This window comes from Agrobacterium pusense (assembly GCF_013285525.1).
Classification (GTDB): domain Bacteria; phylum Pseudomonadota; class Alphaproteobacteria; order Rhizobiales; family Rhizobiaceae; genus Agrobacterium; species Agrobacterium pusense.
In genome coordinates, this window is record NZ_CP053856.1 from 2,172,501 (window position 1) to 2,230,171 (window position 57,671).

Consider the following 57,671-nt stretch of genomic DNA (forward strand, 5'->3'; position numbering starts at 1 on the left):
TGCCCGAACCGGTGATCACACCCACCAGCAAAGCCTTTGATGGCGGCCATGATGAACCTTTGACGCCTTCGGAGATCGTAGAGAAGAAACTCCTGACGCAGGAGCAATGGAACGTGCTTTCCCATTATGCGCTGGCACTGTTCAAGCGCGGGCAGGAGATTGCCGCCAGACAGGGCCTCATTCTCGTTGACACGAAATACGAATTCGGAACGGATGAAAACGGGACGATCATTCTGGCCGACGAGATACACACACCGGACAGCAGCCGCTACTGGATGGCTGACAGCTATGAGGAAAGCTTTCGAAACGGCACAAGGCCGGCAAGCTTCGACAAGGACTTTGTCAGAGCCTGGGTTGCCGAACGCTGCGACCCCTATAAGGACGACGTACCAGAAATTCCGCAGGACCTCGTCTTGCAAACCTCGAAAGTCTATATTGATGCTTACGAACGCATCACCGGACAGAGCTTCGTTCCCGACGATAGCGGCGAGACGCCGCTTGCAAGAGTACGCCGGAATCTGGAGCGGTTCTTCCCCGGAGTCTGACTGTGAACAAAATGATCGAACAGGCGAGAAAGGCCGACAGGAAGGGTGACCGTCCTGTCAGACGCCGGCCCCGCCGTTCCGCCGAGGAAACCCGGCGGGACATTCTCGCCAAGGCGGAAGAGCTTTTCCGGGAGCGCGGTTTCAATGCCGTTGCGATTGCCGATATCGCCGCGGCGCTCGGCATGTCTCCCGCCAATGTCTTCAAGAACTTCAGCTCGAAGAACGCGCTTGTCGACGCCCTTGGCTTCGAACAGATCGGCGCTTTCGAACGCCAGATCTGTCCGCTCGACAAAAGCCATGCGCCGCTTTCCAGATTGCGTCATCTGGCGCGCAACCTGATGGAGCAACACCATCAGGATCTCAATAAGAACCCCTATGTCTTCGAAATGATCCTGATGACCGCCAAGCAGGACATGAAGTGCGGAGACTATTACAAGTCTGTCATCGTGAAGCTGCTCGGCGAGATCATTCAGGATGGGATCGAAGCCGGAATCTATACCGCCACGGATGTTTCTCCTCTGGCGGAAACCGTGCTCCATGCGCTGACCAGCGTCATTCATCCCGTCCTTATTGCGCGGGAAGATATCGGCAATTTGGCAACACGTTGCGATCAACTCGTCGATTTAGTCGATGCGGGATTGCGCAATCCGCTTGCTAAGTGACGATTCCCAATTTACGTCACCTTCTCGCAGTTGCTTGCGAAGCGCAAAAGCCTGCGCTTCTATGCGCATGCGGTCCGGATAGAATACGCGAATCGGGTCCCTTCCAAGGCCTTCGCCTGTCGTATCTGTCTCCGGACGCGCATCCGCCGAGCGACATTGCGCTTATAGTTGAATGCGATCGATACGCAGGGAAGAACAATGAGCCGACGTATTTTACCCCTACTTGCTTCTCTGTGTGTGACCGCGATTCTGGCGGGCTGCAGCGATGGCGGCGAAAGCAGCCAGAACGCCGCCCAGGGCGCAGCGCGTCCGCCGTCTCCGGTCAGCGTCATTTTGATGAAGACCAGCGAATATCCGTTGACCACTGTTCTGCCCGGCCGCGCCAGCGCGTTCCAGACGGCTGAAATCCGGCCGCGGGTCACCGGCATCATCCGTGAAATTCCCTTCAAGGAAGGCAGCGAGGTGAAGCAGGGCGACGTTCTCTACCAGATCGAAGACAATACCTATCTGGCGGAAGTGGCGCAGGCCAAGGCAAACGTGGCGAAGGCGGAAGCGAGTGTCCCGAGCGCGGAGGCCAACCTTGCCCGGTACGAACGGCTGGTTAACAGCGGTGCCACCCAGATCGAATATGAAAACGCCAAGGTGACGCTGCTGCAGGCGCAGGCCGATGTGGCCCAGACCAAGGCGGCGCTGGAAACGGCGGAGATCAATCTCGATCTCACGAAGGTCCGTGCACCCTTCGACGGCATTACCAGCGCAACGGCCTTCAGCATCGGCAACGTGGTGACCGCGAACCAGACGACCGCTTTGACGACGCTTCGTCGCATCGATCCGATTTACATCGACCTGATGGAATCCAGCACCAATCTCCTGCGTCTGAAAAAGGCGATATCGTCCGGTCAGCTTGGTGGCGACACGAAAGAGACCGGCATTCATCTTACACTGGAAGATGGCACCGAATATAAGCATGACGGCAAGATCGACATGTCTGACATGGCGGTGAGCGAAACGACAGGCACCTTCTCCATCCGCGCCCTCTTCGATAATCCGGACGATCTCCTGCTTCCCGGCACCTATGTTCGCGCCACGCTGACCATCGGCAAGGAAAAGGGCTTCCGTATCCCGCAGCGCGCGGCGAGCCGAAACGCCAATGGCGAGCTGACGGCAAAATTCGTGACAGCGGAAAACAAGGTGGAAACCCGCACCTTCCCTTCCAGCCAGCAGTCGGGCAACGCCTGGCTGGTGACGGAAAACGTCAAGGATGGCGACAAGCTCATCGTCGACGGCTTCCAGTGGATCGCGGACGGCGCAACCGTGGCGCCGGTGGAAGTGACCATTGACGATCGGGGTATCGTCGTTGTGCCGCAGCAGGCTCAGCCTGCCGCCGCGCCTTCGAAATAAGCATGAGCGCGAGACCTCCGGTCGAAGCTCGTAAAAGGTAAGGCAAGGACTGCCATGGCCCATTTCTTCATCAGGCGCCCTGTTTTTGCATGGGTTATCGCCATCGTCATCATGCTGGGCGGCGCCCTTGCGATCTGGACTCTCTCCATTTCGCAATATCCCGACATTGCACCGACAACGGTCCGCGTCAGCGCGACCTACAATGGCGCCAGCGCCGAGACCGTGGAAAAATCGGTGACAACCATCATCGAGGACGGCATGACCGGCCTCGATGACCTCACCTATATGACCTCGTCGTCCTCGACCGGCAGTTCCGAAGTGACGCTGACATTCGGTAACAGCATCCTGCCTGACATCGCGCAGGTTCAGGTGCAGAACAAGCTGCAGCTTGTCCAGTCGCAATTGCCCGATACCGTGCAGCAGCGGGGTATCCAGGTCAGCCGCTCGACATCGAGCATTCTGATGGTTGGTGCACTGATCTCCACCGACGGCAAGCGCAATTCGGCCGATCTCGGCGACGTCTTCTCCTCGCGTGTCGAAGACCAGATCAAGCGCCTGGAAGGCGTGGGCAGCATCAATGTCTTCGGCTCCGAATATGCGATGCGTATCTGGCTGGATCCCTTCAAGCTCAACAAATACCAGCTGACCACCGCAGACGTCACCGGCGCCATCGAAAGCCAGAACACCCAGGTTTCGGTCGGTTCGCTCGGTGCCGTTCCCGCCGTCAAGGGTCAGCAGCTCAACGTGACGGTGACGGCGCAGAGCCAGCTCACCACTGTCGCCGACTTCGAATCGGTCATCCTGAAAGTCGAAAAGGATGGCGCAACCGTCCGCCTGAGCGATGTTGCCCGTATTGAAATCGGCCAGGAAACCTATGGCGGCGATTCCCGCTCCAATGGCCGCCCTTCGGCCGGTTTCGCCGTCAACCTTGCCACGGGGGCCAACGCGCTCGACACGGCGGCGCGTGTAAAAGCTGCCCTGACCAACGTCGAAGGTTCGCTGCCTGAAGGCGTCGCGATCGAATATCCCTATGACACGACGCCGTTCGTGAAACTGTCGATCGAAAAGGTGGTGCATACGCTGATCGAGGCGATCATCCTCGTCTTCGTCGTGCTTCTGGTGTTCCTGCAGAACCTCAGAGCCACCTTTATTCCGATGATCGCCGTGCCGGTCGTGCTTCTCGGCACCTTCGGCGTTCTCGCGCTCACCGGGTATTCCATCAATACGCTCACCATGTTCGCCATGGTTCTGGCCATCGGTCTGCTCGTTGACGACGCCATCGTCGTTGTCGAAAACGTCGAACGAATCATGTCGGAGGAGGGTTTGTCGCCGGTCGAGGCCACCGAGAAGTCGATGGGTGAGATCACCGGAGCCATCATCGGTATCGCGCTTGTGCTCACCGCCGTGTTCATTCCGATGGCCTTCTTCGGCGGATCGACGGGCATCATCTACCGCCAGTTCTCGATCACCATCGTTTCGGCCATGCTGCTTTCGGCCGTAGTCGCCATCGTGCTGACGCCGGCGCTCTGCGCCACCATGCTGAAGCCGATCGACCATCACAAGAAGCAGCGCGGGCCGGGCGCGTGGTTCAACCGCGGCTTCGGCAAGACGACGGACGGCTACGTGTCCTCCATCGGTTATCTGCTGAAGCGGCCCCTGCGCGTCATGATCATCTTCGCAATCGTCATCGGCGGCTGCGTCTGGTTCTTCAGCAAGCTCCCCAGCTCGTTCCTGCCGCAGGAAGACCAGGGCGTGCTCCTGACCATCATCCAGACGCCGACCGGTTCGAATATCGAGCGAACCAATGAGGTGGTGAAGCAGGTTGAAAACTACTTCCGCGAAAAGGAAGCCGCCAATGTCGAATCGGTTTTCGGCGTTCTCGGCTTCAGCTTCAGTGGTTCGGGCCAGAACAACGCCATCGTCTTCACCAAACTCAAGGATTTCGCCGAGCGAACGGCTCCCGACCAGCACGCGGGTGCCATCGTCCAGCGCGCCATGGGCACCTTCTTCGGTTTCCGCGATGCCCAGGTCTTCCCGCTTCTGCCGCCGGCCATTCAGGGCATGGGTACATCGAGCGGCTTCTCGATGTATCTCGTGGATAGCGGCCGCAACGGCACCGACGCCCTGACCGCTTCGTCCAAGGAATTGATTGCGCTTGCCACCGGCAATCCGAAGATCAGCTCGCTTCGAAGCGACAGCCAGGACAACGAAACCCAGATGAAGATCATCCTCGATCAGGAGAAGATGGGGGCAATGGGTGTCGATCTTTCCTCTGTCAATCTGATGCTGTCGACGATCTTCGCCGGCCGTGACGTCAATGACTTCACCCTCAACGGTGAACTCAAGCCCGTCTATGTCCAGGGCGACGCGCCGTACCGCATGCAGCCGGACGATCTCAAGTTCTGGTATGCCCGCAACACCAGCGGCGAGATGGTGCCATTCTCCTCCTTCAGCGAGGTGAAATGGATCAACGCTCCTCCGTCTCTGGCGCGCTTTAACGGCACGGGCGCCATCTCGCTCGAAGGCACTGCCGGCGCCGGCGTAGCCTCCGGTGATGCCATGGACGAGATGGAACGGCTGACCGCGAGCCTGCCGGGCGGTTACACGGTCGCGTGGCAGGGCATCTCCTATCAGGAACGCCTTTCCGGCTCACAGGCACCGATGCTCTATGCGCTCTCGGTGCTGATCGTGTTCCTTTGCCTTGCCGCCCTTTATGAAAGCTGGTCCATCCCCTTCTCGGTCATCATGGCCGTGCCGGTGGGTGTCCTCGGCGCCTTGGCCGCGGCGCATTTCTTCGGCCAGTCGAACGACGTCTACTTCAAGGTGGGCCTGCTGACGACCATCGGCCTCGCGGCAAAGAATGCGATCCTGATCGTCGAATTCGCCAAGGAGAGACAGGAGCACGGGCTGAGTCTCATGGAAGCGACACTGGAGGCCGCGAAGCTGCGCCTGCGGCCGATCATCATGACATCGCTGGCCTTCATCCTCGGTGTTGTGCCCCTCGCAATCGCAACCGGTGCGGGTTCAGCCGCCCAAAATGCAATCGGGATTGGAGTGTTGGGTGGTATGCTTTCTGCAACACTGCTCGGAATTTTCTTCGTTCCGTCCTTTTTCGTCATCATTCGTCGCCTTTCAAGGCGTTAACAAAACAAAAATGGGCTGTGCCAACCGTTAATACGCTGCTAGAAATGTTGCCGATTTGGCAATTGCACGTTTCTACGGCAGATCGACCGCGCAGCCCATTTTTCACCAAGCCGCGCTCGGTAAGCCAACCAGAGAATTGGGAAAATTATATGCTGTCTATTCGCGCTACTCTTCCCCTGACAATGCTGCTGCTCTCAGGCTGCGTTGTCGGACCCGACCACAAGACACCGGAAATCCAATTGCCGGGAAAGTTTGCGGAAGCCGGAAAAACCAGTAACGGCGACATCAGCTCCGTTGCGTGGTGGACAGCCTTCAATGACAGCCGCCTGAACGGTTACGTTGCTACCGGCCTGAAGCAGAACCTGACGGTGATGCAGGCCATAGAGCGTATCAACCAGGCTGAAGCCAACGTGATTTCAGCCGGCGCAGGCGGCCTGCCCAGCCTGACCGCCAATGGCAGCCACACGACCAGCGAAACGAAGGGCAGCTACCGCGACGTTCCTGTCACCAACGTCTCTTCCGGCAGCCTCAGCGTTTCCTGGCTGCTCGATCTCTTCGGCCGCTACCGTCGCGCCACGGAAAGCGCCAATGCATCGCTCGATGCGGCTTATTCAAGCGTCGACGTTCAGCGCCTGACGCTGATTTCCTCGGTTGCCTCGGCTTACATCGACGTACGCTATTATCAGGAGCGTCTGGCGATCGCCCGCCATAACCTGGCTTCCCGCCGTGAAACACTGGATCTGACCAAGCTTCAGCTTGAAGCCGGTGCGGCTTCGCGACTCGACGTTGTCCAGTCCGAAGGTCTGGTCAACTCCACCCTGTCCGACATACCGGGCCTCGAAACCAACTTCCGCAAGGCGGCGCACCGCATCGCCACGCTGCTCGGCCTGCCAGCTTCGTCGCTGATCGCCGAGTTGCAGAAGGGCGCGCGTCAGCCCGTGGCCCGCAGTGTGCCACGCACCGGCATTCCGGCAGATCTCATTCGCAATCGTCCGGATATCCGCGTCGCCGAGCGTGAACTTGCGGCAGCAGTGGCAAAGATCGGCGTTGCCGAATCGCAGCTTTATCCGAGCATTGAACTCGGCGGCGCCATCACCCCGAGCTACAACTTTGTCAGCGGCGGCAACAGAGGTACGGCAAACAGCTGGTCCTTCGGCCCGAGCCTTGTTCTTCCGATCCTCGATGGCGGCAGCATTCGCGCCAATATCGACCTCGCCAACTCGCAGGCGCGCGAAGAATATCTCGCATGGAAGCAGACGGTCCTCAACGCCGTCGAAGAGGTTGAAAACGCCCTTGCCGCAGTCAATCGCGACCAGCGCACCGCCGACGCATTGCGCAAGACGGTCGCTTCCTACCAGGAAGCGTTGCAGCTCTCGACCGCCAGCTACCGCGACGGTGCCTCTTCGCTGCTCGACGTTCTCGATGCGCAGCGTCAGGTTTCCGCCGCACAGGCAAGCCTTGCCACGGCGATCCAGCAGACCGCGCAGGACTACGTGTCGCTGAACGTGGCGCTGGGCGGCGGTTATGCCTTTGGCCAGGCGACCGCGCCGAAGAAGCCGGCAGGCCCGACCGTTACGGCGGCCAAGGGCATGTAATCAACAGCCCGAAAAGACAAAAAAGCCCGCGTCTCGACGCGGGCTTTTTGTTATTCGCGGCATGGAATAGAAAAAGCACCGGAAACCGGTGCTTTTTTGTCTACTCGATCACCAGGATCAGTTCTTGGCGCGCTCGACGTAGGAATTGTCTTCCGTCGCGATGACCACGCGAATGCCGGCATCGATATGCGGCGGCACCATGGTGCGGATCCCGTTGGAAAGAATGGCGGGCTTGTAAGAAGAAGACGCCGTCTGGCCTTTTACGACCGGCTCGGTTTCCGTGATCTCAAGCGTGACGTGGCGCGGCAGTTCGACAGCCAGCGGATTGCCTTCGTGGATGGAAAGAACGCAGGTCATACCTTCCTGAAGATAGGCCTTCTGGTCACCCATCGTCTCCGCGTCCACCACGACTTGATCGTAATTCTCAGGGTTCATGAAGTGGAAGCCTTCGCCATCTTCATAGAGAAACTGGAAGTTCAGGTCTTCAACAAAAGCACGCTCGACCTGCTCGGTGGTGCGCCAGCGCTCGGACACCTTCACGCCATCGACGATGCGGCGCATGTCCACCTGCGTGACCGGCGTGCCCTTGCCGGGATGAAAGTTCTGCGCGGTGAGAACGACGTAAAGCTTGCCGTCCACGTCGAGAACATTGCCCTTGCGGACGGATGAGGCGATAACCTTGACCATATGACTTCCTTGTAACTCGATGAAATGCGTCGTAAAGGACTGCGCGGCAGCACCAGCCCCGGCAGACGTTTTGTCTTTTTTCTGGGGCGCAACTACCTTAAATCCGCACGGATTGCCAGCCTTCTACAGCAATTCGCGGAAGAGTACCTAGCGGTTTTCGCCCCGGAACCGCTTTAAATAACGCAACCAGGTGTTTTGCAGCCTGTTTATCCGCAATCCGGGGCGGGGCAGAAGACGGAAACGAAGAACGATGCGCGCAAGCAACGAAACAATGTCGCCATGGTGGACGCCCGACGTCCATGCCGACCGTCGCGCCTTCCTGCTTGGCCGCAACGCCGTCCAGTCGGCCTTTCGCGGCTATTTCGCCCGCGCCGATTTTCTGGAGGTCGATACCGCCACCCTGCAGATCTCGCCAGGCAACGAGGCACATCTCCACGCATTTGCCACTGAAGGCGTGACGCCGGGCGGCGACGCCGTGCCGCTTTATCTTCACACGTCTCCGGAATTCGCCTGCAAGAAGCTGCTTGCCGCGGGTGAGAAACGCATCTCCTGTTTCGCCCATGTCTACAGGAACCGGGAGCGGGGCCCGCTGCACCACCCCGAATTCACCATGCTGGAATGGTATCGCGCAGGCGAAACCTATGAGAGCCTGATGAAGGACAGCGCCAGTCTTCTCGCTCTCGCGGCCGAAACCACGGGTACGAAACATTTTTCCTATCGCGGGCGCAGCGTTGATCCCTTTCTCGAGCCCGAACGCCTGAGTGTCGCTGAGGCCTTCGAACGCTATGCCGGAATCGACCTTCTGGCCACAATCAGCGGAGACGGCGAGACCGACAGCCGGCACCTTGCCGCAAGCCTCGCCAGTGCCGGCATCCGGGTGGCCGAGGATGATACCTGGGCGGATATGTTCAGCCGTGTCATCGTCGAACGGGTCGAGCCGGAACTTGGCTTCGGACGCGCAACAATTCTCGATGAATATCCGGCAAGCGAAGCAGCCCTCGCCCGCAGATCCCCGAGGGATGCGCGCGTGGCGGAACGTTTCGAGCTTTATGCCTGCGGCGTGGAACTTGCCAATGCCTTCGGTGAATTGACCGACGCTGCCGAGCAGAGGCGGCGTTTTGAAACGGAGATGGCGGAAAAGCAGCGTGTCTATGGCGAGACTTATCCGCTGGACGAGGATTTTCTGGCTGCGCTCGCCATCATGCCGCCGGCAAGCGGCATAGCTCTGGGTTTCGACCGGCTGGTGATGCTGGCCACAGGCGCACCCCGCATCGATCTCGTCATGTGGGCCCCGGTTGTGGAATACGGACGATGACAGGCTCTGAGACCATCAAGACACCGGAGGCACTGCTGGAAGCAGGGCTGATCGAAGCCGGCGCACTCGACAGCCTGCGGCCGGTCACGCAGCGTTACGCACTGGCTATCACGCCAGCGGTTGCCGAACTGATCGACCTCGGCGATCCGAACGATCCCATCGCCCGGCAGTTCGTGCCGGATGCGGCCGAGCTTCTCCATCTTGCCGAAGAGCGAGAGGATCCGATAGGCGATGACGCCCATAGCCCCGTGCATGGCATCGTTCACCGTTATCCGGACCGGGTTCTTTTAAAGGCGGTGCATATATGCCCCGTTTATTGCCGTTTCTGTTTTCGCCGTGAAATGGTCGGGCCGCAGGGTAATGGCATGATGAGCCCGCAGCAGCTGGACGCCGCATTCGACTATATAAAGGCGAACCCGGCGATCTGGGAGGTCATCCTCACCGGCGGCGATCCACTGGTGCTCTCCCCGCGGCGACTTTTCGATCTGATGCAACGACTGAAAGACATATCGCATGTGAAGATCGTCCGCTTCCACACCCGCGTGCCCGTAGTCGATCCCGATCGCATCGATGAAGCGATGATCGACGCGCTGAAATCCAGCGGCAAGACGACTTATGTTGCCCTGCATGCGAATCACGCGCGGGAACTCGGCGACGCCTCAAGACTAGCCTCGGCACGCCTCATTGATGCGGGGATCGCCATGGTCAGCCAGACCGTGCTTTTAAAAGGTGTCAACGACGATCCCGCGATTCTTGCCGAACTGATGCGGGCATTCGTCGAGATCCGCATCAAGCCCTATTATCTTCACCACCCCGATCTGGCGCCCGGCACCAGCCACTTCCGCCTGTCGATAGAAGAAGGGCAGCGAATCGTGTCTGCCTTGCGCGGACGCATCTCCGGTCTCTGCCAGCCGACCTATGTTCTCGACATACCCGGCGGCCACGGCAAGGCGCCCATTGGCGGAAATGCGGCCGAAAAGACCCGGGACGGCCGTTTTTCAATATCTGACTTCAACGGAAACGATCATATTTATCCGCCGCAGCCCTCCGGACACGATTAAAAAAAAGCTAAAAAAGCCCGTTACGCCGGGCCTTTTGACGCCGGCCCCGAGCGGAAACAAAAATTTCACAATTCCGCCCCTCTCCTGTCATCATAAAGAAAAATATTCTACCTATAACAATCAGCATTGATTTTAGTGCTGGTCTGGATTATCAGTGTGGAACTGGAGAACGAGTCTCCTGATTCCGGATCAACACCAATACAGGGAGTGTGTCATGTCAAAATACAATCGCATCAACGCAATCCTTGGTCTTGAATCCTGGAATGCTGGATTTAAATCCACGTGTTCCCGCTGCTGTCGAATGTGACTTAACAGTCTCAATTTCCTGAAAATCAGTTCGACAACATGCTGTGAGAAGTAGCCACAGCGGGAGTTTATCTATGCAGAAGCAAGTTATTGAATTCGCCGGCGAGCCCGTCGGCATCGTCATCCCGGACAACGACCGGCTGAAGTTTATTGCGGTGAAGTTCCACGTTCACGATCTGGACGAGCAGAAGTTCGACAGTGCGGACGATGTGCGGATCGCGATTCGCGACCTCGTGCGTAATCGGAACCTGGCCGCGGTAGCCTGATGCGCGAAAGCCATCGCCAGCTTACAAAACCGTCAAAACGAAAGCGCGCCCCATATCGGACCCGACATTGTGGGCCGGCGGCGCGCTTTTCCTTTGGCTGACAGTCCTGCCTGCAAGACACGCCTTCCACTTTAATAGGTCTGCCTATGCAGGTTTTTGCGAACTTCGCAAACGCGCCTAAGCCCCCACATTTCCTTGTTCCGACAAGGCGCTGAGCTGACAGGCTCCCGGGACGGGCAGAATGAGAGGCCGTCGCAGACTCTCAAGTTTGATGTCAGAAGGCCGTAAAGGTTAGCGTTGTCAGCGAACGAACGATGCCCGGAATATTGACGATGTTCTGATTGATGAATTTGCCGATATCCTCTTCCGGCGGAAGATAGATTTTCAGCAGAAGATCATATTCACCGCTGGTGGAATAAAGTTCGGAAACCAGTTCGGTTTTATAGATGGCGTCGGCGACATCATAGGTCTTGCCGGGCTCGCATTGAAGCTGAACAAAAATGGGCTTCACGGACATCTCCCGTATTGAAACTTTCAAGGCACGGCTCTGGCGCCACGCATCACTATTGGCTGAGCCGCATCGTTCTTGCAAGACCGCGCAAGGGTTTAAGCGGAAAACTCCCCGGCCTCGACGCCGGTTCCAGCTCCTGCCTCGGAAACGATCCAGCGCCGAAAGCTTTCAAGCGGTGCGTAACCGGCGCGATCCGGCATGCAGGCGAGATAATACGCCTCCTCGCTTTCCGCCTCGCCGGCAACGGCCGCGACAAGTCGGCCGCTTCGCAACTCCTCTTCGATCATGAAAGCAGGAATGAGCGACACACCGAGACCGGCGCTCGCCGCTTCGGCGATGGTGGTGAACTGATCGAAAAGCATGCCGTGTACATTGTCGAATACCACGCCGTGACTGCGAAACCATTGCTCCCAGGCATCGGGTCGGGTTGTCATGTGGAGTAGCGGCACATGCAGCAGATCATCAGGCTTTGAAAATCGGTGTTGCGTTTTGAAAGCGGGGCTGCATACGGCAACGATCTTTTCGTGCATCAGGAAAACAAGTTCGGTACCCGGCCAGTGCGGCAAGCCGAAATGAATCGCCGCATCGACTGTATCGGTCTTGAAATCGAAAAGCGAAGACCGCGTCAGAAGATTGACGGAAATACCCGGGTGGCGTGCGATAAAAGCGGGCAGGCGCGGCACGAGCCAGCGTGTGCCGAAGCTTGGCAGCACCCCGAGATTAAGCGTGCCGCCATCCGGATTGGCGCGTAGATTGAGGGAAGCCGTCGATATGCGCCGCAGGGCTTCGCGTATTTCCCGGCCATAACCCTCCCCTGCCCTTGTCAACCGGATCGTCTGTCGCTCGCGAAGGAACAGCGCCACCCCGAGCTGTTCTTCAAGGGCCAGGATTTGCCGGCTGACGGCACCCTGGGTCAGGCCGAGCTCCCGCGCAGCCGCGGTAACGCTGCCGGCGCGCGAAGCGGCTTCGAATGCCGCAAGCAGCGAAAGCGACGGCAAAAAACGGCGAGGCGGCAGAACCATATTCCCTCACGGAATGAACTCTTGACGATATGTCGATATTCAACAGGCGGCAAGGCTTGTAAAGTCTTATAAACAAGGGCTTGCCACTCATACGAAAACCAAATGAACTCGCCCGGACATGGTGGAACGATGTATAATGACCCCCGCTCGCACGGCCTCTGGGAAAAGACCGCGCCGCAGCCACCCGCAACAGCTACCTTAAAAGGCTCCGTGGCTGCCGATGTCGTAATCGTCGGTGGCGGTTTCACCGGGCAATCTGCGGCGCTCCACCTTGCCGAACGGGAAATAAATGTCGTCCTGCTCGAAGCCAGGGAAATCGGCTTCGGCGGTGCGGGGCGCAATGTCGGCCTTATCAATGGCGGCATGTGGGTCATGCCGAAGGAATTGCCTGGCGTGCTGGGCGAAACTTACGGCGAGCGGCTTCTCGGCCTTCTGGGCAATGCGCCACTTCTCGTGCGAGACCTGGTGGAAAAACACGCAATTTCCTGCGAGATCGAAAAAAACGGAACGCTGCATTGCGCAGTTGGTGAAAAAGGGCTCCGTGAAATCCGCGAACGCTGCGAACAATGGGCCGAAAGGGGCGCGCCCGTTCGTGTTCTCGATGCAGAGGAAACGGCCAGACGCACGGGCACGACAGCCTATTCCGGCGCACTTCTGGATACGCGCGCAGGCACAATTCAGCCGCTCGCCTATGTTCGCGGTCTCGCCGCCGCCGCGCAGAAGGCGGGCGCAAGGCTGTATACGGATAGCCCCGTGGTAGCCACCGAACGCAACGGTGGACAATGGGTCGTGAAGACGCCAAACGGATCGGTAACCGCCAAATGGATCGTGGTGGCGACCGAAGCCTACAGCACGGGACCGTGGCAGGTCGTTCGCGATGAACAGATTTATCTGCCCTATTTCAACTTCGCGACCAGACCTCTCGGCGACAATCTGCAGAAAAGCATCCTCCCCGGCCGCGAGGGCTGCTGGGACACGAAGGAAATTCTCTCATCCTTCCGCATGGACAAGGCTGGCCGGCTGGTCTTCGGCAGTGTCGGGGCGCTGCGCGGCACGGGTGCCGCCATTCACCGCGCCTGGGCGAAACGGTCGCTGAAGCGGCTTTTTCCGCAGCTTGGGGATACCGAGTTCGAGTGTGAATGGTACGGCCAGATCGGTATGACCGACAATGCCGTGCCCCGCTTTCACAAATTCGCCGAAAATGTCGTCGGCTTTTCAGGCTATAATGGCCGCGGCATCGCACCGGGCACGGCCTTCGGCAAAGTCATTGCACAGCATGTTCTCGGTGAGATAACCGAGGCGGAATTGCCTTTGCCTTTAACGGAACCAAAAGCGCAGCCCTTCAGGGCTCTGAAGGAAGCCTATTACGAAGCAGGTGCACAGATAGCCCATTTCGCCGGCGAGCGTTTTTGATCCGACTTACGGTCCGACAGAAACATCGGGCCCGATATCTGATTACGACCTTTGCCGTTTCTTGTGTGCTCGCCATCCCCCACAGCTGTCACGGCGTTTCAGTCCGCCCAAATCTACGGTCTGAAAAGACACTCCCGTGACGCAGACGCTCATCCAATGCATTCCTGTGGCGAGCAGAGAACTGAGGTTGGAAGCCCCCCAACCCCGGGAATTTTGTCATCCTTCGATATATCCTTGAAAATATAATGAATGCGCTATAGGCCTATCGATATATTCATAGGAATATCTCGTACCGGGGCATCACACCATGAGACTTTTGCGTCGCAGCTTCTTCAAAACCATCGCCACAGTGACGTCCTTCTGGCTGGCGGCCTCCTTTGCAGCCGTTCCGGCCCATGCCGCCGAAAAAGTCACGGTGTTTGCCGCAGCCAGCATGAAAAACGCACTGGACGGCATCAACGCCGAGTGGGCGAAGGAAAGCGGTAATGAAGCGGCGGCTTCTTATGCCGCAAGTTCAGCGCTCGCCAAGCAGATCGAGCAGGGCGCACCAGCGGATATCTTCATTTCCGCCGACCTTGCATGGATGGATTATGTCGCTGAAAAGAAGCTGATCAACGCTGACAGCCGCTCCAATCTTCTAGGCAACCGCATCGTTCTCGTCGCTCCCGCCGACAAGGCCAAGCCGGTCGAGATCAAGCAGAGCTTTGATCTTGGGGCTCTGGTAGGTGACGGCCGCCTGGCCATGGGCGCGGTGGATTCCGTACCCGCCGGCAAATACGGCAAGGCCGCGCTGGAAAAACTCGGCGTCTGGTCGTCGGTCGAACAAAAGGTCGCCGGCGCGGAAAGCGTGCGTGCCGCCCTGCTGCTCGTCTCGCGCGGAGAGGCGCCCTATGGCATCGTCTACCAGACCGATGCGGCTGCCGATCCCGGTGTGAAGATCGTCGGCACGTTCCCTGAAGACAGCCATCCGCCGATCATCTATCCCGTGGCCATTCTTTCGGAGGCAAAATCGCCGGCGGCAAAAGCCTATCTGGATTTCCTGAAGTCCGAAAAGGCAACGCCCTTCTTCGAAAAGCAAGGCTTTACGGTTTTGAAATAAACTGCTTTCCCTGGCCCAGGGGCCGCAAGAGATGACGGTTACGGGATATGGCGTTGCATTGGTGGACACTCAGCCCTGAAGAATGGACGGCGATCAGGCTCAGCCTGTGGGTGTCCTCCGTTGCCATGCTCGCCAGCCTGCCGCTCGGCATTCTCATCGCCTTGGCGTTGGCGCGCGGCCGCTTCTGGGGCAAGTCTCTCCTCAACGGCATCGTCCACCTGCCGCTTATCCTGCCGCCCGTCGTAACCGGTTTTCTGCTGCTGGTTCTCTTCGGCCGCCGGGGCGCGATCGGACAATTTCTCGACAGCTGGTTCGGCATCGTCTTCTCCTTCCGGTGGACGGGAGCAGCTCTCGCATGCGCTGTTATGGCCTTTCCGCTGATGGTGCGCTCCATCCGCCTTTCCATCGAAGCGGTGGATCGCAAGCTGGAAGAGGCGGCGGGAACATTGGGGGCCAATCCGCTCTGGGTGTTCCTCACCGTTACCCTGCCACTGACCCTGCCCGGCATCATCGCCGGCATGATTCTCGCTTTCGCCAAGGCCATGGGCGAATTTGGCGCGACCATCACTTTCGTTTCAAACATTCCGGGCGAAACGCAGACATTGTCCGCCGCCATCTACACCTTCACGCAGGTCCCGGGCGGCGACGCCGGTGCGCTGCGGCTTACAATCGTTTCGGTTGCGATTTCCATGCTCGCTCTGCTCGTCTCGGAATTGCTGGCCCGCGTAATCGGCAAACGGATGAGCATGGAATGACGCTTTCGGTTTCCATCCGCCACCGTCTTGGCGCCTTCGAACTTGACGCGTCATTCATGTCCGAAGGCGGAGTGACCGCGCTTTTCGGGCGCTCGGGCTCCGGCAAAACCTCAGTGATGCGCATCATCGCCGGCCTCCTGCGACCGGATGATGGACAGGTTTCACTTGATGGCAAAGTGCTGAGCGACAGCGAAAAACGACTATTTCTGCCGGCGCACAAACGCCATTTCGGTTATGTCTTTCAGGAAGCGCGGCTCTTCCCGCATCTCAGCGTCGCCCAAAACCTGAACTATGGCAGGTGGTTCACTGCGAATAAAACGACGGGCACGGATGGGGACCATATCGTCGACATGCTCGGCATTGGCCATCTTCTGCACCGACGCCCGAACAAACTTTCCGGCGGCGAAAAGCAACGTGTGGCTATCGGCCGCGCCCTGCTTTCTTCACCCAGATTGCTGCTGATGGACGAGCCGCTCGCTTCGCTGGACGAACAGCGGAAAGCGGAGATCATTCCCTATCTCGAACGGCTGCGGGACGAGACGAAAATCCCTGTTGTCTATGTCAGCCACTCGATCCACGAGGTCGCCCGTCTGGCCGATCGCATCATTGTTATGAAGGACGGAACGGTGGAAACACAGGGAAAAGCCGCCGAGGTGCTGGCAAGACCCGATTTCAGCACCCATCTCGAAAGGCGCGAGGCGGGCAGCATTCTTTCCGGGCGCATTGAAAGCTTCGACGAGCGGCATGGGCTTGCCGCCGTAAAGCTAAAAACCATGCTGCTTCACGTTCCGGCAAAAAGCGGAATATGCGGCAGCCCGGTGCGCGTGCTCATACCCGCACGCGATGTAATGCTTGCAACCGTAAAACCTGAAGGCGTGAGCGCACTCAACATTCTCAACGGCCGTGTCGCAAACGTTTCCGTGAGCGAAGACGCCATGGTCACGATTCAGGTGGATTGCGGCGGTGACATCATCCAGTCGCGCATCACAGACCTCTCGCGGGAAAGGTTGCAGCTGGAACCCGGAAAACCGGTGCATGCAATCATAAAGTCAGCGGCTATCGATCCCTATTGAGAGCAGCGTCAGGATTGCGGTTGGCCTCCAGCCAGTCGATATCCTGATGTAAGGCCTCGTTCATCCGCTTTTGCATGTCGCGATAGCGCGCCAGCAATTCGGTGCCGAAGACGGTCAGCGCCGCCCCGCCGCCCTGTTTGCCGCCGCGCTGCGATTCGATAACCGGTTGTCGAAACATATGGTTCAGCGCATCCACCAACAGCCACGCGCGGCGATATGACATGTCCATCGCCCGCCCGGCGGCGGAGATCGAGCCGGTTTCGACAATCAGTTCCATCAATTCGATCTTGCCGTGGCCGAGGCGTTCTCCGGGCGGAAAATCAATGCGAAGGACAGGTTTCAGTGGCGGAAGAGCCTCACTCATCGGTTAAAGGCTCCGTCCATGAAGATCGCGATAGGCCTTTTGCGCTCCATCCACCGGCAAGGCCGTCGCCTCATAGACGCCACGCGCCACGGCCCGCGCCATCACGATGGTGGCAAGATGGCACAGTTCGGCGAAATGAACGCCGCCCTCAAGCGGCTTCTCGCCCGTCGCGGCCGCGAACATGGTGTCACCGTCACTCGGCAAATGGGCGGGCAGAACGGCGCGGGCCAACCCGTCATGCGCCATGATGGAAAGGCGATGTGCCTGCGCTTTCGTGAGTGCGGCATCCGTCACCACCGTACCGATGGTCGTTGCCGTGAGATTGACCCCCTTGAGGCGCAAGGCGGTATTTTCAGGCTCAAACCGTTGCGGAAAACCGCTTCCGCCAAACTCATCCGCCACCTCAAACGGAGCCGACCAGAAATGCCGGCTCGCACCGAGGGTTGCCGAGCCAAGCGCATTGACGGCGACAATAGCCGCCACTTTATATCCGCCGGAACTGACAGCACTTGCCGACCCCAACCCTCCCTTGAAGGTCGCGGTCGTTGCTCCCGTCCCGGCACCGACCGTCCCGAGTTCGAAGGGCGCCGCACGCGCCGCCTTGAAAGCCGCATATCCCATGTCGCGATAGGGCGAATGCAAACCCCAGTCCTTGTCGCCGCCATTCAGAAGATCCATGAGGATCGCCTGCGGCACGATGGGTACGCGGGTGGAACCGACCTGAAGGCCGCGGCCGATCTCGCGCAGCCCGGCCTGAACGCCGCCTGCCGCATCAAGCCCAAAGGCCGAGCCGCCCGACAGCACGAAGGCATCCACGGTTTCAACCGTCATCGCCGGGTCGAGCAGGCCCGTGTCACGCCCGCCAGGCGCACCGCCCAGAACAGAACCTGAGGCAATGGCGGGCTTTTCAAAAACAATCGCCGTAACACCGGAGCCAAGGGAAAGATCGGTAACACTGCCGACCGAAACGCCGTCTATGTCAGTCAGAAGATTGGTGAGTGCCGCCATGCCTTTTCCCTTTTCTCCCGGTATCCCGCCACCATCAGGCACTGTCAACGCAAAACGTGACACGCCTGAGGTCGGCGACGAGCCGCGATCAGGAAAAAACCGCAGTCCCGATCACGGGCGTCGAGGGAACGGCCATGTCCCGCGGCTCCAGCGGTCCGGAAATATATGCCTGATGGCCGGCTTCTATCGCCAGAGCAAAAGCTTCGGCCATGCCGGCCGGGTCCCGCGCCCCCGCCACCGCCGTGTTGAGCAGAACGGCATCGTATCCAAGCTCCATTACGGTGACTGCATGCGACGGGCGGCCGATACCGGCATCAACAATCAAAGGTATGTCGGGGAAACGCGCCCGCATGGATTTCAGCGCCACCAGATTGAGCGGTCCCATGGCGCTACCAATCGGTGCGCACCACGGCATCAAAACCTTGCAGCCCGCCTCCAGCAGCTTCTCGGCGACGACCAGATCGTCGGTCGTATAGGGAAAGACCTCAAAACCATCGTCGCAGAGGATTTTCGCGGCTTCCACAAGCGCAAAGACATCGGGCTGCAGCGTATCGTGATGGCCGATGACCTCCAGCTTGATCCAGTTGGTGCGAAACACCTCGCGCGCCATCTTTGCCGTCAGCACAGCTTCCTTGGCGGTGTGGCAGCCAGCCGTATTCGGCAGGACGTTTCGATCCAGTTCGCGGATCAGTTCGAAAAACTGCCCGCCTTTCCTGCCGCCCGCCATTTCCCGGCGCAGCGAAATCGTCAGAATATCCGTGTTGCTGGCCCGGACCGCATTCTCGAGCACGGCGGGGGATGGGTACCGCGCCGTACCAAGGAGAAGACGGGACGAGATTTCACGGCCATAAAGCATCAGCATGCCTCAGCCTCCCTGCATCGGTGAGAGAATTTCGACGCGGTCAAAATCCTTCAGTTGATAATCGGCGCGCTCTTCCGAATGCACCAGTTCGCCATTCACCGCCGTCGCCAGCCAATCGCCTTCGTATTCGAGGCTGGCAAGCAGGCCTGCCAGCGTCTCGGCGGCGAGATCAAGCTCGTCGCCATTGACAAGAAGTTTCATGATCCTGTTCCTTCTGAGAGAGTTTGGCGAATGATGTCAGCCGCGTGCCGCGCCATGGCCGGAGAAAGCAGAAAGCCGTGCCGGTGCGCGCCGTTGATGAAAATGGTCCGGCAGTCCTGCATGACCCTGGGGAGATTGTCGGGATAAGCAGGACGCACACCCGTGCCGGATTCGATGATCCGAGCTTCCGCAAAAGCCGGATGCACGGCATAGGCGGCATTCAGGAACTCCATCATCGAACGGACGGAAATGGCCCCGGCATCCTCCGTCTCGATCATCGTCGCGCCCACCATGAAGCGGCCAGACTCGCGCGGGACGATGTAAAGCGGAATGCGCGGATGCAACAGCCGGACGGGACGGGAGAGGGATAGGTCCGAGGTAGCAAGGTAGAGCATCTCTCCACGCACGCCGCGTAGGTTGGAAATTTCTCCCACTGCCGCAGCTCCGGTGCAGTCCACCGCCCGGTCGAACAATCGTTCATCGACAGGGATGCCCATGTGGAACCGCACACCCATGATAGAAAGCCGCTCATGCAGCGATTTCAGCGCGAGACGCGGATCGAGATGCCCCTCGCCCGGGAAATAGAGCCCGGAGCGGAAGCGACCCGCAAGATCGGGCTCCAGAGCGGCGATCTCGCCCTCATCCACCCAGCGATAACCGCTGGTCCGCGATGCGAAACGCGCAAGCTCTGCCCTGTCGCGTGCTAGCGCGACGACCAGCGTGCCATTGCGAACCACAAGGCCGGGAGTTGCCTCGTCCCACCAGTCAAGCGCCACCTTGCCAAGCGTCAGGACCGCTTCCTCCGCATTTTCGCGCTCACACCAGGGCGCCAGCATGCCGCCGGCATAAAACGACGCTCCACGCGAAGGCTCGCCACTGCGCTCCGAAACCTCGACAACAACGCCCCTCCGCGCCAGTTCGAAGGCCGCCGTCAAACCGGCGACCCCCGTTCCCTTGACAAGGACATGCATTTTATTCGGCATTCGCAGGCGTCGGAAGCGGCATGTAAAGCTCACCGCCGTCCTTGAAGCGCGCGGCCATGGCCTCAAGCCCCTCCTTCTGCGCCTCGGCGCGGATATCGTGGGAAATCCGCATCGAGCAGAATTTCGGTCCGCACATGGAGCAGAAATGCGCAACCTTGTGCGCCTCCTTCGGCAGCGTCTCGTCATGGAAGGACCGAGCCGTATCGGGATCGAGCGACAGGTTGAACTGATCCTCCCAGCGGAACTCGAACCTTGCACGTGACAACGCGTCGTCCCGCACCTGCGCGGCCGGATGCCCCTTGGCAAGATCGGCGGCGTGGGCGGCGATCTTGTAAGTAATGACACCCACCTTCACGTCATTACGATCCGGCAGACCGAGGTGTTCCTTCGGCGTAACGTAGCAGAGCATGGCGGTCCCGAACCAGCCGATCATTGCAGCACCAATGCCAGACGTGATGTGGTCGTAACCGGGCGCAATGTCCGTGGTCAGCGGCCCAAGCGTATAGAAGGGCGCTTCGCCGCAGGTCTTCAACTGCTTGTCCATATTCTCCTTGATCTTGTGCATCGGCACGTGGCCGGGGCCTTCGATCATCACCTGGCAATCCTTTGCCCAGGCGATCTGCGTCAACTCGCCCAGCGTTTCCAGCTCCGCAAACTGCGCCGCATCATTGGCGTCAGCGATCGAGCCGGGACGCAGGCCATCGCCCAACGAGAAGGAGACGTCGTAAGCGCGGCAGATGTCGCAAATCTCGTCGAAATGCTCATAGAGGAAACTTTCCTTGTGGTGATGCAGACACCACTTGGCCATGATCGAGCCGCCGCGTGAGACGATGCCGGTGACGCGGTTGACGGTGAGCGGGATGTAATGCAGCCTGACGCCGGCATGGATGGTGAAATAATCCACACCCTGCTCCGCCTGCTCGATCAGCGTATCGCGGAACACTTCCCAATTGAGGTCTTCGGCAATGCCGTTCACCTTCTCCAGCGCCTGATAAAGCGGCACGGTGCCGATCGGCACCGGCGAATTACGGATGATCCATTCGCGGATATTGTGGATGTTGCGGCCGGTTGAAAGGTCCATGACCGTATCCGCACCCCAGCGGATCGCCCAGACCATCTTCTCAACCTCTTCCGCCATTGAGGAGGTGACGGCGGAATTGCCGATATTGGCATTGATCTTGACGAGAAAATTGCGGCCGATGATCATCGGCTCAAGTTCAGGGTGGTTGATATTGGCTGGAATGATGGCGCGGCCCGACGCCACTTCCTGACGCACAAATTCCGCCGTGACATAATCAGGAATATGCGCGCCGAAACTCTCACCGTCACGCGCGAGCTTCTCCTTCGCTGCCTCGCGCCCGAGATTTTCGCGAATGGCGATGAATTCCATTTCGGGCGTGATAATGCCCGCCCGCGCATAGGCAAGTTGCGTCACCGCCTTGCCCGCCGTCGCTTTCAGCGGCTGATGACGTACACCAAATTCAGGCGTCAGGCGTTCGCCGGTGGCGAAACCATTATCTTCCGGTTTGACGTGCCGTCCCTCGTAAGCCTCGACATCACCGCGCGCGACGATCCAGTCATGACGCAGACGCGGCAGACCTTTTTCGATCAGGACCGGATGGTTGAGGTCGGTATAGGGACCTGAGGAATCATAAACCGTGACCGGCGGCTCGCCCGCCGTCGGGTGCACTGCGATCTCGCGCATCGGTACGCGGATATGCGGATGCAAAACGCCCGGCTTATGGATTTTCGTGGAGGCGGCATGCGGGCCGGTTGTAACGACGAGCGGTATAGTCTTGGCAGCGATATTCATCTTGAGGCTCCAAAGTTTAACAGTGGAGACCCAGTTCGAGCCGGAATGATGGAAAATACCTGTGTGCCGAAACGCGGCGCCATGCGCCGCCCGACATCAGGTCTTTGCACCGTCCCTACGCCAGTATGAACTGGATCAGGTTCAACGGGTCACTGCGCATGAAAGCAGAATCTCAGCCCCTTGACGGGACACCCCTGGTGAATGGCTCCAGCAAAAAACACCCTCAGGCTTTTGTCAAGACCGGCGATCCATGCTTGGCAAAGGTGCGGGAATGGCGCATGCTGCCGTTAGTTGTAATTAACCTAACGGTTTAGGCGAATATTATCGTTTGCAACGTAACCATAAGCACAAACAGTCCTGATGTGAAATTCATGGGAGATACGTCGGAATGAATGCGACTATACGTGAAATACTGGCAAAATTCGGCCAGCTTCCAACCCCCGTCGATACGATTGCAGATGAAGCCGATCTTTACGCGGCGGGCCTTTCTTCCTTTGCATCGGTGCAATTGATGCTCGGCATCGAAGAAGCATTCGATATCGAATTCCCGGACAATCTGCTGAACCGCAAGTCTTTCGCCAGCATCAAGGCCATTGAAGACACTGTTAAACTCATTCTCGATGGTAAAGAGGCAGCCTGATGAACGTCACCGTCGCGCCGCAGGATGAAACGCTGTCCGCGCGCGCGGGCCGTGTCGCGGCAATTGCCGCCAAATATGCGGACGAGGTGGATGTCACCGGCCGCTTTCCGCAGGAAGCCGTTGATGCATTGAGGCAGGAACGTCTGCTCGGCATACAGGTCCCCTCACTGCTGGGCGGCGAAGGCGCCTCCCTTCAGGAAATCGCCGATATCTGCGCCCGGCTTGGGCAGGCCTGTTCGGCAACGGCGATGATTTTCGCCATGCACCACATCAAACTGTCGAGCCTTGTGGAACATGGAGAGGCGAGCGCATGGCACGCGGACTTCATGCGCCGCGTCGCCGGCGAACAGCTTCTGGTCGGTTCCGCCACCACCGAAGGCGGCATCGGCGGCAATCTGCGTAACTCCATCTGCGCAATCGAAGTCGAAGGTGGTAGCTGCCGGCTGGAGAAGGACGCCACGGTCATTTCTTATGGCAGCAACGCCGATGCGATCCTGATTACGTCGCGCGCCCACAAGGATGCCGCGCCCGCCGATCAGGTGATGACCGTCTTCCTGAAAAACCAGTATACGCTTGAGAAGACCCATGTTTGGGATACGCTCGGCATGCGTGGCACCTGTTCGGACGGCTTCCTGTTCCGCGGCGAAGCGCCGGCGGCGCAGATTTTCCCAAAGCCTTTCGCAGAAATCGCTGCACAATCCATGCTTGCAAGCTCGCATCTGCTGTGGAGCGCCGTCTGGTATGGTATCGCGTCGGATGCGGTGCTGCGCGCCCAATCTTTTGTCAGAGCTGCGGCCCGCAAGTCGCCCGGAACGGCTCCTCCCGGCGCGATCCGCCTTGCCGAGGTTTCCACCAAGCTGCAGGTGGTGAAATCCAACATCATAGCCGGTATCAAGGCCTACGAGGACACCAAGAGCGATCCGGAAAAATTGATGTCGATGGCCTTTGCGGTTGCCATGAACAATGTGAAAATCTGCTCTTCGGAAACCATTCTCGAGATCATCGACCACGCCATGCTGGTCTGCGGCATCATGGGCTACAAGAATGGCACGCCCTACAGCCTCGGCCGGCATCTGCGCGACGCGCATTCCGCCCGTCTGATGATTTCTAACGACCGTATTCTCGGCAATTCCGCCAATCTCCTGCTGGTTCACAGGCAGGACACCAGCCTCTTGGGATAAGACCATGGACATGCAAACATCGTTCCTCGATCGACTGTTCGAAGAAGGCCTGCTGATTGAAACGGGTGTGGACGGTCTTTATGGACGCAGCGGCCAGTTCGAGGACGTGATTGCCGCCTTCGAGCGGCTGATCGACCGCACCGGTGGCGCCGATGGCGCTGAAGCGATCCGTTTCCCGCCCGGCATCAACCGCGCCTATTTCGAAAAAAGCGGTTACATGAAGAGCTTTCCGCAGCTGGCCGGCACCGTCCATTCCTTTTGCGGCTGCGAACTGGACCATGTCAGCCTGCTGAAGACCATGGATGAGGGCGGCGACTGGACCAAGGACCAGAAAGCAACCGATATCGTACTGACGCCAGCGGCCTGCTACCCGCTTTATCCAACGATCGCCAAGCGTGGCGCGCTGCCTGCCGGCGGCGGTCTCTATGACATCCAGTCCTATTGCTTCCGCCACGAGCCCTCCAAGGATCCGGCCCGCCAGCAGCTTTTCCGCATGCGCGAATATGTCTGCATGGGCACCGAGGCCAACGTCACCGAATTCCGCCAGACCTGGATGGATCGCGGCGTCGAGATGATGAAAGCGGTCGGGCTCGACGTCACCATCGATGTCGCCAACGATCCATTCTTCGGCCGCGCGGGCAAGATGCTCGCCAACAACCAGCGCGATCAGAACCTGAAATTCGAACTGTTGATCCCGGTCACGTCAACGACCAGCCCGACAGCCTGCATGAGCTTTAACTACCATCAGGACGCCTTCGGCCAGAAATGGGGTCTGAACCTCGATAATGGCGATGTCGCCCACACCGCCTGCGTCGGTTTCGGCCTTGAACGCATCGCGCTGGCACTGTTTGCCCATCACGGTCTCGAGGTGAAGAAATGGCCTACAAAAGTCGTGGAAACACTCTGGGGCTGATTATCCATGCAGCAGATTTTTCCCGGTCTCGATCCCAAAAACTATGTGCAGCATCCGCTTCATTCTTCCGAAAGAATGTGGCCGGAAACCAATTGCTATATTGATTTATGGATCGAGGTGCTGGCTTCGAAAGGCTTATCCCCGGAAGCCATGTTCGGTTTCACCCTGACGCAGGACTTCGAAGGCGACCAATTCACCTTCTTCAAGGTGCCGCTGGAAGACCTCGAAGCCCTTTATGGCGTTCGCGCCACCGAGCTTGCGATCTTCGATAAGGTGGAAAACCACATCGAGGCGCAGCTGGAACGCGGCCGCATCTGTCTGATCGAGATGGACAGTTTCTATATGCCCGATACCCATGGGGTGGGCTACCGCAAGGAACACGGCAAGACCACGATCGCCATCAACCGGCTCGATCTCGAAAAGCGGGAACTCGACTATTTCCACAATGCCGGCTTCTTCCATCTCTCCGGCGAGGACTTTGACGGGCTTTTACAGCATCATCTGGCTGAAACCGACCCGCCTTTCCTGCCCTATACGGAATTTGCGAAATTCGCGGACGGCAATCCTTCGCCGGCGCATGTTCGCAAGACCGCCGAGCGGCTCCTAAAGTTTCATTTTTCCCGGCGACCTTCCACCAACCCGGTCCGGGCCTTTGCAAAGGTGTTTCCGGCACAGGTGGAAAAGGTCGCAGACCGGCCCTTCGGGTTTTTCCACAAATACGCGTTCAATACGCTGCGCCAACTAGGTGCCAATTTCGAACTGGCGGCAAGCCACTTCGAATGGTTGGACGCGGATAGTTTTTCTGAGGCAAAGAACCACGCGCTAAAAATCTCCGAGGTTGCCAAGACCGTACAGTTCCAGCTTGCGCGCGCCGTCACCCGCCGCAAATTCGATGCGCTGGCCACCGTTCTCGATCCGGCCGCGGATGCATGGGATGGTCTGATGCAAAGCCTTGGCAAAAAACTGTCTGATGCCAGCGAGGCCGCGTGAGGACCTATTTTCCGGGTGAAAGCGAGGAATTGCTGAGCGAAGGCTGGACGCTGGCGCTGACGCCCGCCGATGCCTATGAAACGCCCTCCGATATTCCCGCCTCGCTCGAAAGCCTCCATGTCTCCGTTCCCGGAACCGTGGCGCAGGCTTTGGAAGCCGCTGAAAAGTTCGACCGTCTCGCTCCGACGCCCCTCAATGACAGGGACGCCTGGTACAGGCTGACGATGATTTCCGATGTCCGGGAGCGTGCCACCCTGCGCTTCGACGGTCTTTCCACCATCGCGGAGATCTTCTTCAACGGTGAGCTGATCGCGGCAAGCCAAAGCATGTTTGAAAGACTGGAAGTGCCTGTGGAACTGACGGGTGCGGATGAACTCGCGATCTGCTTCAGAGCGCTGGCACCCCGACTTGAAAAAACCGGTCCCCGCGCTCGCTGGCGGCCGCAAATGATGAATACGCAGGGGCTGCGGCTGATCCGCACCACTGCACTGGGTTATATGCCTGGATGGTGCCCGGAAATACACGCCGCCGGCCCATGGCGACCCATCAGCCTGATACGGCAGAACGGAATTCTCTGCACGCTGCAATCTTCGCTGGACGGGGCCGGAACGGGAACGGTCAGCATCGCGCTACAAGGTAGCCGCCCGATAAAGTCGGCAAAGCTTGGCTGCGCCGGTTACAGCGCCGATCTTTCTCTAGACGAAGGCGGCACACTTTCCGGCGAACTGCGCATAACTGATGTGGAGCAATGGTGGCCACACACGCATGGCAGGCCAACTCTGCATGACGTCGTTCTTGAGCTGGACGGCACGCAACATCGCCTTGCACGCACGGGCTTCCGGCAGGTCGAGATCGATCACGGCGAAGACGGTAAAGGTTTCAGCCTCAGGGTGAACGGTCAACCGGTGTTCTGCCGTGGCGCGGTCTGGACGACGGCGGACATCGTGCGCCTGCCGGGAATGAGGCCGGACTACGAGCCATGGCTTCGAAAAGCAGCGGAAGCGGGCATGAACATGATCCGCATCGGCGGCACCATGACCTATGAGACCCCGGAATTCTTCGCACTTTGCGACGAACTCGGCATCATGGTCTGGCAGGACGCCATGCTCGCCAATTTCGATTATCCGGCAAGGGACGAGAGTCTGCGCCAGCACGTCGTCACGGAAATCTCGCAGTTCCTTGAAGCCACCGCGCTTTCTCCATCGCTCGCCATTTTTTGCGGTGGCAGTGAAATGTACCAGCAGGGCGCGATGCTCGGCCTTCCGGAACAGATATGGAAGGGAACGCTGACCGAGGAGGTTCTGCCGGAACTTCTTGCCGACAAGCGGCCGGACGCGGCCTATGTCGCCAATTCCCCCTCCGGCGGCGCATTGCCCTTTTTTCCGAACACCGGGGTCGGCCATTATTACGGCGTCGGCGCCTATTGCCGTCCGCTGGAAGATGCGCGTCGCGCCGGTCTGCGCTTTGCCGCCGAGTGCCTGGCCTTCGCCAATGTTCCCGAACAGGAAACGCTGGACAGGTATCTACCCGGCGTGGCCGTGCACGATCCACGGTGGAAAGCGCGTGCACCGCGCGATCGCGGCGCCTCCTGGGATTTCGAGGATGTTCGCGATCACTATCTGAAGCTGCTTTACGATGTCGAACCGGACGTTCTGCGGCGAGAAGACGGCGGTCTTTATCTCGACATGTCCCGGGCCGCGACGGCCGAAGTCATGGAGGCGACTTTCGCCGAATGGCGGCGCAGCGGTTCATCCTGCCAGGGCGCTCTTGTCTGGACCCTGCAGGACCTCCTTCCCGGTGCAGGCTGGGGTATCATCGATGCCACCGGCAGGCCGAAATCCGTCTGGCATGCGCTGAAAAGGGCGTTTCGCCCCGTCCAGGTCAATCTGCTCGACGAGGGCACGAACGGGTTGGACATTCAGCTGATCAACGAGACCGGCAACACCTTCGAGGGCATGCTCGAACTCACCTGCCTGCGCGACGGCGCCCAGCCCGTCGTTCATGCCAAGCGGTCGATCACGCTGTCATCGCGACAGAGCCAGACGATTGCCGCGACTGATCTGTTCGGGGCGTTTTTCGATACGACCTACACTTACCGTTTCGGCCCGCCGTCCCATGATGTCACGGTGGCCCGGCTTCGCGACGTTGCGACCGGACAAGTCATTGCTGATGCATTCCATTTTCCGCTCGGCCGGAAAAAGGCGCTGCACGCGGCAAACCTCCAGGTCGCCATCAGCCAAAACAACGATATCTGGTCGCTTGAGATCGGCACTGACCGTCTGGCGCAGTCTGTCCATGTTGCCGCAAAAGGTTACCGCGCTTCGGAAAACTGGTTCCACCTTGCTCCCGGCGAGAGCAGAAAGATCGGCCTTGTGCCAGAGACCGCAGGATCTCAGACGCCTCCTTCCGGTGACGTGGTGTCATTGGGGTCCAGGCGGCGATTTTCCTTTTAGGGCCACGCGCGTCACGGTCTCCATATAGGTTCTCTTCGCCTCAGGCGTGGAGAGGTTGTGGTCGGCATCGGGGATGATGGTCAGCGACACATTTCGATAGGCGGACAGCCCCTGCCCGTCGGCGTCGAAGTAATAGCGGAAATGCTCCAGACCATCATCATTGTCGCTGTAAAGCAGATTGACGGCAGTCCCTTTTGCCTTCAGCAAATCGAAAGCGCGGTATACGGCCCGTCCTTCCTCGCTGCCACGGCGGAACAGCCTCGCGGTTTTTGTCGAAAGCTTCTTCATCGTCGCCTTGACGATATTCAATCCGGCACTGACAACATCCACATCGCCGCTGATGAGACGCTTGAACGTGGCGCCCTGACGAAAGCGCTGACTGTATTCCCCAAAGGAACGGGGCCGCTTGTGCAACGCCTCATCGACCGAACGGCCTTTCCGCCAGTGGAAGACAACCGGGTTCACGGCAACCACCGCTTCAATCCTGTCATCGACAAGCGCGCCGTTGAAGGCGAGGTATGCGCCGCTACATCGGCCCGCCGCGATGAACGGACCATTGCTGCCCCGTTCTAGGAAATCGAGCGCGGCGGACACATCGTCATTCTGCGCGGCATCGTAAAGAACCTGATCCGGCACGCCTTTGACCGGCGGACTATCGGCAATGTTGGCCGCATCGAAACGGAGGGAAGCGACACCCTCGCGGGCAAGCGCCCGGGCGATCTGCACCGAAAGCCTGCCCCAGCCCGCGTGCCGGTCATAGGCCGCCCCGAGCAGCAAAACCGAGGAGACCGCACGCCGGTCGTGCGGTGTGCAGGAAACGCCAAAAAGTCGCCCGCCCTCACCAAACTGCACCGGCTGTTCGAAAAAACCCTGACCGCGCTGCGCCGCGTTGATGACGAAATCAGCCGGGCAGGCCGCGGAGCCTGAGGCCTGTGTCTGAGAAGAGACCCAGCCCACCAGCCGGCTCACCACATTTTCCGATATTTTCGACAGCGTGGGACTGGAAACGAGATCGTCATAGCCCGAAAATTCGGCCTCCTCCACCTCACCGCCGATTGCGGTGAGGTGTGTGGCGAAATCACCGTCCGTGACGCGGCCCGGCCTCGACAAAACGAGAATGCGGCGAGCCGGAGCGGCATCGAGATTCGAAAGATTGATCTTCTTGACGGTATCGGCCACACCGGCTGGCATCGCCATGCCGGCGATTGCACCAGCCTGTGGCATGCGTTGGCTGGCACGCAGGCCAAGTCCATCGTCGATCATCGAAGACCACATCGCCAGTTCGCGCAGATAGGCACGTCCTGAGACGACGGGTGCCAGAAACGCCATGGAACTGGCGGCTCCGGCAAGCGCCTCGGCAGCGATCGGGCAACCGAGGCCCTGGGCGATGACGACCACGCCCGAGCATCCGGAGAGGCGCCTGAGATAGTTCAGCGCCGCCCGCGTATCGGAAAGCCAGTCCGCCACGCGGCTCGCATCTTCCGGATCAAGTGCATCTCCGATGCCAAGATAGTCAAACCGCAGGCTGGCGACCCCGCAAGCCGCAAGCCGTTCGGCCAGAACCCTTTGGAACTTGCGGCTGCAAAGCTCCTCCATGCCCCACGGGCTGACAAAAAGAACGGCGTGTTCCTGCCGCAAGTCCTGGCGTGCCGGATGAAAAATACCCGCAAGCCCTTCAAAGGAAACCGGACGGGCGATCGTGCCGTCCGCCGCGGTGCCGGAAAGCAATAATGCATCGAGGGAAGAATTGCTGCTTGTATGCTCTGAAATATCTATTGCCATAGACCTTGCCACCATTGCGCCAGCGTCGGGCTCAACCATTACGGGATCACTATACCGAAGTGTCTTAATGCCTGTTCTACAATAAAAACAATAACATTAGAGAATCCTAAAAATACCATGTCGTCTGGATCGACGAAAACGCATGCGATGCAGACAGAATGGCTTCGCGTGGCGACAGGTCGCGTTTGAGCCGCTATTTTTCTCGAAACCGCTTGAATATGCTGATAAATAGCGAGTCACATACCTATTTGCAGGAGGAGGTTGCGCCACCCGGCCGCCGGATCATCTAGACACCGCGCAAACCAACACGCCGGGCCCGCCCCGACAGGTCATAGAAGTTTTATATGGAACAAAGCCTTACGCGTTACATCTGGTCGCATACCAAGCGGCAGCAGCTTTTCATCCTGCTGATCGTCGCCCTGTCCATGATCCCTTATTTCCTCGCCTTCGACCTGCCCAAGCAGATCGTCAACGGCCCCATTCAGGGAGACGGCTTCGAAGGAGCGAATGCAACCCAGCTCTTCATGCATCTCACGGTCGATATCCCCTATTGGGGCACCGTGACCCTGTTCCCGGGGCTTGAGCTCAACCGCATGTCGATGCTGATGGCGCTCAGCCTGACGTTCCTTGCGCTTGTTATCATCAATGGGCTCTTCAAATATTACATCAATACCTACAAGGGCCGGCTTGGCGAACGGCTTCTGCGGCGTATTCGCTTCGAACTTATCGACAAGATCCTGAGGTTTCCACCCAGCCATTTCAAACGGGTGAAGGGTGCAGAAATCTCCAGCATGGTGAAGGACGAGGTAGAGCCGCTCGGCGGTTTTACCGGCGACGCCTTCGTGCAGCCGGCCCTTCTCGGCGGCCAGGCGCTCTCCGCCCTCTTCTTCATTCTCGTGCAGAACTTCTGGCTCGGACTGATCGCGGCCTTCATGGCGGCAATTCAGGTCGGCATCATTCCCAAGATGCGCCGCCGCCTCATCGAACTCGGCCGTCAGCGGCAGCTGAGTGCACGCCAGCTCGCCGGACGTATCGGTGAAATGGTCGACGGCATCGGCACGATTCATGCCTATGACACGTCCAATTACGAGCGTGCGGATGCTTCGCATCGCCTCGGCGACATCTTCAAGATTCGCTACGATCTCTACCAGTGGAAGTTTCTGGTCAAATTCATCAACAACTTCCTTGCCCAGCTGACCCCCTTCTTCTTTTATGCGCTGGGCGGATATCTGACCCTGAAGGGCAGCCTCGATGTGGGGCAGCTGGTCGCCGTCATCAACGCCTATAAGGAACTGCCAGGGCCGCTGAAGGAGCTGATCGACTGGGATCAGGCCCGGCAGGATGTGCAGGTAAAGTACGAGCAGGTCTTCGAACAGTTCGATGCGCCGAACATGATCGACGAGAAGGTGCAGAAACTTTCTCCCGGTGCCGTCGCAGCCATCAGCGCACCGCTCGTCGTCGCCAATCTGACGCTCGAAGACGATAGCGGCAGCCGGCTTCTGGAACAGGCATCCCTCAAGATCGAGCCGGGTGAGGTTATCGCCATCGTCGGTGGTGCCGGAGGCGAGGCACTGGCGGATGCGATAGGCCGCACGCTCTGGCCGAGCTCAGGCAAGATCAGCATCAACGACGTCGACATTCTGGAATTGCCGGAATCGCTGACGGGACGGCGCATCTCCTACGTGTCCTCGGACAGCTATTTCTTCCATGCCAGCCTGAAGGACAACCTGCTATACGGTCTCAAACACGCGCCGCTTGCAGAGAAAAACTATGAGGGCGCGGCGCTGGACCATCGCAAATGGGAAATCCGTGAAGCGAAGATGGCCGGCAATCCGCTGATCGACATCAACAGCGAATGGATCGATTATGCTTCGAGTCCGGCAGGCGACGGCAAACCGGAAAATCTCATACAGGCCATTCTAGCTGTTCTCGACAGTGTGGAACTGTCGCAGGATATTCTGGAATTCGCCCTGCGATCGTCGATCGACCCGTTGACAGACCTGCATCTCGCCGCCCGGATCGTTGAATTGCGACATGTCCTGCGCGCCGAGCTGGAAAAGGAAAATCTGAGCGGCCTGATCGCGCCTTTCGAGCTGGAGAGCTACAATAGCGAGGCGACGGTCGGCGAAAACCTGCTTTTCGGCACCATGCGGGACTCGTCCCAGTCAATCAGGACGGTCATCGAAAGCGACTATTTCCGCTCTTTGATGCGCGAGACCGGCCTGGTCAAAACCCTGTTCGAAATGGGCTACACGATCGCCGAGAACATCGTGGAAATCTTCGCCGATCTGCCGGGGGATCACCCCTTCTTCCAGCAGCTCACCTTCATGACGCCTGACGATATTCCGGTCTATCAGCAGATGCTGCAACGCCTTCAGGGCCGGAATTTCGACGAGGCCAATGAAAGCGAAAAACGCGCGATGCTGCGGCTGAGCTTCTTCTATATCGAGCCCCGCCAGCGTTTCGGCCTGCTGACGCCGGAAATCATGAACCGCATCGTCGAGGTCCGGCACATGTTCCATGAGAAGCTGCCCGACAGTCTGAAAAACGTGATCGAAATCTACGATCCGACCAAATACATGAGCGCCACCAGTCTTCTGGATAATATCCTCTTTGGCAAGGTAAGCCACCGCTACACCGATGCTTCAAGGCGCATCACCCGCATCGTTGCTGACGTCATGCGCAAGCAGGGCGTTTACGAACGGGTGCTGGCGGTGGGTCTGGATTTCAATCTGGGTGCAGGCGGCAAGCGGCTAGGCCCGCTACAGCGCCAGAAGCTTAATCTGGCAAGGGCGCTGATCCGGAAATCCGACATTTACGTCTTCAACCGCCCGCTTCCGGGCCTCGACCCGAGACAGCAGGAAGAAATTGTTGAACGGGTCATCACACTCCTGAAACAGAACAACAATAACCCCTCGATCATATGGGTTCTGTCGAATGCGCACCTCTCGCGCATGTTCGAGAGGGTCATCGTTGTTCATCAGGGGCTGATCACCGCTGACGGAAGTTACGAGACTCTGGTCGAGGAAAACGGTACATTCAAGGAGATGGTCGCGACATAATTCCAAGAATGTGACCGAGGTGGAACAATAACAGGGTAAGGCAATGCTGTTCAAAGACGAAATTCAGATGCTGAAAAGGGTGCCGTTTTTTTCCGAAATGGAACCCTCCAAGTTGAAACTGCTCGCATTCGCATCGGACCGCGTTTCCTATCACGCCGGCGACGTGCTGTTCCGGCAGGGTGACGTCGGCGACGCGGCCTATGTGCTGTTGACCGGAAAGGTGGATGTTCTTGTCGATTCTCCCTCTGGCACTTTGAAAGTGGCGGAAATGACGGGCAACGCCATCGTCGGGGAAATCGCAATTCTCTGCGACAGCGTCAGAACCGCCACCGTCCGCGCCTCCACCAATGTGGAAGCTCTTCGGATCGGCAAGGAACAATTCTTCAAGCTGATGTCTGATTTCCCCGATATCACTATCAAGGTCATGCGCGTTCTGGCCGAACGTCTCACCCAGACGACGGCTGAACTCAGCAAAGCCAGGACAAACGCCAGAACATAAGCGGCAATTCTATGCTCCCCCGGCGGTCGATATTGGAAAAATAAATGTCGTACTATTGCAATATAAATGAAATGCTGACTGAATAAGGGGTAAAGGCATCCGCCCGAAAAGGGCGGGAAATAAGATCTATAGAGACAACGGGCTTCATGGGAGGAAAGCGTGCAAGATTCCGTTGTCATTGGGGTGTGTCATGGCGTTCAATTCCGACACTGCGGGTCGGGAAAGTAACAGAAATTTTCGGGTGAAGATCTGGGGGGCGCGGGGAACGCTTCCTGTTTCAGGTGAAAACTTCCGAAAATACGGTGGGAATACCATCTGCATCGAGGTTCGATGCGGCGACCATGTTCTTTTGTTCGATGCGGGGTCGGGACTTCATCCTGCAGGCATGGCGCTTCGGGCGGAAGGGGTTACCGACGTCGATCTTTTCTTCTCCCATTGCCACTACGACCACATTGTCGGTTTTCCCTATTTCAAGCCATTCTATAATAGCTGCAATGACGTCTCGATTTGGTCGGGTCATCTCGCGGGCGCCATGACGACACGGGAAATGCTCAAGGACTTCATGAGCCCGCCCTGGTTTCCCGTGCCGCTGGAAATTTGCTGCGCAAAAATCGACACGCGGGATTTCATGCCCGGTGATACCCTAGACGTCCATCCGGGCCTCTCGATCCGAACCGGCATGCTGAACCATCCTGGCAACGCCGTCGGATACCGGCTGGACTGGGAGGGAAAGTCCCTCGCCATCATCACCGATACCGAACACGAGCCCGGCGGCATCGACGAAACTGTGCTTGATCTCATCCGGGATACCGATCTTTTCCTTTATGACGCCATGTTTACCGATGACGAGATGGGCCTTTATCGCGGCTATGGCCATTCGTCCTGGCAGCAGGCGATCCGACTCGCCCAGTTGGCCGATGCGAAAAATGTCGGTTTCATCCATCATGCCCCAAGCCGCAGCGACGAAGAGCTGGACATGATCGAAAAACAGGCGAAAGCCCTGTTCAGCGGCGCATTCGCAGCCATGGACGGTCAGGTCATCGAAATCTGATAGCCGCCGTCATGGTGTTTTTGACTTCGCGTGACTATTTGACCGGAAATCTGAAGGGGCCTCACCAGTCATTGGTGGCTTCGGGTACTTAAACACGCATAATTGACCATCGCCGCTCGTTTGCTCCACGATATTGCCACGAGATGTCATGCACTAAAGACGCGACGATCGACCGACTGATGATTCTGGGCCGAACGACCTCACGATGGGATTTGCATGATCCGTTTCTTTTCGGAAACCAGTTTGAGACGCGCCCGGATTTTATCCGGCCTGATTATATTTGCCTTTGTCTTTTCGCATCTTTTCAATCATTCCCTTGCGCTCATTTCCATCGACACCGCCGAACGGGCACGAAAATGGTTCAGCCTCATCTGGCTCAACCCTGTTAGCAGCCTGCTTTTCTACGGCTCGGTCCTGGTGCATGTCAGCCTGGTCCTGCGCTCGCTTTACCAGCGTCGAACGTTGCGCATGCCGCTTCGTGAAGCGCTTCAGGTCATCTTCGGCCTGTCGATCCCCTTCCTCATTCTGAGCCATGCCGTGAATATCCGCGTGTCGCACATGCTCTACGGCATCGACATCGGTTATTATACCGTCGTCCGCCGGCTCTGGATCAACAATCCCATGGGTGGCGCGTGGCAAAGTCTCGCCCTGATCGTCATCTGGATACACGGATGTATCGGCCTCTATTTCTGGCTGCGTTATCGCGACTGGTACCCGAAAATCGCCGGCATCTTCATGACCATAGCTGTGATGCTGCCGCTTCTGGCGCTGCTGGGCTTCAGCGATGCCGGCCGTTGGCTCGAGGAAGTCGACCGCAAATATGCGCTTCCTCCGGGACTGGGCGACACGATCGTTCAGAGAGACGAACTTCCGCTGCAGCGGGAGATGGAAACACGAATCCGGTTTATCACCGGGACGACAGAGGCGATTTTTGCCGGCGCGGTGATGCTGGTCTTCGCGATGCGCGGTGTAAGAAGCTGGCGACAGCGGTCGACGGCCATCGAAATCCGCTACGAACATGGTGCGCAGGCGCGCGTGCCGGCGGGCCTCAGCATTCTGGAAGCCAGCCGTCTGGCAGGCATCCCGCATTATTCCGTATGCGGCGGTAAAGGACGATGTTCGACCTGCCGGGTGAGAGTCATGGAAAGCAAGGGGCCGCTCCCTCCACCCGGAGACATCGAGCAAACCACATTAAGACGCATCCATGCCGATTCGGATGTGCGGCTCGGCTGCCAGCTGCGTCCCACCCATGATCTCGGCGTTGCCCTTCTGGTTTCACCGCCCCAGCACAGTGACCTGCCGGCGGACGCCCAGCCGGCCCGGCCGGGCCGGGAAGAGGAGATCGCCATTCTCTTCTGCGATCTGCGCAATTTCACGACTTTGTCGGAAGCGAAGCTGCCCTACGATGTCGTCTTTCTCCTGAACCGCTATTTCACCATCGTCGGCCAGGCCGTCGAACAGGCGGGGGGCCATCTCGACAAATTTATCGGTGACGGCGCCATGGCGCTTTTTGGACTAGGCGACGACAGCCAGCACGCCTGTCGCAATGCCATGAAGGCGGCAGCAATCATATTGCGCGATATTGCGATCCTGAACGAAGGGCTGGAGAAACAATTCGCCGTGCGTCTTGAGGTGGTGGTTGGCATTCACGCAGGTCCGAGCATCGTCGGGGTCATGGGATATGGGGCTGCCAAAACGCTGACGGCCATTGGCGATACCGTCAACGTGGCAAGCAGGCTTGAATCCAAAGCCAAGGAATTTGGCGCGGCAATCGTGGTCTCCGAACCGGCCATCATACAGGCGGGACAGGATATTGCCGATCTCAGAAGCGAACAGGTCGCCATTCGCGGTCGAAACTCGCAAATGAAGGTGTTTCTACTCTCGGAGGAAGAGAGCGGACGCTATTTGTGACAGGACCCGGAAGTTTGCGGCCGGATCGATCTTTTATATCTTGCGATAGAGAAAATAACGGTCCGTCGGCACGCTCTCCGGAACCGGCAACGGTTTCAGCAGGGGATGATCGAGAGGCAGACCGCTGACAGCGACGCCGCCTTTCGCCAGCATGCCGGCGGCGAGATCGGGCAACCATGTCAATGTGATCGCATCTTTTTCCGGATAGCCCGTGCCGATATCGGCATGCACCATTGCCGCTTCCGCACCGACGAATGCGGGAGCGGTCTGCGATATCTCGCCGATCACCAGGTCTTCGTCTGCCGGAACGGACGAAGCATGGGCACCCATGGCCCTGTCAAACGCAATGATCCTGCGCCCCGGAAACAGTTCCCGCAGATGATTGAAAGTTCGCCCGTTTCCAAGGCCGATTTCCATGAGCGCACCCTCATGCGGCATATCAAGATTGGCGGCGACATGATTGAGAATGTCACGCTGCGCGGTCAACCGGCGAATGAAACTGTCCAGTCTGCTCATGATCCGTCCGTTATCAGGCCTTGATGATGTGTCTTGCGGAAATGCCCCGGCGCGCGAAGGCGTTTCGCGTGTCGATGATCAGCGGAGCCCATTCGGCAAGGGCGGCATAGTCCACATTGTCATGGTCGGTCGCAACCAGAACAGCATCGAAAGCGCTGATGGACTGCCTGCCCCAGGAGACGGACTTCATTCCCATCAGGTGGCTGTATTCCCGTGTCTTCGGGATTTCGGCCACATGCGGATCAAAATAGGCCGCTTCGCCACCGCGCTCCTGAACAAGCTCGATGAGCTTCAATGAAGGGCTTTCACGAATATCGGGCACATTTTTCTTGTAGGCGAGACCGACGACCAGCACCTTCGAGCGGCTGAGCGCCTTGCCGGAATGGATGTCGAGCGCTTCCGCAACCCGCCCCACAACGTGGCGCGGCATGCCGGTGTTGATTTCACCTGCAAGCTCGATGAACCGCGTTGGCAATTCATATTCGCGAGATTTCCAGGTGAGATAGAAAGGGTCGATCGGTATGCAGTGACCGCCAAGACCGGGGCCGGGATAAAATGGCATGAAACCGAACGGCTTGGTTTTTGCCGCATCGATGACTTCCCATATATCGATACCCATGGCCTCGTAGACGACCTTAAGTTCGTTGACGAGCGCAATATTGACGGCGCGGAAGACATTTTCGGTGATCTTCACGGCCTCCGCCGTCGCATTGGTCGAGACCGGAACGATTTTCTTGACCACCGATCCGTAAAAAGCCGCCATCAGCTGCCCAGCGGCCTCGCCGTCACCCGCAACGACCTTCGGAATGGTCGACGTCTCAAAGTCCCGGTTGCCGGGATCTTCCCGCTCGGGGGAAAAGCCGATGAAGAAATCGATACCTGAGACGAGACCGGTGCTCTCCAGAATGGTTTTCACAATCCCATCGGTAGTGCCGGGATAGGTGGTGGATTCCAGCACCACAAGCTGCCCCGTGCGCAGATGCGCGGCAATGTCGTGACAGGTCTTCTCGACATAGGAAAGGTCTGGCTCGCGATACTTCGTCAACGGCGTCGGTACGCAGATGGCGATCACGTCACACTCGGCCAGTCTGGAGAAGTCGCATGTGGCAACAAAGCCGTCATTTTGCCTGGCTCCTGCGAGCACGGCATCCGAAACCGCCTCGATATAGCTCTGACCCGCATCTATCGCAGTAATTTTACCGGGGTCGATGTCGAAACCGACAACCTTGAAACCAGCTCTGGCGATCGTCATGGCAAGGGGCAGGCCCACATAGCCGAGGCCGATTACGCCCGCTTTGGCGCTCTTGTTCTCAATGCTGGAAAGCAGGGCTTGGGAAATGTCTGGAGAAGTCAAAGCGTGTCACGCTCCGCGCATGTGCAAAAGATGTCTTTCAGTTGGCCAAGAATGGCGAGGCTGTCAAGGCTCCACACCTTCAAATTCCGGTTGACGCCAGAGGCACGACCAACGCACAACCATCCGCATGAAGATCGCCTTTTATTCGCCGCTCAAAGCACCCAACCACCCCGTTCCTTCCGGCGACCGGTTGATGGCCCGCCTGTTGATGCAGGCGATGGCAATGGGTAGCCATGAGGTTTTTGTCGCGTCCGAGCTGCGAAGCTTCCTTAGACAGCCGGATGATCCCGAGCGGTCGTCCCTCGCCGACCGGGCCGAACGTGAAGTAGAGACTATTGCGGAGCGCTGGCGGTTGCACGGCGCACCGGACCTGTGGTTTTGTTATCACCCGTACTACAAGGCTCCAGACCTGCTCGGACCGGAACTCACCAGCCGTTTCAATATATCCTACGTCACCGCCGAAGCATCCTATTCACCAAAGCGCAACGCCATGGGCTGGCAGGCAGTGCAGGACGGGTTGTTGTCGTCGTTGAACGAAGCCGCAGTCAATATCTGCTTCACCGAACGGGATCGCGAAGGGCTCGTACAGGCCTCTCCTGGGCTTCAATGGGCGATGCTCCCGCCTTTCATCGACCCCGCGCCCTTTCTCAAGGTTGTTCCCCAGCCGAAACGGACACGGCTCATCACCGTCGCCATGATGAGGGCGGGCGACAAACTCGAGAGCTATCGCGCCCTGTCGAACGCTCTCGCCCTGCTACCACAAGACCTAGACTGGACACTTGAGATCGTTGGCGACGGTCCGGAACGCGAGGCGGTGCAAGCCATGTTCAGCGGCTTCCCTGAAAATCGCCTCGTCTGGCACGGGCAAAAAGCCGCAGACGAGATCGCAGCGCTTCTCTCGAAAGCTGCCATTTATGTCTGGCCGGGTCACGGCGAGGCCTACGGCCTTGCCTATCTGGAAGCACAGGCAGCCGGCCTGCCCGTCATCGCCGAAAAAGTGGCGGGCGTTCCCGAAGTCGTAAAATCTGGCGCCACCGGATTACTGACACCTGAAAATGATAGTGCCGCTTATGCCGATGCGATCAAGGCCCTGCTTTACGACGACAGGCGGCGACAGGAACTGGCAAAAGCAGCCCGCCGGTTCGTCATGCATGAACGGTCTCTGGAAAATGCCGCAACCAAGCTGAACGATATTTTGATGCAAGCAAAGGCACGAAGATCATGAGTCTCGAAAAACTCGTCGCAGCACTGGACGAATGCGGACGTCGCGGCATTTCGGCCGATCTGTGGCTCAGGGACGACGATGCAGTGGACCCGACGGGGGCACTCGATACCCTGCTTGATCTTTGCGAGAGTTTCTCGGTTCCGGTCACCCTCGCGGTCATTCCCGAAACGACGACCCGCAGGCTCGCGCAGCATCTGGATGCCTCGGACATTGCCCAGGTGGCGGTTCACGGCTGGTCGCATACCAATTACGCCGGCGATGGACAAAAGAAACAGGAGCTTGGCCTCCACCGCGAACTTCCCCTCGTTCTCGACGAGCTGCAGTCCGGGCTGGAAAAACTCTACGATCTGCATGGACCGCGTGTCGTGCCGATGCTGGTGCCCCCATGGAACCGCATCGACGCCCATATAGTGAGGGAACTGACAGGGCTTGGATATCGGGCCCTCTCCGTTTTCGGTCCGGAGAAGGACACAGCGCCGCCATGTCTGAATACGCATGTGGATGTGATCGATTGGCATGGCAGCCGCGGCGGCCGTGACCACGATGTCCTGTTTGCCGAGACGGCGGCCCGCATCCTGCGCGCTGCCGAGGAAGGCGGCACAATCGGCATCCTTACCCATCATCTCGTGCACGATGACACCGTCTGGCATTTCCTCCGGCGGCTTTTCGAGGTGACCGCACGGCACCGCGCAGCACGCTGGTGCTCCTCTAAAGACCTCGTCGAAGCAATCTCACCATGATTTCCAGGCGATCAGCAGCCCGCCGGCATCCTTGGCCAGATCCCGCCTGATCTCATCAACTGTTTCAAACGGCGTTCGGTCCGGAACGGATGCCGCGACAAACGCTGCCGGTGCAAGGCTGATGCTTCCCTGCCGGGCAATGACGGTGAAAATCAACGGCCCGGTGGACCACCACGCCGGCGCGCGCGGCATTTCTTCGAGAATGTCGGGAAAGGCGGCCAGCATTTTGCGAAAGACCGGATGCGCAGCTGGAGCGGCAATGAAGGAATTAGCGAGAAGCATACTTCCCTGTCCGGTATTCCGCGGCGTTTTTTCATCAAACGCCGTGAGACCCGCAAGGGGAAGGAATGAATCGAAACTCACGTCGTCGCGCGCAGGATACCAGTCGCAGTCGAGATAGATGCCGCCGAACCGCTCGAGCAGGATGTAGCGGGCGACGTCAACAGCACCCGGATAGTCGCCCTCGCTCAGCATCCTGTTAAAGACGCTATTCGCAAAAACCCCTTCCCGCTCAAGATCGGCTTCCCGCCAAAGGCGATAATCGTAGCCGTGCTTCAGCGCATGGGCAGCCCAGGCCTCGACCGACATGGGCGGCGATTTCTCGCCAATCCATATCTGATGAATGAGCCTCGGCACATCCTCCCGGCTTTTGAGGTTTATTGTGCGGCGTTCTTCCACGGAAAATCGCGCATATTTTTCCAGCACCTGCGGGGGTGGCACCAGCGTATACTGATAACCGATCTTCGCGACCATATCGCCTTCGGCCTTGGCAAGACGCAGCCGTGCGGCATGCAGCCGGCGCGGCAGGCCGAGCACCGTCTGCTCTCCCATCAGATGCCCGTCCTTTGCTGCAACCAGCGATAAGAGAAGCGCGTTCGCCTCAGCATATTGGCCGTTATTCTGCAACTGACGCGCATCGTTCAGCTTGGCGTCGTAATATTTCTTGTCGGACATGGATCCTCGTTCGAAAGCTCCTGTCGGCATATTACGAAACAAGAGCGGTGGGGCAAGTCGCAGCATTTCGGAAGCCGGCTTCAAATTTGCTAAAGAATTCGATGTTTCAGAAGGATAGACAGACAACAAACCCTGCGATAACGTTGCTTTAAGCCCTCCCGAGCAATTGTCACAAGGCAACGATAAAGAGGCGGCAAGGAACCCTTTGGCATGAGCGCAGGTGCAGATTTGCTCCGTATCGAAAATCTGCAGGTCTCGTTTTCTCTCATGGGTGGAACGATCGATGCAGTCAGGGGGGCGAGCCTCCGCATTCTTCCGGGAAAAGTAACCGCATTGGTCGGTGAATCCGGCTCCGGAAAATCCGTCATTGGCCAGACGATCATGGGCATCCATCCCAAGACCGCTCGTGTGAATGGCCGCGTGCTGTTCACCGATCCGGAAAACGCTGCGGGCGGTCCCGTCGATCTTTTGCAATTGCCCAAAGACGGCCGCGAAATCCGCGCCATCCGTGGCAACCGCATCGGGCTGATCTTTCAGGAGCCCATGACCTCGTTTTCGCCGCTGCACACCATCGGCAACCAGATTGACGAGGCGCTCAGAATCCACAGCATCCTTTCGCCGGCGGAACGTGCGGAAAAAATGTATGAGACACTCGATCTCGTCGGGTTTTCGAACCCGAAGAAGGTCGTGAACATGTATCCTTTCGAGCTTTCAGGCGGCATGCGCCAGCGCGCCATGATCGCCATGGCGCTGATCTGTCGTCCCGCGCTTCTGATCGCCGACGAACCCACGACAGCGCTTGATGTGACCATTCAGGCGCAAATCCTCAAGCTGCTGCGTGACCTGCAGAGCAGGCTGAATATGAGTATGCTGCTCATCACCCATGACCTCGGCGTGGTGGCGAACATTGCAGATGAGGTTGCCGTGATCTATCAGGGCGAGATCATGGAAGCCGGCACGGTCGATGATATCTTCAAATCGCCAGCCCATCCCTATCTCAAGGGTTTGATGGCAGCCGTTCCGCATTTCGACATGAAGCCGGGCGAGAGGCTGAAGGCGCTACGCGAAATCAACGTCGACCATGAAAGCCTGGTGGGCAAGAAGACCGCGACGGTCAACAAAACCCCTGGTCCGCTTTTGACCGTGGACAATATCAGCAAGACGTTCACGACCCGCAAATCGAGCTGGTTCCGCAAAGGTGACGCCAGCGCAACCAAAGCGGTAAACAGCGTCAGCTTTGAGATCCGTCGTGGAGAATGTCTGGGACTGGTCGGCGAAAGCGGCAGCGGCAAGACAACCGTCAGCAAAATCCTCATGCGCGCCGTTCGCCCGGATCAGGGTTCCGTCACCTTCCACCGTCCGCAGGGCGATATCGATGTCCTCAACGCCCGGGACGATGACCTGAAAGAGCTCCGGTCGAAGATACAGATGGTCTTTCAGGACCCGATATCGTCGCTATCGCCGCGCATGACCGTGGGAAACATCCTGAGCGAGCCGCTGGAAATCCACGGTCGGGGTGATGCGAAATATCGCTCCGAAAAAGTGCGCAACCTCGTCAGGGCCATCGGGCTTGGGGAAAGCGCGCTGAACCGTTATCCGCACAGTTTTTCGGGCGGGCAAAGACAACGTATCGGCATTGCAAGAGCCCTCGCACTTGGCCCGGAACTGCTGATCTGCGACGAACCCGTCTCCGCTCTCGATGTTTCCGTGCAGGCGCAAATTCTCAATCTGCTGAAAGATTTGCAGCAGGATCTCGGGCTTACCTACCTCTTCATCTCGCATAATCTTGCGGTGGTGGATTATATGGCCGATCGCGTGGCGGTCATGTGCGAGGGCCGCATCGTGGAGCTGGCGCCACGGGAAATCCTGATGCGCGCTCCGGTGCATCCCTATACGAAATCCCTGCTGGCCGCCGTGCCTTTCCCCGATCTCGACCGCCCGCTCGATTTCCGCACCATCGGCAAGATCAGCGCGACGGGCAAATTCGACTGGGGCAAACAGTTCCGCGACGAGGGGGATGGCGAGATGGTATCGGCCGATCTTGGGGAAGGCCATTTCGTACTTGCGAACGGCAATGCCGACATGCGGGAGCTTCGCCCTTGATCACGCGTCGCACCGCTCTTGCCCTCTTGGCCTCCGTCTTTGTGCCGGCTTATGCGCGGGCCTCCTATACCGACCCCACCTACTTCAAGGAAAAACGCGAAAAGGGCGAATTGCCCGACATCGCCGAGCGCCTGCCGAAAAACCCGCGCGTCATCGACATGAAGGCACTTGGCCGAGAGCCAGGGCAACATGGTGGATCGGTACGTATGCTCATTGGCGGCCAGCGCGACATTCGCCTGATGCCGATCAGCAGCTATGCCCGCCTTGTCGGTTACGACGAAAAATTCGAACTTCATCCGGATATTCTCGAAAGCTACGACGTACAGGAAGAACGCATCTTCACCTTCAGGCTGCGCGAAGGCCATAAGTGGTCCGATGGCAGTGATTTCACGTCAGAGGATTTCCGCTATTTCTGGGAAGATGTTGCCCTCAATAAGGAAATCCACAAGGGCGGTCCGCCGATCGAGCTTCTGGTCAATGGCAAACCGCCCCAGATCGAGGTCGTTGACTGGCTGACCGTGCGATACACCTGGGACGGCCCCAATCCGGATTTTCTGGCGAAACTGGCGGCCGCCTCGCCGGCGCGGCTGTTCTTGCCTGCCGCCTATATGAAACAGTTCCACATCAAATATCAGACGGCGGAGAAGCTCGCCAAGCTGATCAAGAAAAACAAGACAGACGACTGGAGCGGGCTGCATATCAAGATGTCGCGGCAGGTGCGCCCCGAAAATCCGGATCTGCCAACGCTCGATGCCTGGCGTAACACCACCGCGCCGCCGGCCGAACAGTTCGTGTTCGAACGCAACCCCTATTATCATCGCGTCGATGAAAACGGCCTGCAACTGCCCTATCTCGACCGCTTCCTGCTCAACGTCACCTCGTCGGATATCATCTCGGCCAAGACGGCGTCGGGCGATAGCGACCTGCAATATTTCGGCCTCGATTTCGCTGATTACACTTTCCTGAAGGATGCTGAAAAGCGCTTCCCCCTGAAAGTTAACCTCTACAAGCGCTCCCAGGGCTCGCGCATCGCGCTGCTGCCAAATCTCAATTGCGCCGACCCGGTCTGGCGCAACGCTTTCCAGGATGTGCGTGTGCGCCGCGCGCTCTCGCTCGCGATAAACCGGCACGAAATCAACATGGTCTGTTTTTACGGGCTCGCGAAGGAAAGCGCAGATACCGTACTGCCGGAAAGCCCGCTTTACCGGCAGGAATTTGCGGACGCCTGGAGCGCTTTCGATCGCGCAACGGCCAACAGGCTGCTCGATGAAGCGGGTCTCGACAAGCGCGACAATGCCGGCCTTCGGCTCCTGCCTGATGGTCGACCCGCCTATATCATTGTCGAGACGACAGGCGAAAGCACGCTCGAAACAGACGTGATGGAGCTGGTGACGGATCACTGGCGACATATCGGCATTGCCGTTTCTGTCCGCCCCACCCAGCGCGATGTTTTCCGCAAGCGCGCCATGGGCGGAGAAGTACTGATGTCGGTGTGGATGGGTATGGACAATGGCGTGCCAACGGCCGACATGCTGCCTTCCGGCCTTGCCCCCACCGGTGACGACCAGTTGCAATGGCCGGTCTGGGGGATTCACTATCTATCCGGCGGCCGTGAAGGCAAAGAGCCCGATCTGCCGGAAGCGGCCCATTTGCTTGATCTTCTGAAAAAATGGCGTCGAAGCGTCACCGAGGAAGAACGTCAGGCAATCTGGCTGGAAATGCTTGGCGTCTATACGCAGCAGGTATTTTCCATCGGCATCGTCAACGGCGCGCTGCAGCCCGTCGTCCATGTCAAGCGCATGCGGAACGTGCCGGAAAAGGCGCTTTTCGGTTATGAACCCACTTCCTATCTCGGCGTCTACATGCCGGATAGCTTCTGGTATGACGGAGACGCCTGATATGCTGCGGTATATTCTGAAGCGCGTCCTCGTCATGATCCCGACGCTCATCCTGATCTCGATGCTGGTTTTCACCATCATCGAACTGCCCCCGGGCGATTATTTCGAAAGCTATGTCGCTGAGCTGCGCGCCATGGGCGAAACGGCAAATCTTGCCGAAATCGAGGAACTGCGCGTCCGCTACGGCTTCGATCAGCCCGCCCCGATCCGCTATTTCCGCTGGGCGACCGGCATGCTTGTCGGCGATTTCGGTTATTCCTTCGAATATCAGCTACCCGTGAGCGACGTGGTGGGAGATCGCCTGTGGCTGACGGTTCTGGTTTCCTTCGTTACCATCATTGTCACCTGGCTGCTGGCTTTTCCGATCGGCATCTATTCCGCCACGCATAAATACAGCTGGGGCGATTACGGGCTCACCTTCCTCGGCCTGCTCGGCATCGCCATCCCCAACTTCATGCTGGCATTGATTCTGATGTACTTCGCCAACATATGGTTCGGCATCTCCATAGGCCATCTGATGGACCGGGAATATCTGAACCAGGCGATGAGCTGGGCGAAGTTCAAGTCGATCCTTGAGCATATCTGGATTCCCGTTCTCATCATCGGAACGGCGGGCACGGCCGGCATGATCCGCCGCCTGCGAGCCAACCTTCTGGATGAATTACAGAAGCAATATGTGGTCACCGCCCGCGCCAAGGGCCTGCACCCTTTCAGGGTATTGACCAAATATCCGCTGCGCATGGCCCTGAATTTTTTCATCTCGGATATCGGCTCGATCCTGCCTGCCATCATATCGGGCGCGGAAATTACTGCCGTCGTCCTGTCGCTCGAGACCACCGGCCCCATGCTCATCCGGGCGTTGCAAAGCCAGGACATGTATCTGGCGGGTTCGTTCCTGATGTTCCTTGCGTTCCTGACGGTGATCGGCGTTCTGGTGTCGGACATCGCCCTTGCCATACTCGATCCGAGAATCCGCTTCGGAGGTGGTAACGTCAAATGACTTCATCCATTCCGAATCCCGGCGAAGCCCTGCCGCACTATGTCTCGACCGCGCCCTTCGACCCCTCGCTGATCGAACCCAACACGTCTGGCATGGCGGCCTTCAGCAAAGCCTCGCAGTTGAAGCTCATGTGGTGGCAGTTCCGCCAGCACAAGATCGCGGTATGGTCCGGCGCCTTTCTGGTGGTGCTTTACCTTTCGATTCTGATCTGCGAGTTCCTCGCCCCCTATAATCTCCACACCCGCAATATCGAACACATATACGCCCCGCCCCAGGCCATCCACCTCTTCAATGACGGGAAATTTGTCGGCCCCTTCGTGTATGGCCGTGAAATGACGCTCGACATGGAAAATCTGAGGCGTGTCTACCGGGACGTGCCGACCGATATCCAGCCGCTGCGTTTCTTCTGCAAGGGTGACACCTATCGTTTCTGGGGCATATTCGAGGGCAGAACCCATCTCGTTTGCCCGGCAGAAGGCGGTGAACTGTTCCTTCTCGGCACCGACCGCCTCGGGCGTGACGTGCTGTCCCGTATCATCTACGGCGCGCGCATTTCACTGACCATCGGCCTCCTCGGCGTCGCCATGAGCTTCGTTCTCGGCATTGTGATCGGTGGCCTGGCGGGATATCGCGGCGGCACGTTTGACCTGATTGTCCAGCGCATCATCGAGGTCCTGCAATCCATTCCCAGCATTCCGCTATGGCTGGCGCTCGCCGCCATCATGCCGGTGACCTGGAGTCCGATTCTCGTTTATCTCGGCATCACCATCATTCTCGGCATGCTGGACTGGACCGGGCTAGCGCGCGCCGTGCGTTCAAAGCTACTGGCGTTGCGCGAGGAAGACTATGTTTTGGCTGCGCAATTGATGGGAGCGGGCACACCGCGTATCATTGGCCGACATCTTATTCCGGGCTTCATGTCCCATCTTATCGCCTCGGCCACCCTGACGATACCGGGCATGATCCTTGGCGAAACAGCGCTCAGCTTCCTGGGCCTCGGCCTGCGCCCCCCGATCACAAGTTGGGGAATTCTGCTCACGGAGGCGCGCAGCGTCAGCGTCATTGCGCTATATCCCTGGCTTCTCATCCCGACGATCCCTGTCGTTCTCGTCATTCTGGCCTTTAATTTCTTCGGTGACGGACTACGTGATGCTGCGGACCCCTTCAGATAAAATGGAATACACCTTGATAAACTGCCCTTCCGAAGCCGCCTTCATCGTGAAAGGCAAAAAGAGGTGTGGCCCATGAGCTCCCGTTTGAACGACGCGCGCATTCTCATGTACAGCCACGATTCCTTCGGTCTCGGCCATCTGCGGCGGTGTCGCACCATTGCGCATGCCCTGGTGGAAGATTATCGCGGTCTCAACGTCCTCATCATTTCAGGGGCCACCATTGCCGGTGCCTTCGATTATCGCGCCCGCGTCGATTTCGTGAAAATTCCGAGCGTCATCAAGCTGCGCAATGGCGAATACACCTCGATGGACAGGCATATCGATCTTCAGGAAACGCTGAAGATGCGCCGGTCCATCATCTACCATACCGCCGAAAGCTTCCAGCCTGACATCTTCATCGTCGACAAGGAGCCCATGGGCCTTCGCGGCGAGGTGGAGGAAACACTCGCTTATCTCAAGGGACAGGGCACCAAGCTCGTCATCGGCCTGCGTGATGTCATGGATGCGCCGCAGCTGCTCGAGGCGGAGTGGAAGCGCAACAACGTCATGACCAAGATCGGCCAGTTCTATGACCATGTCTGGGTCTATGGCCCGCCGGATTTCCACGATCCGCTGACAGGGCTCGACGTTCCGCAGACGGTGCGCGACAAGATGGATTTCGTGGGCTTTCTTCAGAGATCGAAGACACAGGCGGAGACCGCGGCGCATCGGCCGGAAGGCGATTATCTTCTCATCACCACAGGCGGCGGTGGCGACGGCAGTGAATTGATCGATGACGTCATCAACGCCTACCGACATGACCCGGAGCTGACGCACAAGGCGCTGGTCGTGCTCGGCCCTTATATGCCGGCGGATCAGCGCCAGCGCTTCATGAGCAGCGTAGCCGATATACCGCACATCGAGATCATCGAATTCGACAATCGCATGGAAGATCTCGTCGCTGGCGCACAGGCCGTGGTCTCCATGGGCGGCTATAACACCGTCTGCGAAATATTGTCCTTCGACAAACCCGCACTCGTCGTGCCCCGCACGGTGCCGCGGGAGGAGCAGCTTATCCGCGCCAGCCGCGCATCGGAGCTGGGTCTTTTCGACATGCTCCTGCCGGAAGATGCCGAGAACCCCGCCAAGATGGCGGCCGCCCTCAAAGCCCTGCCGCACCGCGCGCCGCCATCCGTCAATTCGTGCGGGCTGAAGCTCGACGGGTTGGAAAACATATCACGCAGGATTGCCGAATGGCTGCCGCCCGAGGGCGACAAGACGCCGATCACGCTCAGCGCGTAACCCGGCCTCGGCAACCAACGTTCAGAAGAGACGCGCGCAACGTGACTGATGCAAAAAAAATCGTGGTGCTCCTCAAGGGCTATCCGCGCCTGTCCGAGACTTTTATCGCCCAGGAATTGCTGGGGCTTGAAAAGGCCGGGCTGAAGCTCGAACTCATGTCCATGCGCCGGCCAACGGATAAGAAACGCCATCCCGTTCATGATGAGATCAGCGCGCCCGTCACCTACCTGCCGGAGTATCTGCATGAGGAACCTCTGCGTGTGCTGAAAGCCCTGTGGGGATGTCACAAAAAGCCGGGCTTCACCAAGGCGCTTCGCCAGTTTCTCAGCGACCTGCCCCATGATCTCAGCCGCAACCGCTTTCGCCGTTTCGGTCAGGCGGCCGTGCTGGCCAATGAATGGCCGGAGGATGCCGGGTGGCTGCATGTGCATTTCATTCATACGCCCGCCTCAGTCGCGGCCTATACCCATCTCATCACGGGCACGCCCTGGACGATTTCGGCCCACGCCAAGGACATCTGGACCTCCAGCGACCGTGACCTTGCCGCCAAGCTGCAAAGCGCCCGCTGGGCCGTGACCTGCACTGCCGGCGGCTTTCGGCATCTGCAGACCCTTTCCGGGGTGAGGCAGAACGTACATCTGAGTTATCATGGCCTCGATCTCACGCGTTTCCCGCATTTCGACACGCCGCGGCCGGCGAGAGACGGTTCAGATGCCGAGGATCCGGTCAGGATTTTGAGTGTCGGCCGTGCGGTCAAGAAAAAGGGAATCGATATTCTGTTGCGCGCGCTCGCCTCGCTGCCACGCAATATCCATTGGCGCTTTACCCATATCGGCGGCGGGGACGAATTGGCTGCGCTGAAAAAACTCGCGGACGAACTTGGCGTCTCCGACAGGGTCGTCTGGACGGGAGCCATGGACCAGAAGCAGGTGCTGGAGAATTACCGGCAAGCGGACCTCTTTGCCCTTGCCTGCCGCATCACCAGCGATGGCGACCGCGACGGTCTTCCCAACGTGCTGGTCGAGGCTGCGAGCCAGGCGATGACCTGCATCTCCACCAACATATCGGGCATTCCGGAGTTCTTCGTCAGTGGTGAAAACGGCCTGCTCACAGAGCCGGAAAATCCAGCGGCCTTCGCAGAAGCCCTGCGCTTGGCTATTACCGATCCGCAATTGCGCCAGCGACTTGGCAACGCCGCCGAAAACCGTGTGCGCACCGCCTTCGATCATCGCACCAGCATTGCCGAACTGAAGACGCTCTTCGAGACCGAATGGGAAAAGACACCATGACCGAGATGGAAAAGCGGCCCTGTGTTTTCTTTTATGTCCAGCATCTTCTTGGCATCGGCCATATAGCCCGCGCCAGCCGCATCGCCAATGCCCTTCAGACGGATGGTTTCGACGTAGTTCTGGTGACGGGCGGAACGCCTGTCCCGGGTTTTCCGGGTGAAGGCATCCGTCATGTCGAATTGCCGCCGATTGCCGTCAGCGATGGCAGTTTTGCCGGCCTGGTCGACAGTTCCGGCAAACCGGTGGATGACGACTTCAAGAGGCTCAGGACCGATATGCTGATCGGTGCCTATCATGGCGCCAAACCCGATATCGTCATCATTGAGGCTTTTCCCTTCGGCCGCAGGCAGGTGCGGTTCGAACTGCTTCCGCTTCTCGATGAGATCGAGGATAGCGAACCGCGCCCGCTCGTCATGGCGTCATTGCGAGATATATTGCAGGAAAAAACCAAGCCGGGCCGGGATGAAGAAACCGTCTCGCTGGTAAAGAAACATTTCGACGCCGTGCTCGTGCACGGCGACCCGGATTTCGCCCGGCTGGAAGATACCTTTCCCCTCGCCAGCGAGATACGTCAGCGTATTGTCTATACCGGCCTGGTGGCCCCGCTTCCACCGCCGGAACCGGTCGAGAAATTCGATATTGTGGTCTCCGCCGGCGGCGGCGCTGTCGGTGCGGCCCTTGTCCGGGCCGCCCTTGAGGCCGCGCCGCTGCTGGACGGTATCAAGAGCTGGTGTCTCATCACCGGTCCCAATATGCCACAGGCGGATTTCGATGCGATATTGGCTGCAGCACCGGAAAATATCTCCGTTTTCCGCTTCCGCAAGGATTTCGCGAGCTTGCTCGCCGGCGCGCGCCTTTCGGTGTCACAGGCCGGCTACAACACCGTCTGCGATATTCTTCAGGCAAAATGCCGTTCGCTCCTCATCCCTTTCGCGGCCGGCGGTGAAACCGAACAGAGCGCCCGTGCGGAGCGGCTGGCCGGGCTTGGGCTTGCCCATGTGCTGGAAGAGAAAGATATTTCGCCAGCCTCCATGGCCGAAGCGATCAAGGCGGCACTCGTCCTGCCGCCACCCGGTACGGTCCACCTCAATCTCGATGGCGCCGCCGGGACGGCTAGGACGCTGCATCGGCTTTATGATGAGCGGTAAGGATCGCCTTTAGTTCACGCACCGCTGCCTCATCCGTGACTTTGCGCCCCGCCCCGGTGAAACCGAGCTTCGCCACGCGGCTTTCCGGATCATAATGAGGAACGGCGGAACAGGATGCGTGGATTTCCGTGATTGGAAGCCGGTCAAGCAGCGTCTGCACGCTTTGCGGACGCACGCCGGCACCCGGCATGATGGCGATCCGCCCGGCAGCGACCTCCGACAAACGGGCCAGAGTCTCCACCCCTTCCAGCGCTGAACGTGCGCCGCCGGAAGTGAGAATTCTGGAAAAGCCGAGCGCAACGGCGGCCTCGAGGGCTTCATCCATGGCGGGAACGACATCGAAAGCCCGGTGAAGCGTTACATCCAGACCGTTGGCATGACGACGCAGCTCTTCGAGCAGCGGAAGATCGAGGGAGCCGTCCTCGCGCGATGCACCGAGCACCACGCCGGAAAGGCCCGCGGCGCGCGCCGCATCTATATCGCGTTTCATCACATCCGCTTCATCACGCGTGAAAACGAAATCGCCGGCACGTGGCCTGATCATCACGCTGACGGGCAACCCATAAGCCGCAGCGCGGTGCATAAAGCCGACAGACGGGGTGACCCCGCCGCCGGACAGTGCCGCGCAAAGTTCGATACGGTCTGCCCCGCCTCTCACTGCGGCTTCCAGGCCGGCCACATCGTCCACGCAAATCTCGAGAATCATCATAGCCTCTTTCATTCGATGGCGGTTACCTGCGGCGACCGATCCCATCAAGGGCGTAGAGCATATAAACCCCGCCAATCCCGACGATCGCCCCGAGGATCGACGTTCCCGAATAATTGGAGACGAGCGTGCCAAGGGCAAAAATCAGGGCGCCAAGACCCGCTCCAAGAAAAATGTTGACGGCGATCAGCGAACTGCCGAGGCCCGGCCGGTCCGCGATCAGTTCCTGCAGGTAGGTGATGGGTATGCTGATGATCGCGGCCGCCCCCAGTGCGCTGATGACGGTCTGGGCATAGATATGCCACGGCGCCGATGCGAGCCCCTGCAGGATCAGGTAAACAGCGTAAAGCAGTGCGCCCGCGGCAAGCGTCAGCGTCTGGGGCACCTTCTTTTCTATCCAGCCCCACAGTAGGATGAAAACGATTTCCAGCGCGGCGACGATACCGGCGACGATGCCGATATCGGCCACCGTACCCTTGGCCTGCCCGGTAATGATGAGGGAGCGCACGGAATCGTTCAAATGCAGCATCGAGCAGATCAATGCGATGGCGACGATCCGAAGTAGCACCCGACGCGATCCGATTTCACCAAGCGAGGCGCGCAGACCAAAACGCGCTTCGGTACTGGCCGAGGCGGGCGTGGCGGCGCGCGGCAGGCAGAAGGCCACCAGCAGAAAACAGACGAGCGCGCATATGCCCGAGAACAAGAACGCGGTCAGCATGTTTCCGGAATTCACCAGAAATACCCCCACAAGCCCCGGCACCAGCACCCAGGAAAGCGAGATCGTCGCCCGCATGATGGAATTCACCGCGATCATCTCGCCCGTCGAAAGATTGCGGGCGTCGGCACGCACATGCGCAAAGATCAGCGAATTCATCGCGCCGAAAATTGGCAAAAGCACGAGTTTGGAGGCCACAAAGGCAGTGGCATTACCGGCGAGATACACCAGCAGGTAGCCGCTGACACCGAAAAGCGCGATATAGAGCATTGGCTTGCGATATTCACCCAGCCTGTCAGCGACGATGCCCATAAGTACGCTGGCGCTGACATTGATGACGGCGGCAAACAGCATCAGCAGCGAATAGACGGTGTTGCTGAGCCCGATTTCGCGAATGCCGATCACCGCCTGATAGGGCGCGGTCGCCGCATTCGAAAATCCGAAGAATAGGATGGCGAGCGCCCCGATGCGGATCGACGGATTGTTGATGACGATGGAAAGAGCCGACGGCATGGATGTTCGCCTGAGATGATCCGGCAAAGCCGGATCGCTGGATTGAAGCTACCGGACCGCTGTCATCGCCAGCGGACCGAAAGGGCAGGATTCGGGATATAATCGAAGTGCGGCTTCCAGGGATAAAAATCGCCCTCCCGACGGCGATTGGGAAGATTTTCAATATCCTGATTGATTACCCCCTCCGTCAACGCCATGAGGTTGGGATTGGCGATTGGCGCAAGCTCCGGCGACAGATAACCGGATTTCACGACCAGAAGCCGCACGTCCTTCGGATCGAAGCCAAGACGGGTAAAATCCGAAATCATGTGATAGGGCCGGCGACGGGCCGCCAGAATGACCGTGATTCCGCCGATGGCGATCACAGCCTGCCGCTGATCTGCCGCACCGGGATCGTCCAGTGTCACAACCTCGGCTTCAACGGTGACGGACGGGCTCTTCGGATCAAGACTTCCGCCGATCTTCAGGGAAAGGATCGCGCCTTCGCCCGCCGCAAAACAGGCTTCGACCGCAGGCCTGTCAGTAATGCCGCCCAGCAATGCCTCCTGCCAGTCACGCGCAAGCAGCGCCGCCAGAACATCGGCGCGATCGCCCACCCCGCCGCCAGTGGGGTTATCGCCCGAGTCCGCCAGAATGATCGGCCGGGTGGTCGTCGTTTCCGCAATATCCAGAATTTTCGCGAGTGGCTCCGTCACGGGACCGAAATGAAAATCCTGCCGGGCGTCCCAGTAGGATTGCGCGATCTCGGCCGCAATTGCCTGTGCGGCCGCTTTATCCGTTCCCGTCACCACGGCGCAAGCGGTCGCTCTCGGTTCATCCGCCCAGACGTAGCCGATCATGAAATTCGCATCCCAGATGCCAGGGCGGGCGTCATGATCAGGAAGGAAAGCATAAAGGCTCCTGGCCGGCTCGTCTTCCGTGGAAGTCTTCTCGCCGGGCAGCAGAACGGGGATTTTCGCCCATGCGATACCGGGTCTTGTCCCTGTCTCCAGGGCCCTGATCAACATCGTCCAGGCGCGCACCATCGTCTCCCGCACATCGATATGCGGCGCAGTTCGATAGCCGGCAAATATGTCGAGTTGATCGATGATCGTCTGGCTGACATTGCCGTGCAGGTCGTAGCTCGCGGAGATGACGACATCCGGTCCGACCACGGTGCGGGCGCTTGAAATCCAGTCGCCCTCCGCATCGTCCATGCCTTCAACATTCATCGCGCCATGCATGGCGAGATAAAGTCCGTCCAAGGGCAATGACGCTTTCAGACGCTCGAGGAATTCCCGCTTGAAAGCGTCGTAGGCCGGGCGCGACACCGGACCGCCCGGCACCGCCCGGGCGTGCAGAAGCGGCAGCACCTCCGCTCCGCCTTCGCCGAGAAAGTTGAAATATTCGGCCTCCAGCAACTCCGCGCCGCGAAAGACGCGAAAATCCTCCTGCCCCATCAACACCGGCGAGTAGGTGCTGCACTCGGTATGGATTCCACCAACGGCAATACGCATGTCGCCTTCCCCTCAATACACCGGACTAAAGGGAACGATGGCCGCAAAACGCAACCAGTCCTTCTGCGCCTTCGGTGTCCAGGCCGCCTCGGCAATGGCCGGTAGCCGCGGGAAGACCAGATGGTTGAAATAGGCGCGGTTGAGGAAATGTTCGGACCAGATGCAGGCCTGAACGCCCTTCATCCTCTCCTTCAACTCCTCTGGAAAATCACCGATCGCCTCATAAGAGTAGGTGTGGGAAGGCGGAACGGTGCCGGCCCAGCTGGCACCCGGCTCCTGCCAGGCTTCGTCCTGAACCATGTCGAGATAATAGGCCTGCCCCGGGGTCATCACCACATCGTAACCCTGCCTTGCGAGTTCAAGGCCGACCTCCGGCTTCTGCCACGCCATCAGCAATGTTCCCGCGGGCTCGACGCCGCCGCCGTGCGAAACCTCATCCCAGCCGGCCAGCTGACGGCCGCGCTCGAGCAACATGGCCTGAATGCGTTTCATGAAATGGGACTGGATACCGAAAGTACCATCCAGTCCCTCCTTTTCCATCAGCGCCTTGGCGAGTGGCGAGGCGAGCCAGGATCCGTCCGCAACCTCATCGCCGCCGATGTGGATGAGCCGAGACGGGAACAGCTCCACCATCTCATCGAAAACCTTGCCGAGGAATTCGTAAGTGAGTTCGATGGCCGGATTGAGCGCGTTGTTAGGATATCCCTGCACGGAGCGATAGCTGTCAGGGGCTTCCTGCCCGTCCGTCAGTTCCGGATAGGCGACGAGGGCAGCCGTACTATGGCCGGGAATATCGACTTCCGGCACGATTTCGACATTCAGCGCCGCCGCATGGGCAACGACCATGCGCACATCGTCCTGGGTATAATAACCGGAGACCGGTTCCGCGCCGTTGCCGAGCTGCGGCAGAAGCGGCGCATCCGGGCCGCGTGTGGCGCCGGCCGTGGTCAGTAACGGATAAGCCTTGATTTCAAGACGCCACGCCTCATCATCCGTCAGATGCCAGTGGAAGCGGTTCATGCGCAGCCATGCAAGAATATCGATGAGCCGCACGACATCCTGCGTCGGATAGAATTGCCGCGAGACATCCAGGTGGCAGCCGCGCCAGCTATAACGCGGCGCATCGCTGATTGTGCCGGACGCGGGAAAACGGAACCTCGGATCGAGACGGGCGCCATGCAGCAATTGCGCCAGAACCGTCAGGCCATACTGCAGCCCGGCAGCGGCCGAGTATTCCACGACAACAAAGTCAGAGGAAAAGGAAAGGCGATAACCTTCCGCCTCCAGTCCGCTATGCTGTTTGAAGTGCAGGGCCTTTCCCTCATGCACAGGGGCGAGGCTGAAGGGCACGTGCCCGACGGCAAATAGCCTGCGGAACAGCGAAAGCACGGTTTCCACCGCAAGGACTTCATCGGCCTTGGCATCTTCCGACGGGAAGAGCGCGACGGGAAAGCCGTCGCCGGGTTCGGCATCGATTTCGGCAGGCCAGGGCTGGATGGCAAAAGGCAGAACAAGCTTGCCTTCCGGAAGCAGCACCGGCGCCGGCTCGCTGTGACGCCCGTCCAACATCAGGTCCCCGACATCAACGGCGCGATGCGTGCCGTCGGCAAGGCTGATATAGGCGGATTTTGCACCATCCGTGCGATGCCGGGCGGGCCTCAGCAACCCATCGACGGTGAAACGCCAGGATTTGCCGGGTTCCAGCACGAAACCGGCAGGCGGCGCGAATTCATGGAAATTGGCGTTACGGCGCAGATAAACCGCATTGCCGCAAACCGGCTTGTCTACCGTCCGCGTCAGCGACGTGTAAACGATACGGAAATCCCTCAGCGGCTCTCGGGAAAGGTTGATCAGCGTGAAGGTGAAGCCTCCGGATGCGGATTCCGCCAGTGGATGCCATGAATTTTCGAGACGATAGTTTGCGAGCGCCATGATGCTCCCCTTTATTGCGCATTTGACCCTATGAAAGGGCTCGGTCAGTAGTGTTCGGATTGCGAAAAAGTGCGGGCCAGCGGCGCCTGCCCCGCCGTGAGACCGCAATCGACCGGCAGGCACACGCCGCTGATGGCCGCCGCCTGCGGTCCCGCCAGAAAGGCGACCGCGTTCGCCACGTCTTCGGGTTTCACGATGCGCTGCAGCGGATACCAGCGCTTCGCCTCCTCGAAGACCTGGGGATTGGCAGCGGCCCGCACCTCCCACGCCTGGGTGCGCACGGTGCCCGGCGCGACAGCGTTGGAACGGATACCGAATTTCCCGTATTCGACGGCGATGAGTTTCGTCAGGTGGATCAATCCGGCCTTCGCCGCGCTATAGGCGGGATGGCCAAAAACCGACATGCCGTTGACCGACGTAATATTGACGACGGAACCCTGTGTCCGCTTCAGCGCGTCTTCAAAAGCCCGAAAGCAGAGAAACGGTGCTTCGAGATTAAGGGCATTATCCTGCCGCCATATTTCGGCGGTCGTGTCGTGCAGACTGACAGCCCTCGCGGCACCGGCATTGTTGACGAGTGTCGCCACATCGCCCAGCTCCGCGACGTCAGCCGCCAACCTCGAAAGATCTGCAGGATCGGTGACATCGCAGGTTTTTGCAACGAAACCGGATCCGGAAAGCAGAGAAAGCGCATTGGAAAGGGCTTCAGCATCGATATCAACCAGCACCACCTTCGCATGGCTTTCAGAAAGCGCCGCGGCAATCGCTCGCCCGATATCACCTGCCGCGCCGGTCACGATGGCGAGCTGGTCTTTCCTGTCCTTCATCTCCTGCAACTCCCTTGAAGTTTCACGACCCCTGTCGCGGGGTCTCGGGCCGAGCAGCCCACGTTTTCATCATCCCACCTTCAGTCGCCGAGCAATTGCTTGTCATCCGAATCGCGATGCTCCACGAGCTGCTGCTTGATGTGACGCAACGTCACCATCGATCTTTGCCGATGGTGATAAGCAGCAAGCGTCGCCAGAACATCGACGGCGGCCAGATAGGCGTAGCGCGAT

The 57,671-nt window shown here is 58.8% G+C and carries 48 protein-coding genes, 1 pseudogene and 1 riboswitch (2 of these 50 cut by a window edge); of the genes and pseudogenes, 30 read left to right on the forward strand and 19 right to left on the reverse strand.

What is annotated here, in order from left to right; genetic code table 11:
* The 5 genes from HQN82_RS10690 to HQN82_RS10710 form a co-directional block, all read left to right on the forward strand.
* Nucleotides 1-545, forward strand: partial view of a phosphoribosylaminoimidazolesuccinocarboxamide synthase gene (locus HQN82_RS10690; RefSeq protein ID WP_004443593.1) — the 3' portion only. 406 nt of this gene lie to the left of the window's left edge; only the last 545 of its 951 coding nucleotides appear in the window; the start codon falls outside the window, past its left edge; it ends in the stop codon at nucleotides 543-545.
* 2 nt (nucleotides 546-547) lie between these two features.
* The gene (locus HQN82_RS10695) at nucleotides 548-1,207 is read left to right on the forward strand and encodes a TetR/AcrR family transcriptional regulator (protein WP_006699120.1); all 660 of its coding nucleotides are present in this window, start codon (nucleotides 548-550) and stop codon (nucleotides 1,205-1,207) included.
* A gap of 198 nt (nucleotides 1,208-1,405) precedes the next feature.
* Nucleotides 1,406-2,608, forward strand: coding sequence for an efflux RND transporter periplasmic adaptor subunit (locus HQN82_RS10700; protein ID WP_006699119.1), 1,203 nt, complete (start codon nucleotides 1,406-1,408; stop codon nucleotides 2,606-2,608).
* Nucleotides 2,609-2,662: 54 nt separating this feature from the next.
* Nucleotides 2,663-5,752, forward strand: coding sequence for an efflux RND transporter permease subunit (locus HQN82_RS10705; protein ID WP_004443603.1), 3,090 nt, complete (start codon nucleotides 2,663-2,665; stop codon nucleotides 5,750-5,752).
* Nucleotides 5,753-5,901: 149 nt separating this feature from the next.
* Nucleotides 5,902-7,347, forward strand: a complete 1,446-nt coding sequence (locus HQN82_RS10710) for an efflux transporter outer membrane subunit (RefSeq protein WP_173614873.1) — start codon at nucleotides 5,902-5,904, stop codon at nucleotides 7,345-7,347.
* Nucleotides 7,348-7,464: 117 nt separating this feature from the next.
* Here the strand turns inward: HQN82_RS10710 and efp are convergent, their stop codons facing one another.
* Complete coding sequence (efp, locus tag HQN82_RS10715; RefSeq protein ID WP_004443607.1) at nucleotides 7,465-8,034, reverse strand: elongation factor P; 570 nt, start codon at nucleotides 8,032-8,034, stop codon at nucleotides 7,465-7,467.
* Between the two features lie 250 nt (nucleotides 8,035-8,284).
* Here efp and epmA point away from each other — a divergent pair, with 250 nt between their 5' ends.
* From epmA to HQN82_RS10730, 3 genes are all read left to right on the forward strand, one after another.
* Entirely contained in the window at nucleotides 8,285-9,349 is a 1,065-nt protein-coding gene (gene epmA / locus HQN82_RS10720) for an EF-P lysine aminoacylase EpmA (RefSeq protein WP_112553261.1), read from the forward strand.
* Nucleotides 9,346-10,410, forward strand: coding sequence for a lysine-2,3-aminomutase-like protein (locus HQN82_RS10725; protein ID WP_112553259.1), 1,065 nt, complete (start codon nucleotides 9,346-9,348; stop codon nucleotides 10,408-10,410). The genes epmA and HQN82_RS10725 overlap by 4 nt, the downstream gene beginning before the upstream one ends.
* Nucleotides 10,411-10,790: 380 nt before the next feature.
* Complete coding sequence (locus HQN82_RS10730) at nucleotides 10,791-10,982, forward strand: hypothetical protein (RefSeq protein WP_003492264.1); 192 nt, start codon at nucleotides 10,791-10,793, stop codon at nucleotides 10,980-10,982.
* Nucleotides 10,983-11,256: 274 nt separating this feature from the next.
* Here the strand turns inward: HQN82_RS10730 and HQN82_RS10735 are convergent, their stop codons facing one another.
* Together HQN82_RS10735 and HQN82_RS10740 are read right to left on the reverse strand one after the other, a co-directional pair.
* Nucleotides 11,257-11,493, reverse strand: a complete 237-nt coding sequence (locus tag HQN82_RS10735; RefSeq protein WP_065116059.1) for an Lrp/AsnC ligand binding domain-containing protein — start codon at nucleotides 11,491-11,493, stop codon at nucleotides 11,257-11,259.
* Between the two features lie 95 nt (nucleotides 11,494-11,588).
* On the reverse strand, nucleotides 11,589-12,515 hold the full coding sequence (locus HQN82_RS10740; protein WP_173614874.1) for a LysR family transcriptional regulator: 927 nt from the start codon (nucleotides 12,513-12,515) through the stop codon (nucleotides 11,589-11,591).
* Between the two features lie 129 nt (nucleotides 12,516-12,644).
* Between HQN82_RS10740 and HQN82_RS10745 the strand changes: the two genes are divergently transcribed.
* From HQN82_RS10745 to modC, 4 genes are all read left to right on the forward strand, one after another.
* On the forward strand, nucleotides 12,645-13,928 hold the full coding sequence (locus HQN82_RS10745; RefSeq protein ID WP_173615016.1) for an NAD(P)/FAD-dependent oxidoreductase: 1,284 nt from the start codon (nucleotides 12,645-12,647) through the stop codon (nucleotides 13,926-13,928).
* Between the two features lie 307 nt (nucleotides 13,929-14,235).
* The gene (gene modA / locus HQN82_RS10750) at nucleotides 14,236-15,027 is read left to right on the forward strand and encodes a molybdate ABC transporter substrate-binding protein (RefSeq protein ID WP_173614875.1); all 792 of its coding nucleotides are present in this window, start codon (nucleotides 14,236-14,238) and stop codon (nucleotides 15,025-15,027) included.
* Between the two features lie 47 nt (nucleotides 15,028-15,074).
* A complete protein-coding gene (gene modB, locus HQN82_RS10755) occupies nucleotides 15,075-15,782 on the forward strand; it encodes a molybdate ABC transporter permease subunit (RefSeq protein WP_173614876.1) in 708 nt (235 codons plus the stop codon).
* Complete coding sequence (modC, locus tag HQN82_RS10760) at nucleotides 15,779-16,855, forward strand: molybdenum ABC transporter ATP-binding protein (RefSeq protein WP_112765602.1); 1,077 nt, start codon at nucleotides 15,779-15,781, stop codon at nucleotides 16,853-16,855. The genes modB and modC overlap by 4 nt, the downstream gene beginning before the upstream one ends.
* On the opposite strand, the gene HQN82_RS10765 is transcribed toward modC, so the two are convergent.
* The 6 genes and pseudogenes from HQN82_RS10765 to thiC all read right to left on the reverse strand — a co-directional run bounded on the left by HQN82_RS10765 (nucleotide 16,839) and on the right by thiC (nucleotide 22,086).
* On the reverse strand, nucleotides 16,839-17,219 hold the full coding sequence (locus HQN82_RS10765) for a winged helix-turn-helix domain-containing protein (protein ID WP_035210229.1): 381 nt from the start codon (nucleotides 17,217-17,219) through the stop codon (nucleotides 16,839-16,841). The genes modC and HQN82_RS10765 overlap by 17 nt on opposite strands.
* Nucleotides 17,220-17,222: 3 nt before the next feature.
* Nucleotides 17,223-18,227 (reverse strand): P1 family peptidase, encoded by a 1,005-nt coding sequence (locus HQN82_RS10770; protein ID WP_035210231.1) that lies wholly within the window; start codon nucleotides 18,225-18,227, stop codon nucleotides 17,223-17,225.
* Nucleotides 18,228-18,315: 88 nt separating this feature from the next.
* Entirely contained in the window at nucleotides 18,316-19,089 is a 774-nt protein-coding gene (locus tag HQN82_RS10775; protein ID WP_060942423.1) for a thiazole synthase, read from the reverse strand.
* Between the two features lie 3 nt (nucleotides 19,090-19,092).
* Nucleotides 19,093-19,290 carry a sulfur carrier protein ThiS gene (gene thiS / locus HQN82_RS10780; protein WP_004443639.1) on the reverse strand — a complete coding sequence of 66 codons (198 nt, stop codon included), beginning with the start codon at nucleotides 19,288-19,290 and terminating at the stop codon, nucleotides 19,093-19,095.
* Nucleotides 19,259-20,261: pseudogene (gene thiO / locus HQN82_RS10785) on the reverse strand (glycine oxidase ThiO). Before thiO ends, thiS begins: the two are co-directional and overlap by 32 nt.
* Before the next feature lies 1 nt (nucleotide 20,262).
* Entirely contained in the window at nucleotides 20,263-22,086 is a 1,824-nt protein-coding gene (thiC, locus tag HQN82_RS10790; RefSeq protein WP_112765604.1) for a phosphomethylpyrimidine synthase ThiC, read from the reverse strand.
* 94 nt (nucleotides 22,087-22,180) lie between these two features.
* Nucleotides 22,181-22,292: riboswitch (TPP riboswitch) on the reverse strand.
* 182 nt (nucleotides 22,293-22,474) lie between these two features.
* Between thiC and HQN82_RS10795 the strand changes: the two genes are divergently transcribed.
* From HQN82_RS10795 to HQN82_RS10815, 5 genes are read left to right on the forward strand one after another with little or no spacing between them, the layout of a single operon-like run.
* A complete protein-coding gene (locus HQN82_RS10795) occupies nucleotides 22,475-22,726 on the forward strand; it encodes an acyl carrier protein (RefSeq protein WP_003504852.1) in 252 nt (83 codons plus the stop codon).
* The gene (locus HQN82_RS10800) at nucleotides 22,726-23,907 is read left to right on the forward strand and encodes an acyl-CoA dehydrogenase family protein (RefSeq protein ID WP_112765605.1); all 1,182 of its coding nucleotides are present in this window, start codon (nucleotides 22,726-22,728) and stop codon (nucleotides 23,905-23,907) included. Before HQN82_RS10795 ends, HQN82_RS10800 begins: the two co-directional genes overlap by 1 nt.
* Nucleotides 23,908-23,911: 4 nt before the next feature.
* Entirely contained in the window at nucleotides 23,912-24,820 is a 909-nt protein-coding gene (locus tag HQN82_RS10805; protein WP_112765606.1) for an amino acid--[acyl-carrier-protein] ligase, read from the forward strand.
* Nucleotides 24,821-24,826: 6 nt separating this feature from the next.
* Nucleotides 24,827-25,810 (forward strand): DUF1839 family protein, encoded by a 984-nt coding sequence (locus HQN82_RS10810; RefSeq protein ID WP_173614877.1) that lies wholly within the window; start codon nucleotides 24,827-24,829, stop codon nucleotides 25,808-25,810.
* On the forward strand, nucleotides 25,807-28,263 hold the full coding sequence (locus HQN82_RS10815; RefSeq protein ID WP_112765608.1) for a glycoside hydrolase family 2 protein: 2,457 nt from the start codon (nucleotides 25,807-25,809) through the stop codon (nucleotides 28,261-28,263). Before HQN82_RS10810 ends, HQN82_RS10815 begins: the two co-directional genes overlap by 4 nt.
* Here HQN82_RS10815 and HQN82_RS10820 read toward each other — a convergent pair.
* Complete coding sequence (locus HQN82_RS10820) at nucleotides 28,231-30,045, reverse strand: alpha/beta hydrolase family protein (protein ID WP_173614878.1); 1,815 nt, start codon at nucleotides 30,043-30,045, stop codon at nucleotides 28,231-28,233. The genes HQN82_RS10815 and HQN82_RS10820 overlap by 33 nt on opposite strands.
* Before the next feature lie 344 nt (nucleotides 30,046-30,389).
* Between HQN82_RS10820 and HQN82_RS10825 the strand changes: the two genes are divergently transcribed.
* From HQN82_RS10825 to HQN82_RS10840, 4 genes are all read left to right on the forward strand, one after another.
* Nucleotides 30,390-33,107 carry an ABC transporter ATP-binding protein gene (locus tag HQN82_RS10825; RefSeq protein WP_006699101.1) on the forward strand — a complete coding sequence of 906 codons (2,718 nt, stop codon included), beginning with the start codon at nucleotides 30,390-30,392 and terminating at the stop codon, nucleotides 33,105-33,107.
* Between the two features lie 43 nt (nucleotides 33,108-33,150).
* The gene (locus tag HQN82_RS10830; RefSeq protein WP_004443676.1) at nucleotides 33,151-33,606 is read left to right on the forward strand and encodes a cyclic nucleotide-binding domain-containing protein; all 456 of its coding nucleotides are present in this window, start codon (nucleotides 33,151-33,153) and stop codon (nucleotides 33,604-33,606) included.
* A gap of 190 nt (nucleotides 33,607-33,796) precedes the next feature.
* On the forward strand, nucleotides 33,797-34,657 hold the full coding sequence (locus HQN82_RS10835; RefSeq protein ID WP_051634456.1) for an MBL fold metallo-hydrolase: 861 nt from the start codon (nucleotides 33,797-33,799) through the stop codon (nucleotides 34,655-34,657).
* Nucleotides 34,658-34,873: 216 nt separating this feature from the next.
* Nucleotides 34,874-36,568, forward strand: coding sequence for an adenylate/guanylate cyclase domain-containing protein (locus HQN82_RS10840; RefSeq protein WP_112765610.1), 1,695 nt, complete (start codon nucleotides 34,874-34,876; stop codon nucleotides 36,566-36,568).
* A 33-nt stretch (nucleotides 36,569-36,601) separates the two neighbouring features.
* Here the strand turns inward: HQN82_RS10840 and HQN82_RS10845 are convergent, their stop codons facing one another.
* Both HQN82_RS10845 and HQN82_RS10850 read right to left on the reverse strand, forming a co-directional pair.
* The gene (locus HQN82_RS10845; RefSeq protein WP_004443681.1) at nucleotides 36,602-37,084 is read right to left on the reverse strand and encodes a class I SAM-dependent methyltransferase; all 483 of its coding nucleotides are present in this window, start codon (nucleotides 37,082-37,084) and stop codon (nucleotides 36,602-36,604) included.
* Between the two features lie 13 nt (nucleotides 37,085-37,097).
* Nucleotides 37,098-38,438 carry a nucleotide sugar dehydrogenase gene (locus HQN82_RS10850; RefSeq protein WP_112765611.1) on the reverse strand — a complete coding sequence of 447 codons (1,341 nt, stop codon included), beginning with the start codon at nucleotides 38,436-38,438 and terminating at the stop codon, nucleotides 37,098-37,100.
* Nucleotides 38,439-38,565: 127 nt separating this feature from the next.
* Here HQN82_RS10850 and HQN82_RS10855 point away from each other — a divergent pair, with 127 nt between their 5' ends.
* Together HQN82_RS10855 and HQN82_RS10860 are read left to right on the forward strand one after the other, a co-directional pair.
* Nucleotides 38,566-39,663: a glycosyltransferase family 4 protein gene (locus HQN82_RS10855; RefSeq protein WP_004443685.1), complete on the forward strand. Its 1,098-nt coding sequence runs from the start codon at nucleotides 38,566-38,568 to the stop codon at nucleotides 39,661-39,663.
* A complete protein-coding gene (locus HQN82_RS10860) occupies nucleotides 39,660-40,403 on the forward strand; it encodes a polysaccharide deacetylase family protein (protein WP_022556905.1) in 744 nt (247 codons plus the stop codon). The genes HQN82_RS10855 and HQN82_RS10860 overlap by 4 nt, the downstream gene beginning before the upstream one ends.
* Here HQN82_RS10860 and HQN82_RS10865 read toward each other — a convergent pair.
* A complete protein-coding gene (locus HQN82_RS10865; RefSeq protein WP_022556906.1) occupies nucleotides 40,395-41,357 on the reverse strand; it encodes a glycosyltransferase family 32 protein in 963 nt (320 codons plus the stop codon). The two genes, HQN82_RS10860 and HQN82_RS10865, sit on opposite strands and share 9 nt — an antisense overlap.
* A gap of 210 nt (nucleotides 41,358-41,567) precedes the next feature.
* Here HQN82_RS10865 and HQN82_RS10870 point away from each other — a divergent pair, with 210 nt between their 5' ends.
* The 7 genes from HQN82_RS10870 to HQN82_RS10900 all read left to right on the forward strand — a co-directional run bounded on the left by HQN82_RS10870 (nucleotide 41,568) and on the right by HQN82_RS10900 (nucleotide 51,248).
* Nucleotides 41,568-43,460, forward strand: a complete 1,893-nt coding sequence (locus HQN82_RS10870) for an ABC transporter ATP-binding protein (RefSeq protein ID WP_035210254.1) — start codon at nucleotides 41,568-41,570, stop codon at nucleotides 43,458-43,460.
* On the forward strand, nucleotides 43,457-45,358 hold the full coding sequence (locus tag HQN82_RS10875; protein WP_112765612.1) for an ABC transporter substrate-binding protein: 1,902 nt from the start codon (nucleotides 43,457-43,459) through the stop codon (nucleotides 45,356-45,358). The genes HQN82_RS10870 and HQN82_RS10875 overlap by 4 nt, the downstream gene beginning before the upstream one ends.
* 1 nt (nucleotide 45,359) lies before the next feature.
* Nucleotides 45,360-46,358 carry an ABC transporter permease gene (locus HQN82_RS10880; RefSeq protein WP_004443698.1) on the forward strand — a complete coding sequence of 333 codons (999 nt, stop codon included), beginning with the start codon at nucleotides 45,360-45,362 and terminating at the stop codon, nucleotides 46,356-46,358.
* The gene (locus HQN82_RS10885) at nucleotides 46,355-47,530 is read left to right on the forward strand and encodes an ABC transporter permease (RefSeq protein ID WP_045533291.1); all 1,176 of its coding nucleotides are present in this window, start codon (nucleotides 46,355-46,357) and stop codon (nucleotides 47,528-47,530) included. The genes HQN82_RS10880 and HQN82_RS10885 overlap by 4 nt, the downstream gene beginning before the upstream one ends.
* 72 nt (nucleotides 47,531-47,602) lie before the next feature.
* Nucleotides 47,603-48,811 (forward strand): glycosyltransferase family protein, encoded by a 1,209-nt coding sequence (locus HQN82_RS10890; protein WP_006699094.1) that lies wholly within the window; start codon nucleotides 47,603-47,605, stop codon nucleotides 48,809-48,811.
* Between the two features lie 41 nt (nucleotides 48,812-48,852).
* Complete coding sequence (locus HQN82_RS10895; RefSeq protein WP_006699093.1) at nucleotides 48,853-50,100, forward strand: glycosyltransferase family 4 protein; 1,248 nt, start codon at nucleotides 48,853-48,855, stop codon at nucleotides 50,098-50,100.
* A complete protein-coding gene (locus tag HQN82_RS10900; RefSeq protein ID WP_112765613.1) occupies nucleotides 50,097-51,248 on the forward strand; it encodes a glycosyltransferase family protein in 1,152 nt (383 codons plus the stop codon). Before HQN82_RS10895 ends, HQN82_RS10900 begins: the two co-directional genes overlap by 4 nt.
* Here HQN82_RS10900 and HQN82_RS10905 read toward each other — a convergent pair.
* The 6 genes from HQN82_RS10905 to HQN82_RS10930 form a co-directional block, all read right to left on the reverse strand.
* Entirely contained in the window at nucleotides 51,214-51,954 is a 741-nt protein-coding gene (locus tag HQN82_RS10905) for a copper homeostasis protein CutC (RefSeq protein ID WP_037090327.1), read from the reverse strand. The genes HQN82_RS10900 and HQN82_RS10905 overlap by 35 nt on opposite strands.
* 25 nt (nucleotides 51,955-51,979) lie before the next feature.
* Nucleotides 51,980-53,185: an MFS transporter gene (locus tag HQN82_RS10910; RefSeq protein WP_037090257.1), complete on the reverse strand. Its 1,206-nt coding sequence runs from the start codon at nucleotides 53,183-53,185 to the stop codon at nucleotides 51,980-51,982.
* 62 nt (nucleotides 53,186-53,247) lie between these two features.
* Entirely contained in the window at nucleotides 53,248-54,681 is a 1,434-nt protein-coding gene (locus HQN82_RS10915; RefSeq protein WP_112765614.1) for a M81 family metallopeptidase, read from the reverse strand.
* 12 nt (nucleotides 54,682-54,693) lie between these two features.
* Nucleotides 54,694-56,613 carry a beta-N-acetylhexosaminidase gene (locus HQN82_RS10920; protein ID WP_112765615.1) on the reverse strand — a complete coding sequence of 640 codons (1,920 nt, stop codon included), beginning with the start codon at nucleotides 56,611-56,613 and terminating at the stop codon, nucleotides 54,694-54,696.
* 44 nt (nucleotides 56,614-56,657) lie between these two features.
* A complete protein-coding gene (locus HQN82_RS10925; RefSeq protein ID WP_045533303.1) occupies nucleotides 56,658-57,440 on the reverse strand; it encodes an SDR family oxidoreductase in 783 nt (260 codons plus the stop codon).
* A gap of 80 nt (nucleotides 57,441-57,520) precedes the next feature.
* A protein-coding gene (locus tag HQN82_RS10930) for a MurR/RpiR family transcriptional regulator (RefSeq protein WP_006698207.1) crosses the window boundary here: on the reverse strand, nucleotides 57,521-57,671 show its 3' end. Its footprint extends 713 nt past the window's final position; only the last 151 of its 864 coding nucleotides appear in the window; the start codon falls outside the window, past its right edge; the stop codon is at nucleotides 57,521-57,523.

Coding starts and splice junctions, on each gene's coding strand:
- HQN82_RS10725 (WP_112553259.1), top strand. CDS start 9,346: ATGACAGGCTCTGAGACCATCAAGACACCGGAGGCACTGCTGGAAGCA.
- HQN82_RS10745 (WP_173615016.1), top strand. CDS start 12,645: ATGTATAATGACCCCCGCTCGCACGGCCTCTGGGAAAAGACCGCGCCG.
- HQN82_RS10900 (WP_112765613.1), top strand. CDS start 50,097: ATGACCGAGATGGAAAAGCGGCCCTGTGTTTTCTTTTATGTCCAGCAT.
- HQN82_RS10820 (WP_173614878.1), bottom strand. CDS start 30,045: ATGGCAATAGATATTTCAGAGCATACAAGCAGCAATTCTTCCCTCGAT.
- HQN82_RS10705 (WP_004443603.1), top strand. CDS start 2,663: ATGGCCCATTTCTTCATCAGGCGCCCTGTTTTTGCATGGGTTATCGCC.
- HQN82_RS10710 (WP_173614873.1), top strand. CDS start 5,902: ATGCTGTCTATTCGCGCTACTCTTCCCCTGACAATGCTGCTGCTCTCA.
- HQN82_RS10810 (WP_173614877.1), top strand. CDS start 24,827: ATGCAGCAGATTTTTCCCGGTCTCGATCCCAAAAACTATGTGCAGCAT.
- HQN82_RS10775 (WP_060942423.1), bottom strand. CDS start 19,089: ATGCTGATGCTTTATGGCCGTGAAATCTCGTCCCGTCTTCTCCTTGGT.
- HQN82_RS10885 (WP_045533291.1), top strand. CDS start 46,355: ATGACTTCATCCATTCCGAATCCCGGCGAAGCCCTGCCGCACTATGTC.
- HQN82_RS10890 (WP_006699094.1), top strand. CDS start 47,603: ATGAGCTCCCGTTTGAACGACGCGCGCATTCTCATGTACAGCCACGAT.
- HQN82_RS10800 (WP_112765605.1), top strand. CDS start 22,726: ATGAACGTCACCGTCGCGCCGCAGGATGAAACGCTGTCCGCGCGCGCG.
- HQN82_RS10805 (WP_112765606.1), top strand. CDS start 23,912: ATGGACATGCAAACATCGTTCCTCGATCGACTGTTCGAAGAAGGCCTG.
- HQN82_RS10770 (WP_035210231.1), bottom strand. CDS start 18,227: ATGGCGGCACTCACCAATCTTCTGACTGACATAGACGGCGTTTCGGTC.
- HQN82_RS10845 (WP_004443681.1), bottom strand. CDS start 37,084: ATGAGCAGACTGGACAGTTTCATTCGCCGGTTGACCGCGCAGCGTGAC.
- HQN82_RS10830 (WP_004443676.1), top strand. CDS start 33,151: ATGCTGTTCAAAGACGAAATTCAGATGCTGAAAAGGGTGCCGTTTTTT.
- thiS (WP_004443639.1), bottom strand. CDS start 19,290: ATGAAACTTCTTGTCAATGGCGACGAGCTTGATCTCGCCGCCGAGACG.
- HQN82_RS10910 (WP_037090257.1), bottom strand. CDS start 53,185: ATGCCGTCGGCTCTTTCCATCGTCATCAACAATCCGTCGATCCGCATC.
- HQN82_RS10865 (WP_022556906.1), bottom strand. CDS start 41,357: ATGTCCGACAAGAAATATTACGACGCCAAGCTGAACGATGCGCGTCAG.
- epmA (WP_112553261.1), top strand. CDS start 8,285: ATGCGCGCAAGCAACGAAACAATGTCGCCATGGTGGACGCCCGACGTC.
- HQN82_RS10905 (WP_037090327.1), bottom strand. CDS start 51,954: ATGATTCTCGAGATTTGCGTGGACGATGTGGCCGGCCTGGAAGCCGCA.
- HQN82_RS10765 (WP_035210229.1), bottom strand. CDS start 17,219: ATGAGTGAGGCTCTTCCGCCACTGAAACCTGTCCTTCGCATTGATTTT.
- HQN82_RS10870 (WP_035210254.1), top strand. CDS start 41,568: ATGAGCGCAGGTGCAGATTTGCTCCGTATCGAAAATCTGCAGGTCTCG.
- HQN82_RS10825 (WP_006699101.1), top strand. CDS start 30,390: ATGGAACAAAGCCTTACGCGTTACATCTGGTCGCATACCAAGCGGCAG.
- HQN82_RS10855 (WP_004443685.1), top strand. CDS start 38,566: ATGAAGATCGCCTTTTATTCGCCGCTCAAAGCACCCAACCACCCCGTT.
- HQN82_RS10925 (WP_045533303.1), bottom strand. CDS start 57,440: ATGAAGGACAGGAAAGACCAGCTCGCCATCGTGACCGGCGCGGCAGGT.
- HQN82_RS10880 (WP_004443698.1), top strand. CDS start 45,360: ATGCTGCGGTATATTCTGAAGCGCGTCCTCGTCATGATCCCGACGCTC.
- HQN82_RS10860 (WP_022556905.1), top strand. CDS start 39,660: ATGAGTCTCGAAAAACTCGTCGCAGCACTGGACGAATGCGGACGTCGC.
- HQN82_RS10920 (WP_112765615.1), bottom strand. CDS start 56,613: ATGGCGCTCGCAAACTATCGTCTCGAAAATTCATGGCATCCACTGGCG.
- efp (WP_004443607.1), bottom strand. CDS start 8,034: ATGGTCAAGGTTATCGCCTCATCCGTCCGCAAGGGCAATGTTCTCGAC.
- modA (WP_173614875.1), top strand. CDS start 14,236: ATGAGACTTTTGCGTCGCAGCTTCTTCAAAACCATCGCCACAGTGACG.
- thiC (WP_112765604.1), bottom strand. CDS start 22,086: ATGAATATCGCTGCCAAGACTATACCGCTCGTCGTTACAACCGGCCCG.
- HQN82_RS10740 (WP_173614874.1), bottom strand. CDS start 12,515: ATGGTTCTGCCGCCTCGCCGTTTTTTGCCGTCGCTTTCGCTGCTTGCG.
- HQN82_RS10840 (WP_112765610.1), top strand. CDS start 34,874: ATGATCCGTTTCTTTTCGGAAACCAGTTTGAGACGCGCCCGGATTTTA.
- modC (WP_112765602.1), top strand. CDS start 15,779: ATGACGCTTTCGGTTTCCATCCGCCACCGTCTTGGCGCCTTCGAACTT.
- HQN82_RS10700 (WP_006699119.1), top strand. CDS start 1,406: ATGAGCCGACGTATTTTACCCCTACTTGCTTCTCTGTGTGTGACCGCG.
- HQN82_RS10795 (WP_003504852.1), top strand. CDS start 22,475: ATGAATGCGACTATACGTGAAATACTGGCAAAATTCGGCCAGCTTCCA.
- HQN82_RS10915 (WP_112765614.1), bottom strand. CDS start 54,681: ATGCGTATTGCCGTTGGTGGAATCCATACCGAGTGCAGCACCTACTCG.
- HQN82_RS10730 (WP_003492264.1), top strand. CDS start 10,791: ATGCAGAAGCAAGTTATTGAATTCGCCGGCGAGCCCGTCGGCATCGTC.
- modB (WP_173614876.1), top strand. CDS start 15,075: ATGGCGTTGCATTGGTGGACACTCAGCCCTGAAGAATGGACGGCGATC.
- HQN82_RS10835 (WP_051634456.1), top strand. CDS start 33,797: ATGGCGTTCAATTCCGACACTGCGGGTCGGGAAAGTAACAGAAATTTT.